Origin of the sequence: Bosea sp. 685 (genome assembly GCF_031884435.1) — a bacterium.
GTDB lineage: Bacteria > Pseudomonadota > Alphaproteobacteria > Rhizobiales > Beijerinckiaceae > Allobosea.
Map to the genome: position 1 here is coordinate 2,686,890 of NZ_CP134779.1, position 55,660 is coordinate 2,742,549.

A 55,660-nucleotide genomic window follows, 5' to 3' on the forward strand; every position below is an offset into this window, starting at 1 on the left:
CGCGGCGATAGCGGAGAAGCCGAGAATGGCGAGCGGCAGGATCAGCACCGCCAGCATGGCGAACTTGATCTCGCGCGCCTCGACCTTCTTGCCGAGATATTCAGGCGTACGCCCGACCATCAACCCCGCGACGAAGACCGCGAGCAGCGCCATCACCACCATGCCGTAAAGGCCGGAACCGACGCCGCCCGGCAGGACCTCGCCGAGCTGGATCATGAACATCGCAACGCCGCCGCCGAGCGGCATGAAGCTGCCATGCATGGCGTTGACCGAGCCGTTGGAAGCGCCGGTGGTCTGCGCCGCCCAGACCGATGAGGCGGCCGGCCCGAAGCGGACCTCCTTGCCTTCCATGTTGGACGGGGCGTCGGTGATGCCGGCTGCGATCAGCGCCGGCTGCGGCGTCAGCGTCTCCGAAGCATAGATCGCGGCTGCGGCGACGCCGACGAGGATGACCATCACGGCGATCAGCGCCTTGGCCTCCTTGCGCGCTCCGGCGATGCGCCCGAAAGCGATCACGGTGCCGAAGGCGAGCGCGTTGATCGAGGTGGCTTCGATCAGGTTGGTGAACGGCGTCGGGTTCTCGAACGGGTGCGCCGAGTTGACGTTGAAGATGCCGCCGCCATTGGTGCCCCACTGCTTGATCGCCTCCTGCGAGGCGGTCGGGAACAGCGAGATCACCTGCTTGGCGCCTTCGATGGTCGAGGCTTCGACATTGGCGAGCAGGGTCTGCGGCACGCCGGCCGCGACCAGCACCAGCGCGGTCACGATCGAGAGCGGAAGCAGCACATAGAGCGTGGTGCGCGTCAGATCGACCCAGAAATTGCCGAGGTTCTCGCCGCGATCGGTGGCAAAGGCGCGTGCGACCGCGGCAGCGATCGCCAGACCGGTGCCGGCCGAGACGAAGTTATGCACCGTCAAGCCCGCCATCTGGCTGAGATTGCTCATCGTCGCCTCGCCGGCATAGGACTGCCAGTTCGTGTTGGTGACGAAGCTGACCGCCGTGTTGAAGGCGAGATGCGGCGACAGGCCGTCAAACCCTTGCGGGTTGAGCGGCAGCAGGTTCTGGAAGCGCAGCTGCAGATAGAGCAGCACGAAGCCGGCCGCGCTGAATGCGAGCACCGCCCCGGCATAGCTCAACCAGTTCTGCCCCTTGTTGCGGTCGATGCCGAAGGCGGCATAGGCGAGCGCCTCGACCGGCCGAAGCACCGGATCGAGCCAGGTTCGTTCGCCCGCCCAAACGCGCGCCATGAAGATTCCGAGCGGCCAACCCATGGCCACCGTCAACGCGATCGTGAAAACGATCTCGGCCCAGCCCCGCCAATCCATTGCGAGGTCTCCTTATGATTTTGAGGTCAGAAGCGGTCGGGGCGCAAAAGCGCGGCGACCATGTAGACCGCGAGCCCGAGGGCCGCGGCCGCGTAAAGCCAGGTGAGCGCCATGATCGTCAGACCTTGCGCAGCAGCGTTGCGTAGTAACCGAAGAGCACGAAGGCCCCGGTTCCACACACGAGATAGAGGATGTCGGCCATGAGCCTTACTCCGGTCAGGTTAGACGGGAGAGATGGTGCCCGGAGGGCTCAAGGGTCGAGCCGGAAGGGCAGGGCAGCGCATAAAGGCGGCATAAAGATTGAAACGAGTCGCACCATAACGCAGCGCGTATCCGATGTAACCTAACGGCATCTGCTCGCGATACGAGCGAGGCGATGCGGATGAGAGCGTGTTCAGACCGGTGCGAATGAAGACCTGTTGAAGCGCCTCATCCCGAGAATGTGAGCAGAGGGGCGGCGATATGCGGCCGTCAGCTTCTCGGGATTTCCATATTCGCAGGTTAGAACAGTTCGCAGACTGCCATGATTCACTGCGCCCATATCTCACCGGCGCGGTCCCAGCCCAGCCTCGAAGGAAGCCTGATGAAAGCGATCGCCTGCGCCCTCCTGATCTCCGCCACAGCCATCCTGCCGGCCCTTGCCCAGGACATCACCGCCGGCGAGCGCTCATGGAACAAATGCCGCGCCTGCCATCAGACCGGCGAAGGTGCCAGGAACCTGATCGGCCCCGAGCTCAACGGCCTGTTCGGGCGACATTCGGGCTCGGTCGAGGGCTATAGCTACTCTGCGGCCAACAAGAATTCCGGCATCACCTGGGACGAGGCGACCTTCGCCGAATACATCAAGGACCCCAAGGCAAAGGTCCCCGGCACCAAGATGATCTTCGCCGGCATCAAGAGCGAGCAGGAGATCAAGGACCTCACCGCTTTCCTCAAGCAGTTCGGCCCGGACGGGAAGAAGCTTTAGCAAGAAGCTTTAGACTGCGCTGAGGTTTAGCCAAAGCGCTCCGCCTCAAATCACTCCGCGGCAGTCGTGCGCCCTGTGGCCATTGAAGGCGTGGCTCGCAGGGTCGCGGCCCAGAAGGCGATCGTCAGCGCGCTGATGCCGGCACCGAGCAGGCAGACGCCGTTCCAGCCTGCGTAAGCAGCCCTCCGAAGTTCGCGGGAATGCTTCATGGCAGCGTCCGCGAGTGATGGAATCATTGTCAGGAGATCGTCGCGCGATGCTCCCGGAATGCTGCCGCCAGCGTACGCAGCGCCTCACGGGACTTGGCGTCGGTGAGCGTTGAATGCAGCACGATTTCGGACGATGGCAGGTCCGGCAATCCGAAGCGCTGGCTGACCTCCACCGTGCCGGGAGGCGCGAGCCGACAGGAGAAGGCCCCGATGGCGAGGCCCGCCGAGACGGCAGCCGTTACCACCGACGATCCGCCGCCGAGGAAAACTTCCGTCCAGGGAATGCCGGTCGCATCGAGCGCCTGGGTCGCGATATCCCGCACGCCGCAGGAGGGAGCGAGCGCGGCAAGACGCACCGGCTCGCCCTGCCTGTGCTCGAATTGCGGCGCTGCGAACCAGCCGAAATGCTCCGGCCCCAGAATCTCACCGTCGCGGCGATCGTCCTCTCTACGGATGATCGCCGCGTCGAGCTCGCCGCGATCGAAGGCGTCGAGCAAGCCGCGGGAATTGTCGAGGCGCACTTCGATCGTCAGGCCGGGATCATGGGCGTTGAGCCGCGCCAGCAGGGTCGTCAGTTCCGGCCCCGCGACATGCGCGGCTATGCCGAGCGCAAAGCGGCGGCGGCAGGCGGACAGCCCGGCGACAGCGCGCTCATGTGCGGCCAGAAAACCGCGTGCGGCGTCGAGGAACACCGCGCCCTGGGCCGATAATCGCACCGAGCGCGGCGTCCGCTCGATAAGCCGTTGGCCGATCCGGTCTTCCAGCCGCTTCAGCTTCACGCTGATCGCTCCCTGAGTGGTGCCGAGCGCGTCGGCTGCACGGGTGAAGCTCTGGAAATCGGCGATGGCGACGAAGGCCTGGACCGACTCCACATCCAGCGTGATCATCGCAATCATCCAATATTGTTGTCTCTGAAATATAAATACATCCAGTTCTGATGTGATCAAGCTCCCGCTATCGTGCCGCGCCACGGCAACATGCGGACCGCGCCACCCAGCTCCTCCCGTCTGGTCGGATTTCGCCGTTGCCGTCCCAACGTCGAAAGGCCGATCGAAGCATGACCCTTGCCGTTCCCCTGTCCCCTTCACGCCAGAGCAGCGTCGCTCTCGCCGCCGTCTGCTTGTCGTCCCTGATGTTCGGCCTGGAGATCTCCAGCGTGCCGGCGATCCTGCCGACGCTGGAACAGGTGCTGCATGCGGATTTCAAGCAGCTCCAGTGGATCATGAACGCCTATACGATCGCCGTGACCACGGTGCTCATGGCGACGGGCACGCTGGCCGACCGCTACGGCCGCAAGCGCGTCTTCCTGATCGGGATCGTCGCGTTCGGCATCGCCTCGCTCATCTGCGGGCTGACGCAGAGCGCGACCGTTCTGATCGTCGCCCGCTTCCTTCAAGGTATGAGCGGCGGAGTGATGCTGATCTGTCAGGTTGCGGTTCTCTCCCATCAGTTCAGGGAGGGACGCGAGCGCGGCATGGCGTTCGGCTGGTGGGGCGTCATCTTCGGCATCGGGCTCGGCTTCGGTCCGATCGTCGGCGGGGTGATCGTCGCCTTGTCGAGTTGGGAATGGGTCTTCCTCGTCCATGTCGCGCTTAGCGTCGTGACCTTTCTCCTCGCCCTCAACGGCGCGCAGGAATCGCGCGATCCCGGCGCGACGCATCTCGACCTCGCCGGCATTCTCACCCTGTCCCTGTCGGTTTTCTGCCTCGCCTTCTTCATCACGCAGGGTCCGGATCTCGGCTTTTCAAGCGCCGCAGCGTTGGCGATCCTCGGCGTCGCCGTCGCGAGCTTCATCGTCTTCCTCGTCGCCGAGAAGCTCAGCCCGAGGCCGATGTTCGATTTTTCCGTGTTCCGCATTCACGCCTTTTCGGGCGCTGTCATCGGCTCGGCGGCGATGAACATCAGCTTCTGGCAATTCATGATTTACTTGCCGATCTGGTTCCAGGCGGGGCTCGGCTACGACAGTATGGCGGCAGGCTTAGCGCTGCTCGCATACACATTGCCGACGCTGGCGGTGCCGCCTTTGGCGGAGCGCCTGTCGCTGCGCTATCGGCCTGGCCTGGTGATCCCGGCCGGCCTGTTCATCATCGGCCTTGGCTTTATCCTGATGAAGCTTGGAAGCGCGGCTGCGCATGCGAGCTGGCTGACGATGCTGCCCGGCTGCCTGCTGGCCGGAATCGGCCTCGGCTTCACCAACACGCCCGTCACCAATACGACCACCGGCTCGGTGCCCAATGAACGCGCGGGCATGGCGTCGGGCATCGACATGAGCGCGAGGATGATTTCGCTCGCGGTCAATATCGCGCTGATGGGGTTCGTTCTGGTCGAGGGCGTCAGAGCATCGCTGGCGGCAGCGCTACCGAGCGATGCCGATGTGCTGCAATTGCGATCGCTGGCGGAGCGGATCGCATCGGGAACCGCTCTCCTACCGACAGAAGATGTCTCCGCCGCCGTTGTCCACGAGGCGCTCACCGAGGGCTTCGGCTGGGTCATGCTCTATGGCGGCATCGGCGTCTGGCTGCTTGCGGCGCTCAGCTTCGTCGTCTTCGGGCGCGGAGAAACCGCCTGTTCGTCGCACGAATGACGTCCGTCATGTCGCATGCGCGGTCAGATTACTGAACGGCGCATCATACATCGCGGCAGTCGGAGCTGAATTGGCGGGCAGCGAACGACGAAACCGAGAACTATGTCGACTCCATCGCCCTCTTGAACCCGCCCTTTTAAAGAATTGAGGCTTGCGCTCCCCGGAGCGGCCTAATCTATGTCAGCCATTCGCGCCCGTTCTCAGCAAGGACCGTTGGAACGCTGGCCGATACCGGCCACCCGGCGCGGTGCTTCAGCTCAAGACGCCAGGATTTTGTGCGCGAGACGGCCCAGGTGCCGCACGCCGTCTGCGATATGATCGTTCCAGCCGTGACCGGCACTCAGGCGCAGGCAATTGCGGAAGCGTCGGCTGGCGGAGAAGACGTCGCCCGGTGCGAAGCAGATGCCTTGTTCGATCGCCTGGTCAAAAAGCGCGCGTGAATCGAAAGGCTTGGGGAGTTCGAGCCAGAGAACGAACCCGCCGGTCGGCCGGCTCATCTTCGTCTCGGGCGGGAAACTGACCTCGATTGCGCGCGCCATATGCGCGAGATTCTCTTGAAAGAGCCGACGGACGTTCCGCAAATGGGCGTCATAAGCGCCGCTGGCCAGGAATTCTCCGAGTGCGATTTGGGGAAGGACGGCCCCGCAGAGACTGAAGGCGAGCTTGCGTTCAATCACCCGCCGCGTGCGGGCGCCGGCGGCGATCCAGCCGACACGGTAGCCGGGCGCCAGACTCTTCGAGAACGAACTGCAATAGATCGTGTTGGCGCCGCCATCGAGCGCGATGAACGGCTTTGGCCGCTCCCGGCCGAAGTGGAGGTCGCCATAGACATCGTCTTCGATGAGCGGCACATCGTATCGTGCAAGCACGGCAAGCAGCGCCCGCTTGTCGGCCTCGGTCATCATCGAGCCGAGCGGGTTGTTGAAGCACGACGACAGCGCGCAGGCGGCCACCTGTTCCGTTTCGAGCAATTGCGCGAGCGCATCGATGTCGATGCCGCGGATCGGATCGACGGGCAGTTCGAACGCCTTCAGGCCGAGCATTTCGAGAGTGTGCAGCAATCCCATATAGGTGGGCGCCTCCACCGCGATCGTGTCGCCGGGTTTGGTGACGGTCGTCAGGGCAAGCATCAATGCCTCCGTGCAACCGCTCGTGACCACGACATCGTCGGGCGACAGCACATGCCCGATCCGCATCGCGCGTTTGGCGATCTCGCTGCGCAGGATCGCCTCCCCCTGTGGAGGGCCATAGACATTGTATCGGGTGCCGTGCCGGCGCGCCGCACGCGCGAGCGCCAAGTCGAGCCGCTTCGATTCCAGCAGTTCTCCATCGGGCACGGCGCAGCCGAAAGGCATGAACGCGCGATTGGATGAATGTTCGAGCAACGCCGCCACGGCGCCGCTGATCGAGACGGTCGATGCCTTCGCGCTGCGGCGCGAGGTCGATGGAAGTGCGAAGGTGCCCGGCTGCGTCGACGCGACGTAGAATCCCGACTGCGGCCGTGCGACCAGGACGCCGCGATCCTCCAACGACCGATAGGTCTGCAAGGCTGTCGAGATGCTGACGCCATGCTGCTCGCTCAGGGCACGAACGGACGGGACGCGGGCGCCCGGCGCAAGCGCGCCGTTGTCGATCATACTGGTGATGAGGTCGGCCAGTTGCTCGTATCGGTATGAGGGTGAGGCGTCCATGCAAGCTCGCGGGTGAGACCCGGGGACTATAGCCGCGCGCGTTCGGTCCGCCAACAAACTGTTATGGTCGAAAAACAGAATTCTGTGTCTGTTATGGCGTGGTCGAGAGCCTTATCCTGCAGCGGTCAATCTGCGGGAGAGGTCCATGCATGCGCTCCGTAGCGGCTCAGGCGAGCCGCACCGATCCGGTTCAGACGAGCCGACGTCCCCGGAGTGGCGCGGACGTTTCCTCTATAACGAGATCATCACGCTGCTCGACGTCAACCGTCCGCACAACCTCGCGGAAAGCACCTCGCAGGATCTGAGCGTCGGCGAAGTCCTCGACCTCGCTGGGCTCGATCGCATCCGGGATCTGAAGCTCGGCTATGGGAAATCGGCCGGCGCGCCTGATCTGCGTGAAGCCATCGCCGACGCCTGCAAGGTCGCGGTGGAGCAGATCATCACGACGCAAGGCACGGCGCTCGGCATCTTTCTGCTTGCGCTTGAGCTCTGCCGGCCTGGCGATGAAGCAGTCCTCGTGACGCCCTGCTTCCCGCCCAGCCGCGACAGCCTGGTCGGCGCCGGCGCGATCGTCCGCGAAGTCGCATTATCGTTCGAGGACGGCTATCGCCTCGATCTCGACAGGATCGAAGCGAGCCTGTCATCGCAGACGAAGCTGGTCAGCGTCGCGTCGCCGCAGAACCCGAGCGGCGTCCAGACGCCTCTCGCGATCATCGAAAAGCTGCTGGCGCTGATCGAGAGACGATCTCCAGGAGCTCTGCTCTTCATCGACGAGACCTACCGGGAGGCGACCTATGGCGATCTGCCGGCCGCCGACAGCTTCGCAGGGCTCGATCCGCGCATCGTGACCGGCGCATCGATTTCAAAGGCGCTCGGTGCGCCCGGCCTGCGCACGGGCTGGCTTACGGTTGCCGATGCCGAGCTTCGTGCGCGCCTCACCGTTGCCAAGATGAACACCGTGATTTCGGGTTCGGTCCTCGACGAGACGCTGGCGGCGGCGTTGTTGCGCAAGCGGGAACAGGTGCTCGCGCCGAGACGCAAGTTGCTGGCCGGTGCCATTGCGGAGCTGGCAAGCTGGTGCGAGGCGGAGCGCGAACGCATCGAATGGGTGCGGCCCGATGCCGGCGCATTGTGCTGCCTGCGTCTTCGACTCGACGCCTTCGATGACGCCGCAGTTTCGCGCTTTTGGCGGCTGTTGCCTCGCCATGACCTGCAACTCGCCTGCGGAACCTGGTTCGGCGAAAGCGAGCGCGTGTTCCGGCTGGGGTTCGGCTACCTGCCGCCGGAGCGGCTTGGGTCGGCGCTGTCGGCCCTATCCGCAGCGCTCGACGCTGCTGCCGCGTGACGGCTGCCCAACCATTCAAGATCCCATAGCGAGCAAGGCCATGACAGTCAGAATTGCCTATATCGAAGAACCGCCTTTCTACTGGACCGGAGATGATGGCCGCCCGACCGGTGCCGACATCGAATTGGCGGAGGTCGTGCTGCGCGGGATCGGCGTAACCTCGATCGCATATCACCGGACGTCATTCGCCGAGTTCCTGCCGGGTGTGCGGGAAGAGCGCTGGGACATGAACGTGCCGATTTTCGTGACGGCCGAGCGCGCGCAGCAGGTTTCGTTCAGCGCGCCGGTCTGGACGATCGGCGACGGATTCCTTGTCCGGGCGGACAATCCGAAAGTGTTGACGAGTTATGAGGCGGTGGCGGCGCGCGGCGACGTGCGGCTGGGTCTCATCCCGGCGCAGGTACAGGTCGACGCAGCGAAGGCGGCGGGCGTGAGCGACGATCAGATCATGCTGTTCAACGACCAGCCCGAGGCCGTGGCCGCGCTCATGGCGGGCAGGATCGACGCCTTTGCCGCCACGGCGCTTGGCAATCGCGCGACTGCCGCCACCAATCCCGCACTGGACGCCGTGGACGTCGATGCGGGCAAGCCAGGAGCCGAGCTGATTGGCGCCTTCTCGTTCAGCACGAGCAATCCTGATCTGCGGGAAGCGGTGAATGCAGGACTTCGTGGCTATCTCGGTACGCCTGACCATCGCGCCCGCATGGCCAAGTATGGATTCACGCGGACGGAGATCGACGGAGTGGTCGGGCGCGCGCCCGACGCGTAGATGCCAGCATATGGCATCGCACAGGACTCCAGGCTTGCAGGATTCTAGATTCGGATGAGCAGAGCATGACTATCAAGTTGCACAACCCGGCCGGCATTGCTCCACCGTTCTCCTGCTATAGCCATGGCGCCTCGGCGTCGGCGAATGCGCGATGGCTCCATGTTTCGGGTCAGGTTGGCGTGACGCCTGATGGTGTCGTTTCGCCCGACCCGAAAAAGCAAATTGAACTGGCTTGGGACAATCTGCTGGCGGTGCTGGCCGATGCCGGCATGGGCATGGCCGATCTGGTCAAGGTCGACGGCTTCATCACGCAGGCAGAGATGGTGCCCTTGTACCGCCAGGAGCGCGAACGTCGGTTTGCCGGCCATGCGGCCGCGACGACGATGGTCATCGTCGCAGGGCTGGCGGAGCCGAACCTTCTGGTGGAGATTCAGGCGGTCGCCGCGCGCTAGCGTATTTCCGCGTTTCTCCGAATCGCGAAAATGCTCTACCTCCTTGTTTTATCGCATTTTCTTCGCGCGAACCGGCGTCCACTTCGCTCGAAAATGCTCTAGCCAGCCTTCGCTCAGTCCGGACCTGTCGCCTGGGCACTGGCCGTCGCTCGGATGACTTAGGACATTCCGATCGTTCGGCTCGGCCGGCTCGCTGCTGAACGAGGCCGCAATCGATCCTACCATGTGATCAGCGGCGCTTTGCGCAGCCACGTATCTGCGGTGAGTTGCTCTACGACGAACTCCGCGACGTCGGATCGGGCGATGGTCCCGCCATGGACGCCCGACAGATCGGTCAACGCCTTGACGTGACCGCGCGCCGGCTTGTCGTTGAGCACCGTCGGCCGGACGATCGTCCAATCGAGCGTGCTGGCGCGGATCGCATCTTCCTGGCGATCCTTGTCTTCATAGACCTTCCGCAGCATCAGGGGCAGGAGCAGCCGGTCGAAGAAGAAGCCACCATGGCCGCGGCTGTCGCCGGCGCCGAGGCCGGTGATGCACACCAGCCGGCGGATGTTCTGATCCGCCATGACGCCGACCAGCGCGCGTGTCGCCGCCGAGAGCAGGGTCACCTCCCGGAACGGGCTCATGGCCGTGCCCAGCGAACTGACGACGGCATCACAGCCGGCGATGGCGCGGGTCAGCGCGACGGGATCGCGGGCGTCGCCTTCCACGAGTTCGGCAGCGGCAAGATCTGCCTTTGCCTTGGAGCGAACGAGCGCGACGACCTCGTATCCCTTTGCGACGGCCTTGCCGACGATCAGCCGGCCGGTGGCGCCGGTCGCGCCCAATACCAGAACTTTCATGTCAAATCTCCCAAAGCTGTGCTGATGGACCAGGATGCATCGATGAGCCGCTGGCGCAGGACATCACCGATGGCGTTCGCCGACCCACCGCGCTGCGGCTTCCGCCGTATCCTGGGGACGGGTGTTGAATGCGATCGCCGCCTTCGGTGCGCCTTGGTGGATCGCGTTGACAACCCGCTCGAAGAACAGCAGCCCATTGGGCGGGATGCGCAGGCCGCCACCGATCACGACGCAATCGTAGTCCACGCTCGCCAGCTGCGCGGCCAATGTTGCGATGCCACTGTCGTCGGGAGCGATCATGCAGATGTCGGCGTCCCAACCGCGCTCGGTCATGGTCTTCTCAGCGATGTCGATGCCCGCCTGGATTTTTTGAGCATCGAACCCCGGTGGCAGGGAAGGATCGGAAAAGTCGACGGTGTCCGGCTTCTGCCCGACAAACAAGACGCGTGTCATGATCAAGCTCCTTTGAGTGAGTTGGAGGGGACGGCGTCGTCGGCCAGGGCATCGAGCCGTTGGCGGAGAAATTCCCCGATGGCGTTCACGGACTGCTCGGCCGCGCGAAACTGGCCGAGGGAGGACTGGAAGACATGCGCCATGCCCTCCCAGACCGACAGCGTAATCTCCACGCCCGCCGCCTGGGCCCGCTCAGTGTAGCGGATGGAATCGGCGAGGAGCACTTCGTCGTATCCGACATCGATGCGGATCGGCGGCAGGCCGCGGAGTGGCGCATGGAGCGGCGACGCCTTGGGGTTCGCGGCATCCTGGCCCTGAAGATACAGGTCTGCGAAGCTCTGGAGCACGCCGCGCGTGAAGATAGGGTCCGCCTGCGCCCTTGTCTCGAAGCTCTCGCCGGTGAGCGCCAGGTCGGTCCAGGGCGACATCGCCGCCGCGCCGACCGGCTGCACCATGCCCTTGGTCTTGTCAGAGGCGAGGATCGAGAGCAGCGCCAGCGTCAGACCGCCGCCCGCCGAGTCGCCCACGACCACGATCCGCTCAGTCCCGTCCGTGACGAGGCCGTGATAGGCGGCGACCGCATCGTCGATCGCCGCCGGAAAGGGGTGCTCCGGCGCGAGCCGGTAGTCAGGGACGAAAGCATCGGCGCCGGCGCGATGGGCAATCTGGCCGACGAAACCGGTAAACGCCTGTGCCGAGCCGAGCACATAGCCGCCACCGTGAAGATAGAGGACGCGCGCGCCCGGTCTTGCGTTCACTGGGCGAAGCCAGAAGCCCGCAATGCCGCCGACCGTCGCGGCCTCGACCCGGACACCCGGCGCTGCGGGTGTTGAGGCGAACATGGCGTCGAACATCGGCCGCGCCTCGGGTCCGAGCGGCTCACCCTTATGGGCCGAGGCGGCCTGCCGCATCGCGGCCACGGCCGGAGCGTCTTCAGGGGGAGGGGCTGGATCGTCATCATGACAGGTCTCCTTTTTGTTGGGAGTCAGGGCGGGCTCAGCCCTTGGCCCACTGGGTCGCGGCATCCCTGGCAAAAGCGGCATAGGAGCGCGGGGCGCGACCGAGGAGCCTGGTGAGACGCGCGATGTCGTCAGCGGTCGCCGCGGCGCCTTCGGTCTGATAGCGGGCAAACATCAGGCGCAGGTCGAGCGCGTGCCAGGCGGGCAGCATGGTCTTGATGCGCTGCTCCATCACGACGAGATCATCGCCGCCGTAGCGGATCGGGCGGCCAAGGGCTTTGCTCCAGAGGGTGGCGATAGCTTCGCCGGTCAGGCTGTCGGGACCAACCAAGGCGTATGTCTCGCGGCCGAGCGGCGTCGCGGCCTGCTCACGGCGATCAAGCTCGATCGCGGCTGCCTCACCGATGTCGCGGATATCGACCATCGAGATGCCTTTGTCGCCGACCGGTGCGCCATAAACGCCGGTCTTCAGAAGCCCGTCCTTCTGACGAAGATCGTTCTGGATAAAGTAGGCGGGACGCAGAACCGTAGCGGGCAGGTCGAGCGCCTCGATCATGCGCTCGACCGTGTATTTGCCTGCAAAATGCGGCACGTCGGCATAGGTCTCGCCCCCGAACACCGAGAGATAGACAATGCCCTTGACGCCGGCCTCGCGTGCGACCGTCAGGGTCAGCATGGTCTGTGTCAGTTCATCGGCGACGTTCGGAGCGAGCAGGAACAGCGTGCTGACGCCCTGCAGCGCCGCGCGCACCGAATCCGGGTCGGCGAGGTCGCCACGGACCGCCGTCACGCCAGCGGGAAACTGCGCCGTCTCGGGCGAGCGCGTCAGGGCGCGGATATCGGCGTTGCGAGCTTGAAGATGGGCCAGGACCTGTGTCCCGATTGTGCCCGTGCTGCCTGTAACGAGAATGGCCATGTTGAAATCTCCTCATGATGGCGTGAGCCGTATGTCTCGAGGAGGAAGATAGCCGTTTCATTATCGTTTAAGAGACGCCAATATCGAGATTGCTTGTCTCGAATATGGAACACGATGATGGATCTTCAGGCTTTGTCCGATTTCGACCTTGTCGCTGCCCATGGCGGGTTCGGCCGCGCTGCCCGCGTCTCCGGTCGCTCCAAGGCCACGCTGTCGCGGCGGGTCGCCGAACTCGAACAGAGCCTCGGCGTGCGGCTGATCGAGCGTGGATCCCAGAGTCTGCGATTGACGGATGAAGGCCGGGCGCTGCATGAGCGCACGCGCGGGCTGCTGAGTGAAATCACTGAGGCCGGAGAGGCGGTCGTCCTGGGCGCATCCACGCCGAAAGGCAGGTTACGGGTGAGCGCACCGATGGTCTTCGCGCATGTCGCGCTGCCCCGGATCGGCGCGCGTTTTGCCCTGGCCTATCCGGAGGTTCAGCTCGAAATCGTTGCCGAGGACCGCAAGGTCGACCCGGTCGAAGATGGCTATGATCTGATCATCCGGATCGACCCGTCGCCGGACGAACGCCTCGTCGGCCGCCGTTTCCTCAATGATGAACGCCTGATCGTGGCGCCGCCCGAGATGCCGCATCCCTTTCCAAGGTTGGATGGCGAGGAATCGACGGTAAAGGCCGTCCTGCTCTCCGCGACACCGCCGGCGACCATCTGGCGGATCCGTTCCGGAACGGAGGCTGACATCGTCCTGAGGCCGGACCCGGTTCTCCGTCTCTCGTCGCTGCTGATGGTTCGCGATGCCGTGCTGGCGGGCGCGGGTGCGGCCTTGCTGCCAAAGCTCCTCGTCGCTGACGATATCGAGGCCGGCAGGCTTGCTTATTGGGGGCCATATGCCGGACCGCCCGTGGAGATCTGGGCGTTGCAGAGTTCACGCCGCCTGGTCGGCGCCAAGGTGCGCGCATTCCTGGAGGTGGTCGAGAAAGCCTTCCCGGAAAAGGTCTTTGTCGCGCCAATATGAACGACAAAGCGGGTGTTGCGTCTCAATCCTTAATCCGAACGGTCTGAATCCAAGTGGCCGATTCAGGACGTGCCGGAGATAGGCGTCATTCCGGCATCGCGTTCGTGCGCGCGTCCGCTGGGTTGGAGGGCCTCAACGGTTCGCGTCGTAGCGCAGGCAGTTGTCGTGAATGGTTGCGAGGCGCGCGACCGCCAATCGTTTCAGTCGCCGCACCAGTTCAGACGAAGATCGCCGGCTGTTTGTCGAACAGGGCCTGCCGAACGATGATCCGATCGTCTGCGGACAATCCCGATGCTTCACCCTGGCCGATGCTTCAGCTTGGACGGAAATGCCGTTGGGCAATGGCGGCGCTTGCGTGGCTATGCGCGGGATATCGTATCATGGCGTACGGTCGGCGGGCCTGGCGGAAGGGAGGGCGGGGGCCGCCAACCACCACTGCTGACTGTGGCCCCTTGGCCTGGCCCCTGAAAAGTTAGGATTTCCGCGACGCACGCCGGGATTAGGTCGTACTGCAGGCTGCGTCCGCCATGCGGCGATAGGTTTCACGATACTCGACCGTTCGTGTTCCTTCATTGCCGGTGCCAACGGTAAAACGCGACAAAAATACACGTATCTGCGGCGCGTCTTCCAAGCGAATAATGCGAAGAGTGAGGGAGTCTTTGCCCCATTTGCCGGATCCGTCCATGAACAGGCCAAGTGGCCCCTCATGCAGCGTCAAATGCCGAAAGAGCACACTGCCGCAATCACCCGTGTCACTGACGCTGATCCCACAGATGTGTCCCTCGCAGGGCACGACGTCGATAATCTTATAGGGCCGTTGCTGATCTGACAGGCCTTGGCGGTCGTTCAAAATCGTCCACCGCCCAAGAAACAGGCCCGCGCCTGATTCAGCTCCGGCTGAAGTCGAAGCGATAGTCAAGAGCAGCAACACAGTTGCCGTGCAAAAGTATCGACGTTTGACGTTGTTCGGCATTCAATCCTCTCTCGTTTATCGTTCTGCTTTTTGTTCTTCGACAAAATGATGCCACCATCGGCCTTTCAGAATCAGGCTGATCTTGAAGGAGCGGACGAGGATCATCGAGGCGTTCATTCGAGACACGTTGTCCGGAGCAAGCTTGTGAACGAGAATGGTTGGTCAATCCGACGTCTCCGCTCCAATGGCGGATGCTATGAAAACAAGTGGGACTATTGTCAGAAGATACCATTTCTGGATCGCGTAGATAACAGCCTCTGAATGTCTTCTATCTGCTCCCGGGCCAGAACCCGCTTGGGCAGCACCTGATAAGTGTAGTCCGATCTGAAAAGCACAAAAACATGGCGGTCCTCCCGCCACTTCGAATAGTCGCCCCACTGAATACGGTTATATATCCCTGGTTGCTCGACCGTGTAAGCTTCCTCATCCCAATTAACTGTGCCGGCCTGACGAAGCAGTTTGTCCTGACGGAAGCGGCGGCGAATAATAATCGGCCCGAGTGCAAGAGGAAATATAAACGACACGCCGAAGGTCGCGGCGGAGATGACTAAAGCAAATACCGGCAGATTCTCACGCAGTTCGGGCCATGGCATCCCGAGCAAGTAAAGATATCCTGACAGAACGGCCATTGCGCCAATCCATAGAATAGACATTCTGATCATCGTCCGTGCATTTCGCGCCGAACTGAAAACATGAAGACGTCCCGCTCGACGAAGGTCGAGTTCGTTGAGTGTGAAAATCACCTTCCGATGCATGAAAGCCCCATGATTTTTCTCTCGGTCGTTGCAGAATTCCCGATAAAACAGTCATTGAGCTCTCCCAAACGGCCCAAACAGGCTGTTTGCGGCAACTGCCAGCCGCGAATCTGGTGAAAGGCGCAGCAGTACATGCGCCGTCAGGTATGGAAGGAAATGAATCGAGCCATTGTTAGGCAGGCCGTCAACCTCGGCGACTTGGACAACGAGTGCCAGTCATAGCAACGGGGCCCATTTCTGGGTCCATTCTTGGGCTCTTTTTTGGGGGGATTCGATTTCGTGTCGCTGTAATCGATTGATATTGCAGCGAAATTCAAGAAGCTGAATTTATGGCGGAAGGGGTGGGATTCGAACCCACGGTGGGCTTTCACCCACGGCGGTTTTCAAGACCGCTGCCTTAAACCACTCGGCCACCCTTCCGACGCGCTTGTCATTGCCGGGCCCATGGCGTTTTGGCAAGCCCGCTTATCGCCCTAGTGAAGCGCACGCCATATCCGTCTTTCCTGATGTGGCGGGAAACTCCGGCCAAAACCGGAAAACATCTGCAATAGCAGGACGATCCGTCTCATCTGGCTAGGTCTTGGTCGCCGGCGAAGGTCGAGGCGAAAGCCCGCATGTCCCGCCTCGGCGACCACGTTGCAGGGCTGCAACGTGCGCCGAAAATCGCGCCTTGTCCCCATCCCAGGTTGACACATGCCGCATTTCCGACACCTTTGTGCCCGCCCAAGAGCACACGGAATGTCGTTAACGGTGTCGCGATCCGCGATCCTCCGCTTAACGATCTCTTAATCGGATTGTCCGAAAACTTCGGTTTCGCCGCTATTGCGGCTGGCCGGTCTTTTGAGTTTTTCGGCGCAGAAAGCGGAACGACGGAATGACTCGAGGCGCATGCTCATCGGTCCCGGAATCGTCCTCCGACGCGTCCGAGCCAAGCGGCCTCAGCAGTTACAGCCTAACAACGCGCGTCATGCGCATTGGTTGCGTCGCGCTTGCCGGGCTTTTCGTCGCCAATTGCGCAGGCAATCAGGTTGCCCAGCGTGGCCGCTCCAAGGAAATCGGCGCATTCCCCCAGTCCAAATACGGACCGGCCAGCCCGCGCGTCGTCGCGGAGGGCGAGGAAGTGCCCAAGGGTGGCGGGCGCCAATTGATCGGCAAGACCTATTCGGTCGCCGGCAAGCGCTACACGCCTTATGAGAAGCCGGTCGGCTACACGGCGGTCGGTACCGCCTCCTGGTATGGCGAGGCCTTCCATGGCCGCCGCACCGCCAATGGCGAGGTTTATGACCGCAACGGCATCAGCGCCGCGCATCCGACCATGCCGCTGCCGGCCTATGCCCGCGTCACCAACATTCTGAACAACCGCTCGATCATCGTACGCGTCAACGATCGCGGCCCCTATCACGGCAACCGCCTGATGGACGTCTCGCAGAAGACCGCCGAGGCGCTGGCCTTCCGCCATCTCGGCACGGCCCGCATCAAGCTCGAATATCTTGGCCAGGCTTCGCTCGCCGGCTCCGACGACAAGCTGCTCCTGGCGACGTTGCGCACAGACGGACAGCCGGCTTCGATCCCGGGCACTAGCGCCCCGACCATGGTCGCAAGCGCTGCCCCGACCGCGCCGGGCCGCTACGCCAGCGCCAATCTCGACGAAGCGCCGGTCGAGCCGGTCCGGCCCGCCGTCTCGCAGCCGGTCGCGCAGGCCTATGCCGCCGAGCCGGTCCGCACCATCGCGCCGAGCGCCCCGGTCGCTGCCAGCATGGTCTCGACCGCGCCCTCAAGCTCGGCCAGCGCAAGTTCCGCCAATGTCGGGGTTCCGGTCCGTGGCGCGCCGCTGCCGCCTAATCGTCCCTTCGACCTCGACACCATCGCCAATGCCGGCAAGCCGGTCGTCATGCAGCCGCGGGCCATGACACCGCTGCCGCCCGTGCGCACCAATGTCGCAAGCCTGTTCGCGGCGCCTGAGCGCAGCCCGACCCAGCGCTTCTCGAACGCGCATCCGCTGGTTCGCGATCTCTCGCCCCAGAGTTTGCAGCCGCTATCGCGCAATTGAAGCCGTTCGGGCTTGACCGCCCGAGCCCGCCTCTGCTTCAGATCGGAGCATGAGCGCGCCTGTCACCAGCAGCGACGGATCTGATCGACGCTCTGCCGCCTTGCGGCTGGGCGTCGTTGCGTTTTTGTGCCTGGCCTTATCGCTCGTTGGAACGGGCCTGCGCGCGCAGAATTTTCAATCGCCGGCGCCTTATGCCGTCCTGCTCGACTCAGCCAGCGGCACGGTGCTCTACGAGAAGGCCGCCGATGAGCTGATGGTCCCGGCCAGCCTTGCCAAGATCGCAACCGCGCTGGTCGCCTTCCAGGAGATCGCGCAGGGGCGCCTCAGCCTCGATAGCGAGATCGGCATTTCCGAGAACGCCTGGCGCAAGGGCGGCGGCGTCTCGGGCGGCTCGACGATGTTTGCGATCCTGAACAGCCGGGTGAAGCTCTCGGACATTCTGCAGGGTCTCATCGTCCAGTCCGGCAATGATGCCGCGATCGCGCTCGCCGAGGCCATTGCGGGCGACGAGCCCACCTTCGCCCGGGTGATGACGGAGCGCGTGCGTGCACTCGGCCTGACGAAATCGGTCTTCCGCAATGCGACCGGAGTAGGCGATCCGGAGCAGAAGGTCACGGCCCGCGAACTGGCCAGGCTCGCCGACCACATCATCAAAACCTATCCCGAACTCTACAAGATCTTCGGCCAGCGCGAATTCACCTGGAACAAGATCAAGCAACAGAACCGCAATCCCTTGCTGGCGATGGAAATCGGCGCGGATGGCTTGAAGACCGGTAATATCGACGAGGCGGGCTTCGGCCTTGTCGGCTCGGCGGTCCAGAACGGTCAACGCCTGATCGTCGTGGTCAATGGCCTGAAGACCGCGCGCGACCGGGCACAGGAAGCGCGCAAGCTGCTGGAATGGGGCTTTCGCGCCTTCGAGGCACGCAAGATCTTCGGGGAGGGCGAGATCGTCGGCGAGGCCAGCGTCTTCGGCGGCGCGAAGGGGCGTGTCGCGCTGAAGGCGAAAGGGCCAGTCAGCCTGCTCCTGCCGCGTGGCGCGGGCGAGCGCCTCAATGCGCGGATCGTCTATCGGGGTCCGCTGGTCGCGCCGGTTCAGGAGGGACTGGAGGTTGGGCGCCTGCTCGTCACGCGCGGCGAGGTCAAGACGCTCGAAATCCCGCTCTACGCCGCCGAAACCATTGAACCCGGCACCTTGCAGCGCCGCGCACTCGATGCGGCGATGGAGCTCGCCACCGGCTGGGTGCGCAAGGTCTTGAAGCGAAGCTGAACGGCGCGCAACCGAAGCCAGGATATCTCATCAAGCCTGCAAGGTTGCGTTATCGACCGCCCTCGAATCTCGTATGCAGTCTTCGGCATCCGTGCCGCACTGCGGCAAACTGGTTTTGATAGCAATGCATGAGCAGTCTCGGCACAAGCAGTCTCGTGGTTTCATGATCGCGCTCGAAGGCGTCGACGGCAGCGGCAAGTCGGGGCTGGCGCGTTCCTTGTCCGCCGCATTGCGGGGCGCCGGGCACGCGGTGCTGGCCACACATGAGCCGGGCGGCACGGAGGCCGGCGCCGCCCTGCGCAAGATCCTGCTGGCCAGCAACGCCTATGATTGGACGCCCACGGCCGAATTGCTGCTGATGAATGCCAGCCGGCGCCAGCATATCGACCAGGTCATCCTGCCTGCGCTTAAGGCCGGCAAGATCGTGCTCTGCGACCGCTTCGTCGGCTCGACGATTGCCTATCAAGGCGCGGGGCGGGGGCTCTCAGAAGCGCTGATCCTCGATCTTCACCGCCTGACCATCGAGGATCTCTGGCCCGACCTGACGCTCGTGCTCGATCTCGACCCCAAGGTCGCGCTGGAGCGCAGCCGGTCGCGATTGCAGCAGTCGCAGATCGACGAAGGCCGGTTCGAGGCGCTCGACCTGGCCTTCCATCGCCGCGTTCGCCAATCCTTCCTGGACCAGGCCGCGAAACTGATTGCCCCATACAAGGTCGTCGATGCCGATCGGCCGCCCGCGATCGTGGAACGGGAGGCTTTCGAGCACGTCAGCGGAATTTTGACTGAGAGAATCGCGTGATTACTAAGCCATTTAGCCGGCTTCCTTCATAATCCGAATCAAAGCGCGGTCAGCGCCTGTCCGGCGCTCGGCGATCCACTCCAGGACAGCCACATCGCCGCGGTCCAGGAAAAATCCGGGCCACCGCAGCCGGCGCCGGTGCGCGGGTCGAAATACTCCCAGAAGCCATTGCGCCGGACGAGCTCGCCGCTGTCCTGTCGGAGCGTGTTGGCCTCCTCGCTCAGTCCGTAGCCGGACAGGCCGTCGGTGATCATCCGGTTCATCATCAGCCAGACCGGCCCGCGCCAGTAGCGCGTGGCATCGAAACGCTTGTCGCGCGGGTCGGTGCTGGCGACGGAGAAGCTGGCCACGGCCCGCGTCGCTGCAAGGTATTCTTTGAGGGCCAGCGCGTCCTCCTGGCTGGCGGTCCGGGCATAGAGCGGCAGGAAAGCGGCGCAGGTGACAGCCTCGCTCAGTTGGCCGCTGCGCAGGTCGAGCGAGCGGTAGAGCCCGTCCGCGCCTTTCAAGCGCTGCATCGCCGTCTCGCTGCGCGCGATCCACTCGCGCAGGGCCGAGGCTTCATGGGTGAAGCCGAGCTCGTCCGCGAGCGTGAGCAGATCGCGATCGGCACGCAGGAGGATCGACTGGATACCGAGATCGCAGACCCGGAAGGAGAGGGTGCGGGCGACCGACACCCCGTCCCAAGCCAGCGCCTTGGCTTCCTCGACCAGCGTCATGACGCGGTTGTAGAAATCATGGGTCGGGCGTTGTGTGGCGTCGACATGGCCGAGATCCTTGCGCAGATGCGCGACATCGACGCTCGCAACGACATGGCTCAGCGGCTCGTCCCAATCCGGCGAATTGTCCCGCCCCGATTCCCAGGGGTGAACCATGGTGACGAGTCCCGTGCCGTCGGGGTCACGGATCTCGTGCCACCAGCGATGCGAGGCGAAGAGCTTTGGAAACAAGGCCCTGATGCGCGTTGCATCGCCGGCGGAGAGATCGTGCAGCACGCGTGCGGCAGTCGCCGCCACCGGCGGCTGGGAGATGCCGGAGGTCAGCGGCTGGCGCTGGATGCCCCAGGCCTCGGGGCCGGGGTAGTAGCCCTCGGCCGGGGCGCGGAAGACGATATGCGGCACCATGCCGTCCTGCCATTGGCCTTCGAACAAGGTCTCCAGCTCGCGCCAGGCGCGGTCGAGGTCGAAGGTCGCGAAGCCCAGCGCGACGAAGGCGGAATCCCAGTTCCACTGAAAGGGGTAGACCCGGCCATTGGGCACGGTGAAGCCGCCACGGTCATTGCGGCGCAGTACGGCGCGCGCCGCGTCATCGAGATCGGTCAAAGGGGGTGTCGACAGCACAGGCTCAGGCTCCAGGATGGGTGCGACCGGTTTGCGGGTCGATCCAGACGATGCGGGTTGGGTCGAGCGCCAGGCCCAGCGTCGCGCCGGCATCGACCCGCGTGCTCGATGGGGCGACGATGCGGGCGAGATCGCCGCCGACATGGCCGGTGAGCAGCAGATGCGAGCCCATCGGCTCCGCGACCTTGACCTTGAACGGCAATCCGCTGGCGGCATCGGTCAATCCGGCGTCCTCGCCGCGGAAGCCGAGGATGATCGGCCCATCGACGGGAGCAGCCAGCGTGATGCCGCCGAGCCTGGCGCTGCCGGCGGCGGCGGTGGTGTTGACGAAGTTCATCGGCGGCGAGCCGACGAAGCCGCCGACGAAACGGGTCGCCGGCTTCGAATAGATAGTGGTCGGCGTGTCGATCTGGACGATATGGCCGCCATGCATCACGGCGATGCGGTCGGCGAGCCCCATGGCCTCGGTCTGGTCATGGGTGACATAGATCGTGGTCGTGCCGGCCTCGCGCAGCACGCTGCGCAGTTCCGCCCGCATCTCGAGCCTGAGCAGGGCGTCGAGATTGGAGAGCGGCTCGTCCATCAGTAGGACGGCGGGCTCGACGGCGAGCGCCCGCGCCACGGCGACGCGCTGACGCTGCCCGCCCGAGAGCTTGGCGGGATAGCGTTCGAGATATTCCTCGATATGCAGCAGGGCGGCGGCCTTGCGCACCTGCGCCTCGACTCGGGGCTGATCGGCGCCCTTCATGCGCAGGCCAAAGGCGACGTTCTCGAACACCGTCATATGCGGGAAGACGGCATAGTTCTGGAAGACCATGGCAAGCCCGCGCTCGGATGGCTTGAGCGCCGAGACGTCGCGCTCGCCGATCACGACCTTGCCTGAGCTCTGCACCTCAAGCCCCGCGATGATGCGCAGCAAGGTGGTCTTGCCGCAGCCGGAAGGGCCGAGCAGCGCGACGAATTCGCCATCCGCCACGGAAAGCGAGATCTCCTGCAGCGCGACGGCGTTGCCGAACTGCTTGGCGACCTTGTCGATCAGGATGCCGGCCATGGGCGCCCTCCTATTTGCTCGAGACGCCCCACATCGCGAACAGGTATTTCCTGACCGCGAAGATGAAGAGCACCGAAGGGACGATGAGGATGAAACCGCCGGCGAAGCGGTAATGCAGCGGCGATTCGGACAGGACCGCGAGCAGATAGGCCGTCAGCGTGCGCTCGCGCACGGTCAGCACCGAGGCGGCGAAGACCTCGTTCCAGGAGATCACGAAGGCGAAGATCGCCGCTGCCGCGATGCCCGGCAGAGCGAGCGGCAGCACCACCTTGCGGAAGGCCTGCCAGCGCGTGCAACCGAAAACCCAGGCCGCCTCCTCATATTCGCGCGGGATGCCCATGAAGAGCGAGGAGGTCACGAGCGCCGCGAAAGGCAGCGCCAGCGCGGTGTGGATCAGCGAGACGCCCAACGGCGTGTCGTAGAGCCCCACTTTGATGAAGATGACGGTCAGCGGCAGGGCCAGGATCGCGAGCGGGAAAGCCCGCGTCAGCAGCACCAGAAGGCGGAAGGCGCTCTGGCCCCGGAAGCTGAAGCGCGCCAGCGCATAGCCCGCCGGAGCCCCGAGCAGGATCGAGAACAGCATGGTGAGCGAGGCGGCGATGAGCGAGTTCAGCGCCGCGTTCCAGACGCCCTCGATCTTCAGGAAGGCTGCGAGCGCGGTGAAGGAAGCCTCTGTGGGGGCGAGCGATTTCGGCCATTTGAACACGGCCATCCGCCCGCCCATCGCACCAAGCCCGATCAGGTAGATCGGCACGAGCACCCAGGCGCAAAGCACCAGGACGCCGGTGACGTAGAGCCATTTGCGGGGCGCGCTCATGCTTGCGCCTCCGGATCGACGCGCAGCGCCTTGAGGTAGATCACTGTCGCTGCAAGCGAGATCGCCATCACCAGCACGGCATAGGCTGCGGCGACGCCGTAATTCTGGTTCTCGTTCTGCCAAGTGTAGGCTTCGCCGACGATGATCGGGAAATTGCGCCCGCCGAGCGCATAGACGACCGCGAAGACCTCGAAGGCCAGCACGGTCCGCAGGATCAGCGCCGATTGCAGGCTGGGCTTCAGCAAGGGCAGCGTGATCTTGCGGAATTTGGTCCAGGGGCTCGCGCCGAAGATGTCGGCTGCCTCGCCGAACTCCTTGGGAATGAGCTGGATGCCGGCAACGAGGATGATCAGGACGATGGCGGTCGCGCGCCAGACCTCCGCCAGCACGACGGCGAAGAACAGTGCGATGGGGGTCTCACTGTTGAGATAGGCGGTCGGCCCGCTGATCAGGCCGAACTGGAACAGCAGCGTGTTGAGATAGCCGGAATCCTGCAGGATCGCGAGCCAGACGAGGCCGGCTGCGAGATCGGAGACGCCGAGCGGGATCGTCCAGATCCAGAGCACGAGCTCGCGTCCGCGCGTCATCTTCTGCAGCATCAGGCCCATGACCAGCGCCAGCGCCACTTGCAGCGGGATCACCACAATGACGAGCGCGAAGGTGTTGCGCAGCGCCGTCGGGAAATTGAGATCGCCGACCATGCGAGCGTAGTTGGCAAGCGAGAGCCCTTGCCCGCCATCGAAGGAGAGCAGGATGGTCTGGCCGAGCGGCACCAGGAAGAAGGCCGCGAGAAAGGCGACCGAGGGCGCAATCAGCAGATAGGGCAGCCAGCGCGGCTGGGGCATGGTCGGAGACCTTTGGACGGCGTCATCTTGGGCAACAGCGCCACGCGAGGTTGGGTATCGCACTCCGACCAAGCTGGGCGGAGCGCGGCTTTCACGGGCGTTGTTCTGGAAAGCTCAGGTCACCGGGCAGGCGCCCTGGCTCGGCTTGTCCGGAGCCCAGCAGGGCGCGGCGGTCTGGGTCATCAGCGTGCGCAAGGTTTCGGCCTGGGAATCGAGCACCGCGCGGACCGGTTCACCGCGCAGCACGATGCGCTGGAAGGTGTCGAAATAGACCTTGTTGAACTCGCCGCCCTTGTCACCGAGCCCGACCGGCAGCAGGGCGACGATCGCGTCCTTCGCGCCTTGCGTCTTGGCGATGCCGTCAGCCAGCAGCTTGACGCCGGCAGGCAGATCGGCCGGAAGCGGTGCGTTGATGACCGGGAAGAAGCCGACCTCCATGGCGGTGGCGATCTGCGTCGCCGGCTTGAGCAGATGCTCGATCACGGCCGCGGCCTGGGCCCGGTTCGGCGCATCCTTGGCGATGGCGAGGCCGGCGACGACCGGCATATAGGCGCGGCCCTGGCTGCCGGCCGGCGGCGGAACGACGAGATATTTGTCGGGCTCGGCGGTCAGTGCATCCTTGACCCGGGCGATATGGTCCCAGGCGATCCAGACCTCGCCGGCCATCAATGGTTCCTGCATGAAATTATAGTTGTTGGCGTTGGGATTGACCGTTGCCCAGAGCGCCTTGAAGTCGGTCCAGCCCTTCTCGGCGGCAGCCGAGCGGAACTCGGTCACCATCGAGCCGGTATAGGAGGGCACGAGATTGCCCTGGATGAAACGGGCGAACAGGCCTTTGGGGCCGGCCGGGAAGCCGATGCGGCGCTGCCCGGTCTTGTCCTGGATCGCCTTGCCCCAGGCTGCGAGCTGCTCATAGGTCAAGGCGTTGACGTCGGCGCCCGCTGGCAGGAAGGGCAAAGCCTCCTTCCGGACGACAAGGACATAGGTCGCCTGCATCCAGGGGATGTATTGCTGGGTGGACGTCCCGAGCTTGCCGAGCTCCATCAAACCGGCGGGTATGCCGCTCGCGCTGAGCTTGGCCGCGACATCATCGATGGCGTCCAGCGAGGCGGTCGGCGCCAAGGGCTGCAGCTCGCCATGCAAAGCGCCCATCAGGCTGATCGTGCGCTTGCCGGCGGCCTGCTCCGCCTTCATGCGCACGGCGAATTGCGGCGGCTCTTCAACGACATAGGTGGTTTTCGGTGCGCCCTTGAGCAGCACCTCGCGCACCTTCTGCGCCTCGTCGATCGGGCGCAGCTGCGTCGACAAAAAAACGAGATCCTGCGCCTTCGCCGCCGGCGCGGCGAGAATGGCGCCCGCCGTCATGGCGGCGATCGCCAGCTGGTTGAGTGTCGTCATGGCTTCCTCCCTGGCTCGCTTGCTTTGATTGGCGTCGGAAGCGGCGGCTGCGAGAGGCCTGCGCTTTCCGTGATGGGTCAGCCACGCGCCTCCCCGAGGGATGCGCGTGGGATGAACTCGACCGGGTTGATCTCGGTCATGTCGCGAGGATCGGCGCCGCCGATGCGCGCCAGCGCCATTTCGGCGAGGCGGCGGCCCGTCGCGGCGATCGGCAATTCCATGGTCGCGAGCGCCGGGTCGGAGAACGCAGCTGCGGGGATGTTGTCGTGGCCGATGATCGCGATGTCGCGCCCGGCCACGAGACCCCGCTCGCGCACGGCGCGCATCGCACCCAGCGCCATGCTGTCGGTGGCGCAGAGCAGGGCGCTCGGCGGCTCCGCCTGCGCCAGCATGACGCCCGCCGCGCGATAGCCGCCTGCCTCGGTCGCGCTGTCCTCGACGATCTCACCGGGAAGTCCCGCGTCGCGCATGGCGCGGGCGAAACCGCTGCGGCGCAGATGCGCGAAGGTGAAGGCGGATGGCGCGGCAAGATGGCCGATCCTGCGATGGCCGAGACCGGTCAATCGCAATGCGGCGTCATGAAAGGCAGCCTCGCCATCGCCGTCGACATAGGCATAAGGCTCGGCGAAATCGCTGCGCCCCATCGCGACGAAGGGGAAGCCGATATCGGTGAGATAGCGCAGGCGCGCATCCTCGCGCCGGGTGCGGACGACGATGATCGCGTCGGTACGCCGGCCTTCGATGAGGCGGCGATAGGTCTTGAGTTCGTCGGGGCCGGGCAGGGCGGCGATCAACGTCAGATCGTAGCCTTGCTGGGCGAGCCGTTCGCCGGTCGATCTCAGCAACTCGATATAGAGCGGTTCGTTGAAATGGCCGGGCTCAGCGGGAAGCACCATGGTGACGATCTCGGTCAGTCCGCGCCGCAGCCGCCGGGCGGCGGAATTGGGCCGGTAGCCGGTCGTCTCGGCTGCGGCGAGGACACGCTCGCGCGTGGCGACGGCGACGTCGCCATAACCGTCGAGCGCCCGTGACACGGTCGTGATCGACAAACCCAGCATCTGCGCCAATTCGCGCAATGAACTCATCGGCCGTCTCTGCCTCTTGGTTGAGAGCGACGGATCCCGATCTCAGCCTGCGCGGCAGGATAATGTCATCCGAAACGTTTTGGAAGAGGCTGTCGGGCACTGTCTGCAGCTTGCAGAGGCGCTGGCGCCGCGTTCAATCAACGAGACCGAGTTGCGTCCTACCCGCGATCGACGCGGTGCGTGCGAGATAATCGGCCTTGCTGGACTGCATGTGATCGATGTTGATCTGCGCGAGCGCCCAGGAATCCGTGCCTTGGAGCAGCTCGATCATGATGTCGTGCTGGCGCAACGAGAGCCGCAAACCCTCGCGGTCGGCGAGGTTCTTCGCCCGCATCGGCAAGGTCAGGCCCATGTAATCCTGTAGGCTGCGCACCAGATATGGATTGCCGCAGGCGCTGAACAAAGCGATGTGGAACGCGTCATTGGTCTCGTGGATGCCGCGCAGATCGCCGGCCTCGGCGTGGCGGGCATAGTCCGCCTGGATCGTCTTCAGCCGCATGATGAGTTCGGCTGGCGCCGGCAGCGCGATCATCAGCACTGCCTGCCGGGTCAGCATCTCGCGGACTTCGTAGATCTGTCGGACCTCTTCGGCCGAGTAGGAACAGACGGTCGCGCCGATATTCTTCTCGCGACGGACGACGCCGGTGCGTTCCAGCTGAACCAAAGCCTGCCGGATGAAGTGCCGCGTCGCTCCGTAGCGGGCCATCAGGCTGTCCTCGACGAGCCGCGAGCCCGGCGCGAGACGCCCGAAGATGATGTCTTCCTCGAGCCGGCGGAGGATCTCGGCCTGTTCCTCGACACGCGATGCTGATGCCGATACTTCGCTCATGCCGCGTGTCCTTCTGTCCTGCTTTTGCCTGCCGACTCCCAGCCGGAGAGGCGATAGCAATCTTCGACCAGACGCAATGTTTCGAGATTGTCCTCCGGCGAGGTCTCGAACGGCGTATTCTCGCGCAGGCTGCGGAGGAAATGGGCGAGCGTCGCGGTGTAGGCCCCTTGATAGACCGCAGCCTGATCGAAGCTGATCCGCTCTTCATCGCCTCCACTCCTGAAGACGAGTTCGGCTCCGTCGAGGCGGATCACCCCGCGCTCGCCGAGGAGGGTGAGGCGATCGACCTGTTCAGGCTGCGCGCCATATGCGGCAAAGCTCGCGAAGACCGAAACCCCTGCACCGCCGGCCGTTTCGAGATGCAGGACCGCCCCGTCTTCACCAAGAATCTCGGGACAGGTCCGGCTCAGCACCGCAGCGCGCACGCTCATCGGGCCGAGCAGCATGCGCAGTGTATCGAGATGGTGGATCAGCACCTCGGCCACGAGCATCCTCTGCTCGCCGCGCAGCATAGGTTGTCGCTCCAGAGCGGTCAGCCGCCCCTCCGCATTCGGCACCGTGCCAGAGGTGACAAGCGACAGCGAGGCCGCCTTGACCTTGCCGATCCGGCCCTGCGCAATCCATTGCGCCGCCTGGCGGTAATAGGCACGGAAGCGCCAGTTCTCATGCACCATCAGCCGAACCCGGCCGGTAATGTCAGCGACCAGTTGCTGGGCCTCGTCCAGGGTCGGAGCCAACGGCTTCTGGCACAGGATAGGTAGCCCGTGATCGGCTGCCAGACGAACCAATTCGGCATGGGCGGCACGTGGCGCGGCGATGTCGACCGCATCGAGGCCGCCTGCCGCCAGCATCTCGCTTGCGCTCCGGTAGCGTGCGCCGATACCGAACTCGGCGACGCGGTTTTTGCTCGCTTTATCCGACGGATCGGCAATCGCCACGACCACGGCCTCCTCGGCAAGCGCCTGCCAGCCGCGCAGATGGTAGAGCGTGACCCAGCCGGCTCCGATCAGCCCGATCCTGAGCGGCAAAGCCATCAATGGGATTTCCGCTGGGCGGCGGCTTTCTGCGCGGCAGGCGTGGTCGCCAAGGCGGGAACCGCCCGGCCGGTCTCAGCGTCGAACAGATAGGTGGCCTCAGCTGAAAAGAAGAGTTCGACGGCTTCGCCCGGCGCGGCCACGACATTGCGCGGCAGGCGCGCGATGCACTCGGTGCCGCCTTCAGTCTCGACCAGAAGCAGCGTCTCGGCGCCGAGCGGTTCGACGGCGATGGTACGTCCCCTGATCGAGCCATGCGGCTGGCCGTTCAACGCTGCCGCATCGATCAGCAAATCCTCGGCACGCACGCCGAGTGTCACCTCGCACCCGGCGATCCTGGCAAGCGTGGCGTCAGACCAGCGCGTCAGCGGCGCTTCAACCGCGGCACTGCGCGCATGCAGGGCATCGGGGGCGATCGTCGCCTTCAGCAGGTTCATCGGTGGCGAGCCCAGGAAGCGCGCCACGAAGGTGTCGGCCGGCTGCCAATAGACCTCCAGCGGCGCACCGATCTGCGCGACCCGGCCAGCATTCATCACGCAGATGCGCGTGCCCATGGTCATCGCTTCGACCTGGTCGTGCGTGACGTAGATCATGGTCGAGCCGAGCCGATGATGCTGCTTGATGATCTCGCTGCGCGTGTTGACCCGAAGCGCGGCATCGAGATTCGAGAGCGGCTCGTCGAACAGGAAGACCTGCGGCTCGCGCACCATGGCGCGGCCAAGCGCGACGCGCTGGCGCTGCCCGCCCGACAGCGCGCTCGGACGACGCGCCAGCAGTGGGGTCAGGCCGAGCAGTCCAGCCGCTTCCTTGACGCGTCGATCGACCTCGTCCGAGGCGATCTTGCGTCGGCGCAGGCCGAAGGCGAGGTTCTCCGCCACGCTCATATGCGGGTAAAGTGCGTAGGACTGGAACACCATCGCAATGTCGCGATCCTTGGCCGGCACGTTGTTGACGGCCCGCCCATTGATCGACAGCGTGCCGCTGCTGATCGTCTCCAGCCCCGCGATCATCCGCAGCGTCGTCGACTTGCCGCAGCCCGAGGGCCCGAGCAGCACCATGAACTCGCCATCCCCGATGGCGAGGTCGACATCGTCGACCACCACCGGGCCGCCGCTGCCATAGCGTTTGCTGATCTTGTCGAGTCCGACGACGGCCATGGCAGCCTCCTACTTGATCGCGCCGGCAGTCATGCCGCGGATGAGTTTCTCGGAGAAGAAGACATAGGCGATGATGACCGGGATGACCGAAATCATCACGCCCGTCGCAATCATGCCGATATCCTGGAAATGGTCGCCCATGAAGGCGCGGATGCCGATCGGCAGCGTGCGCTTCTCCGGGTCGGTGATCAGCACCACCGCGAACAGGAACTCGTTCCAGAGCTGGATGAAGTTCAGGATCAGCGTGGTCGCGATCGCCGGCATGCCGACCGGCAGGACGATGCGCCAGAATATCTCCAGATCGCCATAGCCGTCCATCTTGGCGGCGTCGAACAGGTCCTGCGGGATGCGGGCGAAGAAGCCTTCCAGCAGATAGACCGTCAGCGGCAGTTGCAGCGAGACATAGACGAGGCTGAGGCCGAGCAGGCTGTTGTAGAGATTGTAGTCGACCAGGATCTGATAGAGCGAGATCAGCGTGATCTGCGGCGGGAAGATGATCGACGAGAACAGGATGCCGTAGATCAGCCGGTTGCCGCGGAAGCGATAGCGCGCTAGCGCATGCGCGGCCGCCGCCCCGATCAGCGTGACGACCGCCACGGCCCCGACCACGACCAGCGTCGAATTCCAGAAATAGGTCGCGAAGTCGGAATCCACCCAGGCGCTCCTGAACTGCTCCCAGTGGAACGGCCGCGGCCAGGCATAGTGGTCAGCGCTGATCTCCGCGGTGGTGCGCACCGACATTGTCGCCAGCCACAGGAAAGGGCCGAGCGTATAGAGGGTGTAGATCGCAAGGATCAGGGCAAGCGCGCCTCGGCTGAACAGGCGTGGCAATGGCGCGGGGTGTTGCGCGAGAGCGGAGCTTTGCGCCATCTCAGTACTCCAGCCGGTCGCGCGTGCTCAGGAGGCGGTTGAGGATCACGACGGAGGCGCACACGACCAGGAACCACACCGTCGCGATTGCCGACGGATAGCCGAGATCGAAAGTGTTCCAGTTGAATGCGCGCTTGTAGACATAGGTCGAGACCGTCTCGGTCGCCCAGAGCGGGCCACCCTGCGTCATGATCCAGACGAGGTCGAAGATCTTCATCTTGCCGATGAACGCCAGGATGTAGAGTGAAAGCAGCGTTGGCCGCAGCATCGGAATGATGATGTAGCGGAGCTTTTCGCCCCAACCGCAATTGTCGAGTTCGGACGCCTCGAGCACCTCGCGCGGCAGCGAATGGATCGCGGCGAGGCAGACCACCATGTTGAAACCGGCCCATTTCCAAGCATGGGTAACGATGACCGACGCCAGGGCAAGATGGGGATCGCCGAGCCAGGACGAGGCGAGGCCATCGAGCCCGACCGCGCGTAGCATCGCATTCAGGATGCCCCAATCGTAGTTGAAGATCCACATCCACAGGATCGCGACCACGACATAGGACAACAGCACCGGCGTGAACCAGGCGACGCGCAGGAAGCGGGCGAACGGAACCCCGGCATAGAGCGCCAGCGCCAGCAGCAGGCCAGTCGCGACATCGAGCACCGGCGCAACGAACGACCAGATCAGCGTATTGCGCACCGCGATCCAGAAGGTCTCGTCGGAGATCAGCTCGCGATAATTGGCGAGGCCGACGAAGGTGGCCTCGATCCCCTCGATCGTGAAGAAGCTGTCGAAGATGGTCCGAAAGGCCGGATAGGCGGTCAACCCGCAATAGACCAGAAGTGCCGGCGCCAGAAAGATCGCAAGCACGACGCGGCTCGCGCGGCGGGGGTCGGCGAGCGACCGGGCGGAGGTGGAAGCCTCCCGGTCGCTCGTCTTGACGTTCAAGGCAATCGCCTCCGGCATGATCGGCTCACTTCTTCAGGCAAGCGCCGTCCATCTTCTCGGCCGCCTCCTGAACGCTCAGCAAGCCAGCCGGGAAGGCGTTATTCATGACCTGGACATAGGTGTCGGCGCATTTGGCCCGATAGTAGAGCAGCGGCGTGCCGAAGAAGTATTTCGCGTCCTTGTTGCGTGCGTTCAGCTCGGCGAAATAATCCTTCCGCGGGCTCACGATCTTGTCCTGATCGGATTTGAGCCCGCTCTGGAGCGAGACTTCGCCGATCCACTTCGTGCCGTTTTCGGGGGTTGCCATGGATTTCAGCATGGCCCCGGCGCAATCCTTGTTCTTGCTCTTGGAGAACATCACGAAGCTACCGCCGATCGCCAGCGTCTTGCATTCCGGGCAATTGCCCTTGTCCATGGCCGGGAATTTCATGATGCCGAGCGGAAAGTTCGCGGGCATGCCGCCCTTTTCGGGCTCGGCGAAGGCGCGTCCGGTGAACCAACTCGGATCAGGGAAGGTCAGCGCGCCCGGCGTATTGTAGAAATAGAAATGGGATTCGCCGAGCTTCAGTGTCGCGAAGCTCTTGGGATAGGCGCCGGCATCGACCAGTTCCTTGACCCAGTTCATGACCTCGACGACGCGCGGGTCTTTGAAAGACAGCTCGCCATTGAGCAGCTTGGCGTAGTCGTCGGAGCCGAGCTTGCGCAGCAGCGACTCGAACAGCAACTGGCCGCCCGGGAAGGGCCGGTCGCCGACGCCTTGCGAAACCGGCGTGATGCCGGCGGCCGCGCCCTTTTTCACCAGATCGAGGAACTGTGCCTGCGACAACTGGAAGGACGCGGGAACATTGACGCCGACCTTCTTGACCAGATCCTTGTTGTAATAGAGTTCGACCGTATAGGCCTCGACAGGCACGCCGTAGACCTTGCCCTTCGAGGCCCAGGCCGGCTTGGCCCAATCCTCCAGATTCGCCAGATCGACATAGGAATCGAGCGGTTCCAGGAAGCCGCCTGCCAGGAACTCCGGCTGGTCGGGCTCCATGTAGAAGATGTCCGGCGCCTGGCCGGTGCGCACAGCCGACTTCGCCTGGGTGTAGATGTCGGCTTTCGGGATGAAGCTGAGCTTCACCGAGCACTGCTTGTTGGCCGCCTCGAATTCCTTCACGCGGGCCGCGACCCAGTCCTTCTTGGCCGGCTCGTCGGGCCAATTGCTCCACATCGTGATCTGCTTCTCCTGGGCGAGCGCGAGGCCCGCACTGCCGAGGGAAGCAGCCGTCAGGACGGCTAAACCGATAGCGCGAAGTCTCATGATGCGTCTCCTCCGAGATTGGTTGTTATTATTTTGAGGGGAGGCTACCTGGGCGCATCAGATTGTCAATAATTAATATCTAATGAGAGTTATTTGTGCCTTATTGAGGCGGAGATCGGCATTTATTATTGACAATAAAAAGCTTCGCGGGAATGTTTCGCCGCAACTTGGCCGGCCTCGGCCGCAGGAGGAACGACAATGGCCAAAGGCCTGCGCAAGGGACTGACGAGCTATGGCGACGAGGGGTTTGCGCTGTTCCTGCGCAAGGCCTTCATCAAGGCGATGGGCTATTCCGACGATGCGCTGGATCGTCCGATCGTCGGCATCACCAACACCTACAGCGACTACAACCCCTGCCATGGCAACGCGCCGGCCCTGATCGAGGCGGTGAAACGCGGCGTCATGCTGTCGGGCGCGATGCCGATGGTGTTCCCGACCATCTCGATCCATGAAAGCTTCGCCCATCCGACCTCGATGTTCCTGCGCAATCTGATGGCGATGGACACCGAGGAGATGATCCGGGCCCAGCCGATGGACGCGATCGTCGTGATCGGCGGCTGCGACAAGACATTGCCGGCGCAGATCATGGCGGCCGCGAGCGTGGATCTACCCACCGTCGTGGTTCCGGTCGGGCCGATGGTGGTCGGCCACCACAAGGGCGAGGTGCTGGGCGCCTGCACCGACTGCCGGCGCTTGTGGAGCGCCCATCGCGCCGGCGAGATCGACGAGGCCGAGATCGAGATCGTGAACAGCCGCCTGGCGCCTTCCGTCGGCACCTGCATGGTGATGGGCACGGCCTCGACCATGGCCTGCATCACCGAGACGCTTGGCCTGTCGCTACCGATGAGCGCGACGATTCCCGCGCCCCATGCCGAGCGCATCCGCTTGGCCGAAGCCAGCGGCGCGGCGGCTGCCCGCATGGCAGTCGATGGCGGTCCGCGTCCCAGCGCGTTGCTGACGCCGCAGGCCTTCCGCAATGCGACGGTCGTGATGCAGGCGATCGGCGGCTCGACCAACGGCATCATCCATCTGACCGCGATCGCCAATCGCACCCCGCATCGCTACGACCTCGACATGCTCGACGAGATCGGCCGCAAGGTGCCGGTCCTGGTCGATCTCAAGCCCTCGGGCTCCCATTATATGGAGCATTTCCACCATGCCGGCGGCGTGCCCAGGCTGCTCGCCCAGCTTGGCGAGCTGATCGACCTCGATGCCGGCACGGTCGCGGGCGGGACATTGCGCGATATCGTCGCCAAGGCCGAGGATGTGCCGGGGCAGGATGTGATCCGGCCGCGCTCGGCCCCGATCAAGGCAGAGGGCTCGATGGCGGTGCTCTATGGCAATCTCGCCCCGGGCGGTGCCATCATCAAGCAGGCGGCGGCATCCGCGCGGCTGCTCCAGCATGCCGGCCGGGCGGTCGTGTTCGATTCGGTCGAGGACATGGCGGCTCGCATCGACGATCCCGAGCTTGACGTCAGCGCGGACGATGTCCTCGTGCTCCGCAACACCGGCCCGAAGGGCGCGCCCGGCATGCCCGAGGCCGGTTACCTGCCGATCCCGAAGAAGCTCGGCCGCCAGGGCGTCAAGGATATGGTGCGGATTTCCGATGCCCGCATGAGCGGCACGGCCTTCGGTACGATCGTGCTGCATATCACGCCGGAATCGGCCGTTGGCGGGCCGCTTGCGCTGGTCGAGAGCGGCGACATGATCTGCCTCGACCTGGCCGGCCGTCGCATCGATTTGCTGATCGACGACAGCGAATTCGAGCGCCGCAGGTCCCGGCTGAAGACCGCGCCTGCGCCCGCAATGCCCAAGCGCGGCTATGCGCGCCTGTTCCAGCAAACGGTGCTGCAAGCCGATGAAGGCTGCGATTTCGACTTCATGGTCCGCCCGCCCGATGAGGCGCCATAGGCATCCGCAGCTCTCCATTCGGCATGCCGCACAGAGCCAAACCGAGCGGGACTCCGGCCAGTCGAATGCCGCTACATGAGCTCCCGCTCGGCCAGGCGGGCCAGGGCGGTGATCTCGGCGAGGCTCTGGCGATCGTTCAGATCTCCCGCGACAGCCAGCATCGCCGAGGCGGGCAGGAGTTCCGAGAAGATCCCGCGCAGGCACGCAACGATCTTGCCGGCGCGTTCATCGACGACACGGTAATGGACATGCTTGGCGACGCGGCGCCCGGCGATCAGGCCGGCGTCCCGTAACTCCGTCAATTGCTGGGAGAGGGTCGGCTGGCGAATGCCGAGCGCCAGCTCCAGCTCCATGACGCTCCTCTCTCCCTCCAACAGCAGGCAAATGATCGCGAGGCGGTTGGGATTGGCGATGGCGCGCAGGAGATCGCTGGCAGCCCCGATATCGCGGCAAATCACCGATGCCTTCATCAGCTTGATTCTCCGGCGTCGGATGACGCTCCGCCCAGTCTTTGGCACATCGTTTCGGCTTGACATGCTTTGGCGATGGCAGCAGTTTCATTATATAAAAACATAAAATGAAATGACCGGGAAGAGGCGCTCCTGACATTTCAGGGGTTCTTGATGAGACTGAAGGTCGGGGTCCACCCCAATAATCTGCACCTGTTTCTGGCAGGGCGCTGGGACGGCGCGTTCAGCGCAAGCGATGTCAGCTTCGTTGCCTATCCCGAGGGACGCGACAGCGCGCGCCTGCTGGAAGCCGGCACGATCGATATCTGCGGGACAGGCTCGACGCCGCCGATCCTCGCTCAGGCCAACGGCCTGGACGTCCTCTACGTCGCGGCCTCCGCGCCAAGGCCTGCGAATGGCGGCATCGTCACCGGCCCGTCCTCGAATATCCGCGACGTCGCGGATCTGAAGGGAGCCCGGATCGCGCTGCTCGACGGCTCGTTCCATACCTATCTGCTGGCGCGCGTGCTGGAGACGGCGGGCTTGAGGCTATCTGATGTGCAGCGCGTCGAACTCGCGCCCGGCGCCTCGCTGCGGGCTCTGGGGGAAGGCGAGGTCGATGCCTGGGTCGCGATGGCGCCCTTGCTCGACCAATCGCTCAGGGCCGGCAAGGCCAGGCTGCTCGCACCTTGCGGCGATACGATTCCGAACCGGTCGGTGTTCTGGACCTTGCGCCGCCGCGAGCTTCCCAGGGGCGTGCTCGAGGCCTTCATCCGCAGCCTCATGGCCTTCGGTGAAGCGATTTCGCATCAGCCGGATGAGGCCGCCCGCCTGCTTGCCGACGAAGGCGCCGGCCCGGTCGATCTCGCGGCCTGGAAAAAGGCGGTCGAGACGCGGGATTGGCGCATCGTGCCGGCAGGCCCCGACATCATCGCCGAACAGCAGGCCGAAGCGGACACGCTGGTTCGACATGGCGATCTGCCCGACACGCTCACACTTACCGATGTCGCTCTCGTGCCCAACGTCGCAATCGCGTGACAACCAGCTCGCATAAGGACAGCGCGATGAACGTTCTCTGGTACATGTGCGCGCCCGATGGCGCCTATCCCTGGAATGCGGAAGGGTCGCGGCGCGTCGATTACGGCTATTTCCGCCAGCTCGCGCAGGCTTACGACCATCTCGGATATACCGGCGCCCTGTTCGCGACCGGCGCGCATGATGTCTGGGTGCTGGCGGCGGCGCTGCTGCCCTATACGGAACGCCTGAAGTTCCTCATCGCGATCCATCCCGGGCTCGTGCCGGTGACCCTGCTCGGCAAGATGGCCGCGACATTGCAGGATTTCTCGCGCGGCCGCGTGATGATCAACGTCGTCTCGGGCGATGCGAAGATGCTTGGTGCCTATGGCATGACGATGCCTCATGACGAGCGCTACGTCATGGCCGACGAATATCTGACGATCTGGCACCGGCTGATGCGTGGCGAGAGCGTCACCCATGAGGGCAAATACCTCTCCGTCACCGGGGCCAAGCTCGCCTTGCCGGCGGGGAGCGCGATCGCTCCCCCTCCGCTCTGGTTCGGCGGTTCCTCCGAGCCGGCGATCGAGGTCGCGGCCAAGCATGTCGACACCTACCTGTCCTGGGGCGAAACGCCCGAGCAGATGCGCCTGAAGGTCGAGCAGGTGAAGCGGCGCGCGGCGGCCTATGAGCGCGAGCTGTCCTATGGCATCCGGCTCTATGTCATCGTGCGCAACACGGATGCGGAGGCCTGGGAGGCCGCGCAATGGCTCTATGACCGGATGGGCGAGGACGCGATCGCCGCCAATCAGCGTTTCGTCGGCGGAACGGATTCGGTCGGCCAGCAGCGGATGTCGGCGATGCATGGCGGCGTGAAGCCCGCCAATATCCGCGATCTCGAGACGGCGCCCAATCTCTGGTCCGGCATCGGCCTGGTCAGGCCGGGGCCGGGCACGGCGATCGTCGGCTCGCCGGACACGGTGATCCGCACCTTGGAGGCCTATCAGGCCGCCGGCATCGAAACCTTCATCCTGTCCGGCATGCCGCTTCTGGAGGAAGCCTACCGCTTCGGCGAACTCGTCCTGCCGCGACTGCCGGTGGAGCGCCAGCTTCGCGACGCCAAGCAGTTCACCTGGTCCACCTTGTTCGACCGCGACCTGTCCGCCGGAAAGCTGCCGGCGGCGTAGTCGCGGAGGACCGAACCGATGACGGCGATCATTCCGATGCGCAATGCAGTCTCATCACGCCAGGCCGGCGGGTCATTCTGGGCGGCAAAAAGCCGGCTGCTTGGCGTGCCGCGCCTGGTCTCGCCCTTGGTTCTGCTGATCGCCTGGCAGGTCTTCAGCGCGACCGGATTTTTGCCCACGCGCATCCTGGCCTCGCCCGTCGCGATCCTTGAGACCGCTTGGCAACTGACACGCTCTGGCGAATTGCTCCTGGGCCTGGCGGTATCGCTCCTGCGTGTCCTTGCCGGCTTCAGCGTCGCCCTGGTGCTCGGGATCGTGCTGGCTTTGCTGTCTGGCTTGTCGCGCCTTGGCGAAACGATCATCGATCCGCTGTTGCAGATGTTCAAGGCGATGCCCTTCCTTGGCCTACTGCCGCTGTTCATCCTGTGGTTCGGCATCGGCGAAGCGCCGAAGATCGGCTTGGTGGCCGTCGGCGCGATCTTTCCGATCTATCTGACGCTGCATGCCGGCATTCGCGGGGTCGATCTGAAGTTGATCGAGGCGGGGCGTACGCTCGGTCTCGATCAATGGGGACTGATACGCCACATCATTCTGCTGGGCGCTTTGCCGTCGCTGCTGGTGGGCATCCGCTACGGCCTCAGCGTCGCATGGCTCAGTCTGGTCGTCGGGGAACAGATCAACGCCGGCAGCGGCCTCGGCTACATCATCACCAATGCGCGCGATTTCCTGCAGACCGACGTCATCGTCGTCTGCCTGCTCGTCTATGCCGCCATGGGCCTGGCCACAGATTCATTGGTTCGGTTTTTCGAGGCGCGCTATTTGCGCTGGCGTCCCCGGTTGGTGACGCCATGAGCAAGATGCCCGCCCAGCCTTTGCTCGAGCTGCAAGGCCTTAGCCGCTCGTTCGGTGCGCACATGGTGCTCGACCGGCTGGATCTTTCGATCGCGCCGGGGGAGTTCGTCGCGCTACTGGGGCGCAGCGGGTCCGGCAAATCGACGCTGCTGCGGGCGCTCGCCGGGCTCGATCCCCTCCCTCCGGGCTCGGCGCGGCTGCCGCAGCGGCGAGCGGTCGTGTTTCAGGAACATCGGCTGATGCCCTGGAAGACCGTGATCGACAATGTTTTGCTCGGCCTCGACCGACCGGATGCGAAGCAGGCGGCGAAGCAGGCGCTGGCGGAGGTCGGTCTCGCAGCGCATGCCACGGCATGGCCAAGCGCCTTGTCAGGTGGTGAAGCGCAGAGAGCGGCGCTTGCCCGCGCTCTTGTGCGCGAGCCGGAGCTTCTGTTGCTGGACGAGCCTTTCGCGGCGCTGGATGCATTGACCCGCATACGCATGCACGAGCTCGTGCTGGATCTCTGGGAGCGGCACCATCCGGCTGTCCTCCTGGTGACGCACGACGTCTGGGAAGCGGTGGTGCTCGCCGATAGAATTCTGATCCTCGACGAGGGGCGGATGAGCCATGAGATCGTCGTCGATGCGCCGCGGCCCCGTCAGCATGGCAATCCAGCCCTGGCCGCTTTGGAGGCATCACTCCTAAGCCGTATCGGAGTGCCCTTGAAGCAGGGGCCGACGGAACAGGGCAAGTCATTCGAAAACTCTGGCACTCCCGATGAGAAAGACCCAGTCCATGAATCGTCGCAGATTTAACCTGCTGGGAGCCTCGCTGGCGCTTTCGGGAATCGTGCCGGCGGCACGGGCTGCAACTGGCGATGTGGTGCGCATTGGCTGGCTGAGGGGCCCCAACGACATCACCCTCGGCAAGGCGCGCGGCACGTTGGAGCGGGCTTTGGCGGCGCATGGCGCCCGCGTGGAATGGGCTGGTCCATTCGCAGCCGCCGCTCCGGCGCTGGAAGCCTTGAACGCCGGCAGCATCGACGTGACGGCCGGAAGCTCGACCGCCTGCATCACCGCGCTCTCGGCCGGTGTCCCGATGGTCATCTTCGCCTATCAGAAGATGGCGGCCGCCGCCGAAGGCATCCTCGTCAAGCGCGATTCTCCAATCAAGACGCTGAAGGATCTCTCCGGCCGCAGCGTCGCGGTCAATCGAGGCGGCACCGGCGAATATCTCCTGATGCGGGCGCTGGAGCGCAACGGGATCGATGCGTCCGCCGTGAAGCGCATCTATCTCAGCCCAAGCGATAGCGGCCCGGGCTTCACCCAGGGGCATGTCGATGCCTGGGCGACCTGGGATCCCTTCATCTCCATCGCCTTGAAGAGCTATGACGCGCGCATTCTGGCCGATGGTGCGGAGATCGGTTCGGAGAATGCCGTCACGCTCATGGCCAGCAAGAGCTTTGCCTCCGAAAAGGCTGCGCTGCTGCAAGTGATCTTCGACATAGCCAAGCAGGACAACGCCTGGTCGCTGGAGCACGAGGCCGAGGCCGGAGCGATCTGGGCCCAGGCGATGAGCCTGCCGGCGGATCTTGCGCCTGCGCTCGGTGCGAACAACGCTGTGCCAACTCGCGCGGTCTCGGAGGCGGATGTCGCGCAGATTGCGCGTATCGCCGATTGGTATGTGGCGAGCAAGATCATCCCGAAGCAGCCCGATGTCGCCAATGGCGTCGTCAGGCTGAAGGAATAGGAGCGGAGGGGAGGGAGCCAGTGCAGCGCTTCTGGCTGTAAGCCGCCTTGCTTGACGAAACGGCCGTGCCGGAAACGCTTGCCGTCGCGGTCAGGATTGTGCTCCACCAGCGCCTGCCATTGCCACAGGACGCCTGATGCGCGCAACGAGCGACGAACCCGACCGGTTGCCGAACGCCCCGCACCCGCGCGAGACTCTGGCGCTCGTCGGGCATGGGACGCAGGAGCAGGACTTTCTCGAAGCGTTGCGCTCGGGCCGGATGCACCATGCCTGGCTGCTCGGCGGCCCGGAAGGCATCGGCAAGGCGAGCTTCGCCTATCGCGCCGCGCGTTTCATGCTGGCGGCCGGCGACCCGGCCCGGCGCGCGGCCGATGCCGCTTCGCTTGCGATGGCGGAAGCGGATCCCGCGAGCCGGCGCATCATGGCGCAATCGCATCCCGATCTGCACGTGCTGCGCCGGACGCAGAAACCCGATGGCAAGGGCTACACCAGCAATATCCCGGTCGATTCGGTTCGCCGTGTGCTCGACCGCTTCGGTTCGAGCGCGGCCGAAGGCGGCTGGCGCGTCGCCATTGTCGATTCCGCCGAGGATATGGACCGCTCGGCCGCCAACGCCTTGCTGAAGCTGCTGGAGGAACCGCCGCTGCGCGCGCTCTTCCTGATCGTAGCGCATGCGCCCGGCCGCATGCTGCCGACGATCCGCTCGCGCTGCCGGCTCCTGACCTTCGAGGCTCTGGATGAGGCTGCTATCGCGCAGGCCGGCCGGATTGCGCTGGAGCGAATGGGCGATCCCTTCGACGAATCGGCTCTGTTGCGCGCCGCCAGCTTCAGCGACGGCTCGGTGCGCCGCGCGTTGACCTATGTCGATCCCGAGACGCTTGCACTGGTCGAGGCGGTGCGGGCACGGCTCGACGCACTTCCCGGCATCGACCTCACTGCCTTGCTGGCGCTCGCCGAGGACGTCGCCGGCAAGGCGGGCGAGGGCGACTTCGCGGTGATGATCGACACCATCCAGAGCTGGCTCGGCGACCATCTCCATGCCCATGCGGCTGCGAGCCCGGCGCGCCTTGCACCGCTGGCGGAGGTATGGGAAAAGCTGGGACGCGCGGCCCGCGAGGTGGACACCTATAACCTCGATCGCCGCCCTCTCGTGATGACAATGTTTCATGATCTGTCGGATGCGGTTGCCCGCTCGCGCGCAGCGTGAAGCGAACCCTTCGGACCGGACTATGGCCACGGCGCCCAAATTCTATCTGACGACCGCCATTCACTACACGAATGGTCCCCCCCATATCGGCCACGCCTATGAGATGGTGGCGTCGGACGCGATCGCGCGCTTCAAGCGCCTCGACGGCTACGACGTCTTCGCCATGACCGGGACTGACGAGCATGGCCAGAAGGTGCAGCGTACCGCGGCACAAAATGACCTTGCTCCAAAGGCTTATGTCGATCAGATCGCGGAACGCTTCAAGCAGATGGAGCAGCGGCTCGGCTGCTCCTTCGACCGCTTCATCCGCACCACCGACGCAGACCATCTGCCTTCGACGCATGAGCTCTGGCGGCGCCTGGAAGCCAATGGCGACATCTACCTCGCCAAATATGCCGGCTGGTATTCGGTTCGCGACGAGGCCTTCTATGCCGAGAAGGAAACCACGCTTCAGCCCGACGGAACGCGGCTCGGCGGGCAGGGCACCCCGGTGGAATGGGTCGAGGAGGAGAGCTATTTCTTCCGCCTTAGCGCCTATCAGGACCGTCTCCTGAAGCTCTATGAAGAGGTGCCGAACTTCATCTCGCCGGAGACGCGCAAGAACGAGGTCGTCAGCTTCGTTAGGAGCGGGCTGGAGGATTTCTCGGTCAGCCGCACCACCTTCGACTGGGGGCTGTCGGTTCCAGGCGCGCCGAACCACGTAATGTATGTCTGGGTCGATGCCCTCAACAACTACCTGACCGGTTGCGGCTTCCCCGACGAAACAAATCCGCGCTGGCATTACTGGCCCGCCGATGTCCACATCATCGGCAAGGACATCGTGCGCTTCCACGCCATCTATTGGCCCGCCATGCTGATGTCTGCCGGTCTTCCGGTACCCAAGCGCGTCTTCGGCCACGGCTTCCTGCTCTCCAAGGGCGAGAAGATGTCGAAGTCGCTGGGCAATGTCGTCGACCCGTTCACGCTGGCTGACGCCTACGGCGTCGACCAGTTGCGCTACTTCTTCCTGCGCGAGGTCTCCTTCGGCCAGGACGGCAATTACAGCCATGAGGCGATCGTCGGGCGCATCAATGCCGACCTCGCCAATGATCTCGGCAACCTGGCACAACGCTCGCTCTCGATGATCGCCAAGAACTGCGAGGGCAGGGTGCCTGAATGCGGCGCGCTGACCGAGGGCGATGACGCCATGCTCGCGCTCGCCGATGGCGCGCTCGCCAAGGCCCGTGATGCCATGCAGGATTTTGCCCTGCATAGCCTGCTGGCCGAGCTCTGGGCTCTGGTTGCCGAGGCGAACCGCTATTTCGCCGCGAACGAACCCTGGCGATTGACCAAGAGCGATCCCGCGCGCCGCGACACCGTGCTCTATGTCACGGCCGAGGTGCTGCGGCAGGTCGCGATCCTGGTTCAGCCGGTGATGCCTGAGGCCTGCGCCAAATTGCTCGATCTGCTGGGCGTTGCGGCTGACGCCCGCAGCTTCGCCGCGTTGGGCAAGGCAGGCCGCCTGGCCTCCGGGATCTCGCTTCCAGCGCCGAGCGGCATCTTCCCGCGCTATGTCGAGCCGGAGGCCGGCGAGGGCGCCTGATGCTGATCGATACGCATTGTCATCTCGATTTTCCCGATTTCACTGAGGAACTCGACGCCTTCGTCGCGCGCGCCGAGGCCGCCGGCGTCGGCCGCATGGTCACGATCTCGACCCGCGTGGCGCGCTTTCCAACCTACGCGGCAATCGCCGAACGCTTTCCGTCGGTCTGGTGCAGCGTCGGCACGCATCCCCATGGCGCGCATGAGGAGCTCGATGTCACGGCCGAGCAGCTGGTTGCGCTGTCGCGCCATCCGCGTTGCGTCGCCATCGGCGAGGCCGGGCTCGACTATCATTACGACAAGAGCCCGCGCGCGGCGCAGGCTCAGGGCTTGCGCACCCATATCGCCGCTGCACGCATGACGCAGCTGCCGCTCGTCATCCACGCCCGCCAGGCCGATGACGACATGATCGCGATCCTGCGCGAGGAGATGGGGAAGGGCGCCTTCCCCGCCATCCTACACTGCTTCACGGCAGGCGAGGCTCTTGCCCTGGCCGGCGTCGAACTCGGCCTCTACATCTCGTTCTCCGGCATCCTGACCTTCAAGACCTCGGAGGAGCTGCGCCGCATCGCGCGCCTCGTACCGAGTGACCGCCTCCTGGTCGAGACGGACGCACCTTATCTCGCGCCCGTCCCATTCAGAGGCAAGCGCAACGAACCATCCTATGTCGTTGAAACAGCGAAGGTTCTTGGTGAAGCGATCGGCGTCGGATTCGACGAGGTCGCGGCCCTGACCACGGCCAATGCGCGCCGTTGCTACTGGAAGATGGACCACGCCGCACCCTTGGCCCAACACCCATGAGACACCGTTTCGCATGGCGCTGACGGTCACCATCCTCGGCTGCGGCTCGTCTGGCGGCGTGCCGCGCCCCGGCTCCGGCTGGGGGGCCTGTGATCCCGCTGAGCCGAAGAACCGGCGGCGGCGCTGCTCGATCCTGGTCGAAAGCGCCGGCCTGAACGGAACGACCAGCCTGATCGTCGACACCTCGCCCGACCTGCGCGAGCAATTGATCGACGCCGGCGTGATGCATCTCGATGCGGTCTTGGTCACGCATGACCATGCCGACCACACTCATGGCATCGACGATATGCGGGCGCTGGTCATGCATATGCGCCGCAGGGTGTCGGTCTACGCCGATGAGCGCACATCCGCGACGCTTGCCGTCCGCTTCGGCTATATCTTCGAGACGCCACACGGCAGTTCCTATCCGCCGATCCTGGACCTGCGGCCACTGCGGACCGGCACTCCCTTGACGATCGCGGGAGCCGGGGAGCCCATCGAGGCGCTGCCTTTCGCCGTCGAGCATGGTCCAGGCTATGAATCGCTCGGCTTCCGTTTCGGCGACCTGGCCTATCTCCCGGATGTCAGCTTCCTGCCGGCGCAGGCCAAGGCCGCGATGACCGGTCTCGACATCCTGATCCTCGATTGCCTGCGCGAGACGCCGCATCCGAGCCATTTCAACCTGGCGCAGTCGCTGGCGGCAATCGCCGAACTCAAGCCGCGCCGCACGATCCTGACCAATCTGCATAGCGATCTCGACTATGCGGCGCTGTCCCGGCGCTTGCCGGTGGGGATCGAGGTGGCCTTCGACGGCATGACGATCACGTCGAAGGCCGGGTAGGGCGCCTTATAGCGTTTTCGAGCGAAGTGGAGGCTCTGGATCCGACAATCCCGAGAATGACACCTAGTCGGCATTCTGCCTGTGCCAGTCCTCGACCTGCGCCAGCACGGTTGCGAGGTCCGATACGTCGACATAGCGGCGTCCGAGATCGCGCAGATTGTCCTTGTGCGGCTGTTCCTCGATATCGCCGACGCAATCTTCCGGCACGATGGTGCGATAGCGATAGCTGAAGCTGTCGATCGAGCTCGCGCGGATGCAGCCGCTGGTGTTGCAGCCGGTGATGATGACCGTGTCGACGCGCTCCTTGGTGAAATAGTCGCTGACACCGGTGTTGAAGAAGATCGACGGACCCTTTTTGCACACTGTGAGATCGTAGGCCGGATCATGGATCCGTGGATCGAGCGCGACACTGGGGTGGTCATGGCGGAAGGTTTCGCGCACTGCCGTGATCTTCCAATATGGCATCTCGCGCTCGTTCAGATAGGCCGTGTTGCAGACTGCGACGGGCACATTGTAGCGCCGCGCCACCTTAAGCAGCCGCTCGGTGTTCTCGAGCGCCCGCATCACCAGAGGCGCCCCGCCGAGCGGGTGTTGCGGGTCGGTGAAGCCGAGCTGGAAATCGACGACGACGATGCCTGGCTTCTTGCCGAAGCCGACGGGAATCTCGCCATAGCTGCGATTTGCATAGTCGTCCGACATCATCTGGCTCCTTCATAGGATAGGACGGGTGGGCCTTGCGCCATCCTTCCTCTCTTTATAAAAGCAAGCAAGATTGTTTTTTTAAAGAAAGCCGCTATCCTGTCACCCGGCGCATACTGCGTGGCGGGTTATCACAGTCGGATGGCGTCATGGCGAAATCGGCGAGACAACAGCAAATACGCAGCGTCCTGACGCGGGAAAGGCTGATCCAGGCCACACTCGACGAGATTTTCGAGGTTGGCTACCACGCCGCGACCACGCAGGAGATCGCCGTGCGCGCCAGCGTCTCGCGCGGTGCGCTGCTGCATCATTTCCCGATGCGGGCCGATATCGTGCTTGCTGCGATGGAGGCCTTGCTCGAGGACGGCACCCGGCAGATCAAGGCGGTCGCCGGTGAATTGCAGGACGGCAAGGTCTCGCTCGGCGATTTCGTCGAATTCCTGTGGCGGCTGTTCTCGGGCCGCTTCTTCTATCTGTCGCTGGAGATGATCACCGAGGCACGCAACGACACAAGCCTGCGCGAGCGCATGATCCCGGTGGTGAAGCGCTTCCATGATGCGTTGGACGAGATCTGGCTGGCATTCTGCGATCCGCAGCGTCGGGCGCCGCGCCAGGCGCGCATCATCCTCAATCTGACCGTCTGCCTGATGCGCGGCATGGGCGTGCAGACCGTGCTGCGCCCGGAGCCCGGCTACTACCGTGAGATGATCGAATCCTGGAAAGCCGTGCTGCCGCACATCATCGACGGCGCAGCGGGAGACATCATGTTCGCCAGGCCGGTCATCAAAGAAAGCAGGTGAGAGACATTCGGCAAGCCCTTGGCAAATCGGTGCTACCAAGAGAAAATCCTGCTGCAATCGAGGCTGAGCCGGCCAGGGCTCGGGATCAATTTAAGTTCCATAATATGTCTTATGCGAATCATATCTGCAGGCCCAAAGTTAGAAAGTCTCACCGTGGCAAACTAGGAATGTCACACTCCCCCGGAAGGACGTGGCGGGAGTCTGACATGGGCTGAACGGAGATGAGCGAACGGGAGCTTTGCCGCGCTGAGGTGCTCGCATCGGGCATGGCGGGCCGATTGACATTCGCCTTTCGTCTCCGCGTTCGATTATCTCGCACAGGCCCTCTTTGGAGATAAAAGCATGTTCACTCACGTCATGATCGGCAGCAACGACCTGGAGCGGGCTAGAGATTTCTACGACGCCACATTCGCCGCGTTAGGAGGCGAGCCTGGCGAGATGGATGCCAGAGGCAGGCTGATCTATGCCCACAAGGGCGGTCGGCTGATGATCACGAAGCCGATCGACGGCAATCCAGCGACCGCGGCCAATGGTGGGACTATCGGTATCGCCGCTGCGAGCCGTGACCATGTTCTCGCGTGGCATAAGGCCGGCACCACGCATGGTGGGACGGCGATCGAGAGCCCACCCAGCGAGCGCCCGAGCGGAGCCTTCGTTGCCTACCTTCGCGATCCGGACGGAAACAAGCTCACCGCGCGCTCTCAGCCGACGAAGTAACACAACCGGCAACAGCCCCTCCGGAGATCATCCCGCTTTTTGGGGAAATCCGCTGGCAAGCGGACGGACCAGTCTCGGCCTCTCCTTTCGGGTCAATCGGCCCGTCAGGAAGCGGACCTCCCCGCAGTGGACGCACCAAGCGCCACGCAAGATGGTCAGCAAGATCAAATCGATCCAGCCGGATGGGATTGTTTGCGACGGATCGCAGCCTTACCCTCGCGCGACGGACCTGCCGTCCGCCACGAGGGACTGAAGCGTGTGGATCGTTCTGGGCGTGGCCGCTCTCGTCCTGCTGTGGGGGGTGTTCGCTTTCAACCGACTGGTGCGCCTGCGGATGCAGGTCCGCGCCGCCTGGGCGCAAATCGACGTTCAGCTGCGCCGCCGCCACGACCTGATCCCCAACCTGGTCGAAAGCGTCAAAAGCTATATGGCTCATGAGCGCAGTGTCCTGGACGCGGTGGTCGCGGCGCGCGGCCAGGCGCAGTCGGCGGGTGACGATGTCGCCGTCCGCGCCGCAGCCGAGGGCCGGCTGGGCGGTGCGCTCTCCCGGATGATGAGTCTGGCCGAGGCCTATCCGCAGCTCAAGGCCAGCGACAACGTGCAGTTGCTGCAAGAGGATCTCGCCTCGAGCGAAAACCGGATCGCCTTTGCCCGCCAGCACTTCAATGATTGCGTGATGAGCTACAACACCGCCATTGGCAGCCTGCCGGACATGCTGTTCGCGGGCCGCCTGGGTTTTGCGCCCCAGGCGATGTTCGAGACCGACGAGGCGTCCCGCGCGCCCGTTGCCGTCCGCCTGTGAGCGATGTCGCGGAGCCGACACGGACCCGGCGGGTCACCTTCTACGACGAACTGTCGCGCCGCCGGCGCGGGGCTTGGCTGGTCTCGGCGATCTGCATCCTGGTCGCCGGCGGCGTGGGGCTCGTGCTCAGCGCCATCGTATCCCCTCTCGTCCTGCTGATCCTCGGCGGCCTCCTGCACCTGGCCGCCAGGCTCGGTCTCATGGCGGCAAACGCCTGTGCCGGCGCTGCGGCCATCCATGGCTTCGCCTCCGGCCACATGGCCCATTTCGAACAGGTGCTGGCCTCCCTCGACAAGATCCATGGCTTGCGCGACATCGACCTCCTGGTTGGGCCCATGGCCCGACTGGCGCCCCTCGCCATCCCGTCCCTGATCGCCGGCGGCCTGGTCTGGCTGTGGCTGCGCGGCCTGTTCCTGCGCGCGGGAGGCAAGGATCTGATCGCCCGCCTGAAAGCCCGGCCCGCCAATCTCGACGACCTCGATGAGCGTCAGCTCAGCAACATCGTCGAGGAAGTGGCGATCGGCGCAGGCGCGCCTGCGCCTCGATTGTTCCTGATCGACTCTCCCCTGGTCAATGCCGCGGCGCTGGGGCGCTCGCACAAGGACGGCGTGATCCTGGTCACGCGCGGCCTTCTCGATCGGCTGGACCGCAGCGAAACCGAGGCGGTGGTCGCCCGCCTGATCTCGGCGATCGGGGCCGGCGATCTGCGGGCAGCAGCCGGCATCGCGGCAGTGTTCCAGACCTTCGGCTTCTGCCTCACTCTGCTCGACCTGCCCCTGCGCTGGTCTGCCTGGCGCACCTTGGGTGCATTGGCGCTCGTCGCCATCTCGCCGCGCCCCGGTGCCGAGGCCCTGAGCCGGGTCGGTGAAGGACTGGAAGAAGGGCTGCAGGCCGACACCCTGCCCCACTTCGAGGACATCGATGCCAGGCTGGCCAAGCTGTCACCGCTGCTGAGCAAGGTCGCACAGGTTGCGATGGTTCCGTGGCTCCTGCCCTTGCTGGTCTCGCTCCTGTTCAAGCTGGTGCTGTTCCTTTGGACCGCCTTCTTCCTGGGGCCCCCCATGGCGATGCTGTGGCGCAACCGATGCTACTGGACCGACGCGCGGACGGTGAAGCTGGCCCGCCACCCGGAGGCCTTCGCCCGCGCGCTCGAAAAGATCGGCGCCGTTGATCCGCCGCCCGGCGCCGAGGCGCACGAATATCTGTTCATCGGCGCGCCGACGGCGGCCCGCCGCTCCGCCGCCGACCGGCGCAGCATGACGCTGGCGCTCGCCCCGTCCCCCGCGCAGCGGGTGGAGCGGTTGAGCGCCATGGGCGCGAGCGTCCGGCATGCCGATGCCGGCTTCGACTGGGCTGGCCTGAAGGCTGGCTTCTCCGCTCACCCGGTGCTGGCGCTGATCGGAATTTTTCTGGCGCTGCTGCTCGTGCCGCTGTTCCTGGCCCTGTTCGTGATGATCGGCTATCTGACGGCGCTCGTCATGACCATGGGCCTGGCGGCGGGCCTCGGCCTGGTCCTTTGGCTGGTCTAGTTAAGCACCGCATCGCTGCATCACGCCCGATCGGAGGCAGCAGGCCGGGTTATCGGGCGTTCGGCAAGCAGCCTGACGAGATCGATTTGCCAGCATGTGCCAGTTTTCTCAAAGCCATTGATTAGCATGCCCAATTCGCTTTTGCGGATTGCGCCTCCTCATCGTTACAAGCGTTTGCCGCTAGCAACGCCGGTCGGCGGCAGAAACTGCGCAGGGCAGATAAGAGAGCCCGTCACGCGTCTTCGCGTGGATGCTCTGGGCGCCTCGAAGCGGCCAGACCTGCTCTGATCATCAGGGCGGACAGGCTCGTCAGCGGGCTGGATGCGACCTTCGCCCATGCCACCGCCTGCGCCGCGTTCTCATAGCCTTGGGGAAGCGGCCGCCGTCCGGCCCCCTCCTCCGGCGAAACGAGCCGATATGGCGCACGGGCCGTTACGGCACGGCGTGGCCGCGTTGCAGCGAGGACACATCGATCGCCGCCGGCGTGTCTGTTCGCTTCTGTCCCATTCGGTATTCGCTCAAGTCCAAGTCTATCACCTGCGGACACCATAGAGAGCCGTTAGGGAATATGACAGAAATGCGGAAACAGAAGAAGATTAGAGCTAGTTTATTTTAATTCAAAACTGAAGACAAAACCTCCACCCGGAGAATGACTCCGACTTTGCTTTCCGCTCCCAGCGGCTTTCTAGAAGAGATTGACGGGCACCACGATGACAAAGCTCCTTTCGTTCACAGTAAGCCTCGCCGCCCTGTCAGCGGCCACCACCGCCTTCGGCCAGGCTAATCCGAGCCCCGTCATCAATCTCGACACGATCACCGTCACGGCGGCGCGCACCGAGCGCAGCACCGCGGAGACACCGCAATCGATCCAGGTCCTGGATCGGGCCCAGATCGAGGAGCAGCTCAAGTTCAGCCCGAGCGCCGCCGCCGCCCTCGGCAAGCTGGTGCCGGGCTATTCGATGTCCACGCAGACTGTGTCCAGCGCCTCGGAAAACTATCGCGGACGCGACCTGCTCGTGCTGGTCGACGGCGTGCCGATGACCACGCCGCTGCGCGACGTCTCGCGCATCCTGTCGATGATCGATCTCAACTCGGTCGAGCGCATCGAGGTCGTGGCCGGTGCTTCGAGCCTCTACGGCGCCGGCGCGACCGGCGGCACGGTCAATTTCATCACCAAGAAGGCGGCGGAGGGCAAGCCGACCGTCACGGTCAACACCGCGATGCGCGCCTTCACGCAGAATATCGGCCGCTCGCTCGCTCCGGAGGCCTCGGTCACGGTCTCCGGCAAGGTTCCCAACGGCTTCGACTACCTGGTCACGGCCAGCGGACGCGGCGCCGGCCGCACCTATGACGGCGCCGGCCGTGAATTGCCCTCGGACGGCCTGCTCGGCCAGGGCGGCGGCGATCGCTACAAGGCCGGCAACCTGCTGGCCAAGCTCGGCTATGATTTCGACACGAGCAAGCGCATCGAGATCAACGGCTCGCTGATCGCCTTCGATCAGGATCCGAAATATCTGACGAACTACGCCGCTCCCTACGCGCGGCCCGACCGGACGCGGCTTTATCCCGGCCAGAACGTCATCGAGGACACCAAGTCACTCTCGCTGCGCTACACCGACAAGGATTTCGCGCTCGGCAGCCTGAGCGTGCTCGGCTACTACAACGACATCAAGAAGCGCTTCAATTATTCCACCTTCGCATACCCTTACAACACGCAGGTCTACTACTCCTTCAACCCGCTCTCGCCGACGAGCCCGGACAACCAGACGACGCTCTACTCCCAGCGCGGCGGCGTCAACGTCACGATCGACACCTCGCTCGACCGGCTCCTGCCCGGCGCAAAGCTGACCTGGGGCGGCGACGTGATTCAGGACCGCACCTGGCAGACTCTGACCAGCGGCCAGGACGTCTTTACGCCCTTGAAGCAGACGACCACCGCGGGCTTCGGCCAGTTGCAGATTCCGATCGGGGAGCGGATCGTGCTGCGCGGCGGTTTGCGTTACGAGCATTTCGCGCTTTCGGTCAGCGACTATGTCCGCCCGGCGGCCTATGCGGCCGTGGCCGCGAACAATGCGCTCGGCTATCAGAGCTTCGTCCTGCCCGCCCTCAATGTGACGGGCGGCAACTTCGACTATTCAGCGCTGACCGGCAATCTCGGCGCGACGGTCAAGCTGTCGGACACGAGCGAAGTCTTCGGCGGCTGGTCGCAGGGCTTCGCGCTGCCCGATGTCGGCGCCTTCACCCGGCGCGCCGGTCTCTCGACCGCCTATGCCTGCACACTGGCCAACATCAACTGCCTGCCGGCCAGCCGCCGCTCGATCAGCTTTGCCTCGATCGCGCCCGAGGCGCAGATCGTCAACAATTACGAGCTCGGGATGCGCGGCAGCTACGGCGCCTTCAAGGGATCGCTGACCGGCTATATCAGCACCTCGGACGACGGCGTGACCTTCGATGCCACCACCAACACGCTCTCGCAGCAGAAGGAGCGCATCTGGGGCGCGGAGGCGACGGCGGATTATGCCTTCACCGAGCAGTTCACCATGGGCTCGGTCGTGTCCTATCGCGAGGGCCGCTACGACACGAACAAGGATGGCAAGCTCGACAGCTATCTGCCCAACAACCGCATCGGCTCGCCCTGGCGCGGCATGCTCTATGGCAGCTATCGCTTCGTGAACGGCATGCAGCTGCGCCTCGAGGGCGAAGGCTTCTCGGACCGCGACGTCGCCATCGACCTCACGGGCACCCGCTACAAGCTGAAGGGCGCCGTGACGATGAACGCTGCCTTCACCGCGCCGGTCTGGGAGGGCGAGGCCTATGTCGCGGTGAACAACCTGTTCGACCGGGCCTATCAGAACCCGACGGCGACCTCGGTGCGCAACCTCGCCAACTATGCCTGGGGCCGCACCGTGACGGTCGGCTTCCGTAAAACCTTCTGACGCGCCATGGTCAGCCTCGACATCGGCGCCGACGCGATCGTGACGCTACGCTATCTGCCGCCCTATCTCGACAGCGACGAGCGCGCTTATCTCGACGCGATCGGCCGGATCGGCGAGCGCGCTGAGCCCTATGTCCTGCTGACCATCTTCGGCGGCAGGCGGGCGCTTTCGCAGGCTGGCGAGCGCGAGCAGGCACTTTGGTTCAAGGCGACGAAGGCACGCATGAGCCAGTTCTGCCAGGCCTGCGCCATCATCCGGCCTGACGCGGACGAGAAGACGGCAGAGACCTTCCGGCGGCTCTGGCCCTTCCCGATCATCGCGGAGCGCGAGGAGGAGGCCGGCCGGGCCTTCCTGCTCCGGTATCTGGCGGCCGTGCCGTGACCGCGACCTCTCCGGCGAGCGCCACCGGCCTGGATGGGCCCGAGCCCATGGGCCGCTACCGCCTGTTCGGCGTTCTCGCTGGGCTCTATCTCGCCCAGTCGATCCCGTCCTATCTCTTCGTCGCGGCGATCCCGCCGATCCTGCGCGAAGCCGGCGTGTCGCGAACTGCGATCGGCTATATGAGCATCCTGCTCCTGCCGCTCGTCATCAAGCTGTTCTGGGCGCCCTGGGTCGATCGCGTCAGGCCCTTCGCGCGGGCGCACCGGGCCGGTTGGGTGCTGATCACGCAGAGCGCGACGATCCTTGCCATCCTCGCTTTGATCCCGATCGGCCCCACGAACATCGTCGGCATCGTCGCGGTCGGCTTCATCGCCTCACTGCTGGTCTCGACGCAGGACATCGCCACGGACGGCTATGCCGCGAAATACCTGCCGGAGGCCGACCGGCCGATGGGCAATGCGATCCAGGGCGGCGCGATCGCCTTCGGCGTCGTCATCGGCGGCACGCTCGGCCTCGTGCTCTATCACCGCATCGGCTGGACCGGCATGCTTCTCGTCATCGCGGCCGTGTCGCTGCTGCCGCTGGCGGCCGCTGCGCTGATGCGCGAGAGCGACGCTGCTGCGCCGGCGCTGCAGAAACCCTCCTTGCGCGCCTTCCTGCGCCGTCCCGAGGCCCGCCAGATCCTCTGGATCGCGCTGATCTACCGGGCGAGCGAAGGCCTGGTGAAGGCGATGGAAGGCTCCTATCTGGTCGATGCCGGCATCCCGCTCGACCAGATCGGCTATCTCTCCGGCCTTTCGGCGACGACGGCGGGTCTCGCGGGCTCCTTCATCGCCGCCTGGCTGGTCAAGCGACGCGGCCTGTCCTTCGTGCTCGGCCTGCTCGGCGGCATGAGGACGCTGTGCTTCCTTCTCTTCACCTTTCATGCGATCGGCGCTGTCACCGGCTCCTGGCCCCTGTTCGGCGCGGCCGGCTTCCAGACGCTGATCCGCTATATGGAGATCGTCGCGCTCTATTCGCTGTTCATGGCGGTGACGACCTCCGACCAGCCCGGCACGGATTTCACGATCCTCGCCTGCGCACAGCTGCTCGTCTATCTCGTTGGCTCGATGCTCGCCGGCAAGCTCGCCGATGGGCTCGGCTATGGCTGGCTCTTCGGGATTGCGACCGCGCTGTCGGCCATCGCCGTCCTGGCCACGCTGCGCATGCTAATGCTGTGGCGGCAGTCGAAAAACGCTGGCGCCTGAGCAATAGAAGCCCTGTGCGTCGGGCCGAACATGATGTTAACCGGATGCTTCCCCGGCCCCGAGGGCTGGTCGCCCGGCCCTGCGCATGCTAGGTTACATGTAACCACATGAGAGCCGACGATGACAGCAGCATCCAAGCCGAGAAGCTCACGGATCAAGGTGATGCAGCACCGCCAGCGGCTGCGCGCCCAAGGCATGCGCCCCATCCAGATATGGGTGCCCGATGTGCGCGCTCCATCCTTCCGAGAGCACGCTCACCGTCAGTCGCTGGCTGTCGCCCGAAGCTTGCAGGCAAGCGAGGACCAGAGCTTCATCGATGCCCTGTCAGGTTGGGACGATGAATGAGGCGTGGAGACATCTGGACCGTTTCCGGTGGCAAGGACTATGCAAGCAAACCGCGCCCGGTCGTCATCGTTCAAGAAGACAGCTTCGACGCAACTGACTCCGTGACGATTTGCGCCTTCACCACGGATCCGACCGAAGCGCCGCTGTTCCGGCTTTCCGTTGAGCCGAGCGACCGCAATGGGCTACGATCAGCGTGCCGCCTGATGGTGGACAAGATCACCACCGTGCCCAAGTCCAAAGTCGGAGAGCGCATCGGACGTCTCGATGACGAAGACATCGTCCGGCTCAATCAGGCGATGTTGGTTTTTCTCGGCATGGCCGCGGCGCCAAAGGCCGGAAAGACAGGATTGGCTTGAGCTCCGCTGTCGCGAGCTCGATCGACCCGCTCCAAAAACCTGGACTGGTCGCCTCGACCCTCCCCCATGCCTGGGAAAGCAAGGCATCGCGGGAAACGCCGGAACGAGGCTCTTCCGATCCGATAATCCGAAAAGTCGGACTGCTTCGCCGCGCCCGCAATGAAACGCAACGCTCCGGGGCGATGTCCTAATCCTGCAACGCAACGATGGCGCGCTGGTTTGCCCTGACGTCGCGTGGCGCGGCGCCGAAGCGGCGCCGGAAGGTGCGGTTGAAATAGGAGAGATCGCCGAAGCCGACGCCGAAAGCGATCTCGGTGATGCTGGTCTCCCAGGAGCCGGCCGACTGCAGAAGGCGCAAGGCCCTGTCCAGCCTGCGCTGCAGCACGAATTCCGAGAAGGTCGTTCGTTCGTCCTCGAACAGCTTCTGGAGATAGCGCAAGCTGATACCGTGCCGGTCGGCGATCTCGCGCGCGGTCAGCCTGCGGTCCTCGAGCCTCGCCTCGATATCGGATTTGATCGCGTTCATCCGCTCGTCGGGGCGATGCCGAGGCTCGCGGCTCGGCAGGCTCTCCGGCGACATGATGTTGACGAGATCGACCATGAAATGCCTGGCGAGTTCGTGCAGCTCCGGCGTCCTGATCGGTATCATCCCGCGCAGCAACGCCGCGCCATAGTTGCCGAGCATCTGCAAGGCGTCGTCGCCGGCCCCGAAGACGCGCAGCTCTTGCGCCAGGAGGCGCGCCCGCTCGCTGACCGCACCGGCCGGGATGGTCAGGCAATCGAGACGCGAGATCTGCATCGGCAGCAGCGTCGCCTGAGCAGGCGCTAACAGGAGAATGGCCTCGCGGCCGCCGACCACGGCCCGGCGTGCGCCGCAGGTCACGATCAGCGCGCCATCGGCCGGGCGCAGCAGTAAAGCTTCGCCCTCTGCGCCCAGATCTCGCATGGGCAATGAAACCGCCGCACTCGGCGCGAACAGCGACATCAGGCCGATATCGGGCTCCAGCCGCAGCATGGCCCTGGCGCCGAACGGAGCCGGGCTCGCCCCATCGAAAACGAAACGCCGCTCCGCCCTCGCCCCGAGATGAAGGTCGATCTCGGATTGGGGCATCTCGCTGGAGAGCAGCCAGAGCGGGCCAGGCTCCTCGACCACGGAAGAGCGCTGCCCTCGCCCGGACACGGGAGCCGCCTCCTGAGCACTGCGTTTCAGTCCGCTAGGCATTTCGCACCAGTCCAAGAAATCATGTCCACCAGCATGCAAACAAAAGCTACAGAATTCAATTGTTACGAAAGCCGCAGAAGTCAAATATGCAGCCATTTCCTGTTTATTCTAATTTAAAACTAGCGAATACGTAAAAGTATAAATACCCGAATATCTAAGACTAATCCGCGTAACGGCCGAAGTTTCCGCTGCATTAAGAGAAATTTGGACGCGATATGCCTTCCACAGCAATTCATCATTGTCTTTTTGCATTCGATCACGTCGCATTCGGACGGAATCGTCCGAATGCGAAAAACGCGATCGATTCTAAAAGTTTAGAGCATTGCTCACGCGAAAAACCGGGACCCACTTTTTCGCGCAATGCTCTGGCCCGTTCCAGCGAAGCGGAGGCCGCCGCCGGCGCGCGAACTTATGAGGCCTCGCGATGATCGCGCGGCGGTTCGATATATGCGAGCGCCAGAGCGATTGCCGCTCCGAGCCCCGCGCAGATGAGAAAGGGCGCGAGCGGCGAGAGCGCGAAGGCGAGCCCACCGCTCAGCGCGCCCGCGCCCTGCCCCAGCACATGCACGCTGGCGAGCCAGCCCGCGGCAGCGGCCTGCTCCCGCGGCGCGATCCGGCCGACGAGCCAGGCCGTATAGGAGGGCGTCGCAAGCGCAATGCCGCCGCCGGCAATCATGGCGCCGAGCATGACGAGGATCAGCGAAGGGGCGAATCCTGCTGCGGCGCTGCCGAGAGCGAAGACGATCAGGCCGATGCGCAGGCTGCCCACGAGCCCGCCCCTGAGGCGCGGCACCAGAGCAAGCTGCACCACGATCATCGCCACGGCGACCAGCGTGAAGGTCACGCCGCTCCAGCGGGCGGCGGCATGGGCGTCCAATCCGAAGCGCGCCTGCAGGAAGAGGCCGAGCGTGATCTGAATCTGGCCGAGGCCGAGCGTCAGGGCGAAGCCGACCCCCAGCAAGGGCGAGATCGCGCGTGCCACATCCCAGCGACGGGGAGCCCGCTCCACTTGCTGCTCCTCCTGCCGCTC

Annotated in this window: 55 protein-coding genes and 1 tRNA gene (2 of these 56 only partly in view); 28 read left to right on the forward strand and 28 right to left on the reverse strand. The window is 64.4% G+C overall.

Annotation, left to right across the window (positions count from 1 at the left end; genetic code table 11):
• Nucleotides 1-1,326 carry the 5' portion of a potassium-transporting ATPase subunit KdpA gene (gene kdpA, locus RMR04_RS14135; protein ID WP_311915225.1) on the reverse strand. It extends 390 nt beyond the left edge of the window, so only the first 1,326 of its 1,716 coding nucleotides appear in the window; it begins with the start codon at nt 1,324-1,326; the stop codon falls past the left edge of the window.
• A gap of 26 nt (nt 1,327-1,352) precedes the next feature.
• The gene (gene kdpF, locus RMR04_RS32110; protein WP_131856792.1) at nt 1,353-1,439 is read right to left on the reverse strand and encodes a K(+)-transporting ATPase subunit F; all 87 of its coding nucleotides are present in this window, start codon (nt 1,437-1,439) and stop codon (nt 1,353-1,355) included.
• 470 nt (nt 1,440-1,909) lie between these two features.
• Here kdpF and RMR04_RS14140 point away from each other — a divergent pair, with 470 nt between their 5' ends.
• Nucleotides 1,910-2,293: a c-type cytochrome gene (locus RMR04_RS14140; RefSeq protein WP_311915227.1), complete on the forward strand. Its 384-nt coding sequence runs from the start codon at nt 1,910-1,912 to the stop codon at nt 2,291-2,293.
• 50 nt (nt 2,294-2,343) lie between these two features.
• Here RMR04_RS14140 and RMR04_RS14145 read toward each other — a convergent pair whose 3' ends face one another.
• Nucleotides 2,344-2,502 carry a hypothetical protein gene (locus RMR04_RS14145; RefSeq protein ID WP_311915228.1) on the reverse strand — a complete coding sequence of 53 codons (159 nt, stop codon included), beginning with the start codon at nt 2,500-2,502 and terminating at the stop codon, nt 2,344-2,346.
• 29 nt (nt 2,503-2,531) lie between these two features.
• On the reverse strand, nt 2,532-3,389 hold the full coding sequence (locus tag RMR04_RS14150; protein WP_311915836.1) for a LysR family transcriptional regulator: 858 nt from the start codon (nt 3,387-3,389) through the stop codon (nt 2,532-2,534).
• 170 nt (nt 3,390-3,559) lie between these two features.
• Between RMR04_RS14150 and RMR04_RS14155 the strand changes: the two genes are divergently transcribed.
• Nucleotides 3,560-5,086: an MFS transporter gene (locus RMR04_RS14155; RefSeq protein WP_311915229.1), complete on the forward strand. Its 1,527-nt coding sequence runs from the start codon at nt 3,560-3,562 to the stop codon at nt 5,084-5,086.
• A 257-nt stretch (nt 5,087-5,343) separates the two neighbouring features.
• On the opposite strand, the gene RMR04_RS14160 is transcribed toward RMR04_RS14155, so the two are convergent.
• Entirely contained in the window at nt 5,344-6,777 is a 1,434-nt protein-coding gene (locus RMR04_RS14160) for an aminotransferase-like domain-containing protein (RefSeq protein WP_311915230.1), read from the reverse strand.
• Nucleotides 6,778-6,922: 145 nt separating this feature from the next.
• On the opposite strand from RMR04_RS14160, the gene RMR04_RS14165 reads away from it, so the two are divergent.
• The 3 genes from RMR04_RS14165 to RMR04_RS14175 all read left to right on the forward strand — a co-directional run bounded on the left by RMR04_RS14165 (nt 6,923) and on the right by RMR04_RS14175 (nt 9,343).
• The gene (locus tag RMR04_RS14165) at nt 6,923-8,122 is read left to right on the forward strand and encodes a pyridoxal phosphate-dependent aminotransferase (protein WP_311915231.1); all 1,200 of its coding nucleotides are present in this window, start codon (nt 6,923-6,925) and stop codon (nt 8,120-8,122) included.
• A gap of 40 nt (nt 8,123-8,162) precedes the next feature.
• Nucleotides 8,163-8,891, forward strand: a complete 729-nt coding sequence (locus tag RMR04_RS14170; protein WP_311915232.1) for a transporter substrate-binding domain-containing protein — start codon at nt 8,163-8,165, stop codon at nt 8,889-8,891.
• Nucleotides 8,892-8,968: 77 nt separating this feature from the next.
• Entirely contained in the window at nt 8,969-9,343 is a 375-nt protein-coding gene (locus RMR04_RS14175; RefSeq protein ID WP_311915233.1) for a RidA family protein, read from the forward strand.
• Nucleotides 9,344-9,561: 218 nt separating this feature from the next.
• On the opposite strand, the gene RMR04_RS14180 is transcribed toward RMR04_RS14175, so the two are convergent.
• The 4 genes from RMR04_RS14180 to RMR04_RS14195 all read right to left on the reverse strand — a co-directional run bounded on the left by RMR04_RS14180 (nt 9,562) and on the right by RMR04_RS14195 (nt 12,516).
• Nucleotides 9,562-10,188, reverse strand: coding sequence for an NAD(P)-dependent oxidoreductase (locus RMR04_RS14180; protein WP_311915234.1), 627 nt, complete (start codon nt 10,186-10,188; stop codon nt 9,562-9,564).
• A gap of 63 nt (nt 10,189-10,251) precedes the next feature.
• Complete coding sequence (locus RMR04_RS14185; RefSeq protein ID WP_311915235.1) at nt 10,252-10,641, reverse strand: hypothetical protein; 390 nt, start codon at nt 10,639-10,641, stop codon at nt 10,252-10,254.
• 2 nt (nt 10,642-10,643) lie between these two features.
• A complete protein-coding gene (locus RMR04_RS14190) occupies nt 10,644-11,495 on the reverse strand; it encodes an alpha/beta hydrolase (RefSeq protein ID WP_311915236.1) in 852 nt (283 codons plus the stop codon).
• Between the two features lie 142 nt (nt 11,496-11,637).
• Nucleotides 11,638-12,516 (reverse strand): NmrA/HSCARG family protein, encoded by an 879-nt coding sequence (locus tag RMR04_RS14195; protein WP_311915237.1) that lies wholly within the window; start codon nt 12,514-12,516, stop codon nt 11,638-11,640.
• A gap of 117 nt (nt 12,517-12,633) precedes the next feature.
• On the opposite strand from RMR04_RS14195, the gene RMR04_RS14200 reads away from it, so the two are divergent.
• Nucleotides 12,634-13,530 (forward strand): LysR family transcriptional regulator, encoded by an 897-nt coding sequence (locus RMR04_RS14200; RefSeq protein WP_311915238.1) that lies wholly within the window; start codon nt 12,634-12,636, stop codon nt 13,528-13,530.
• A gap of 499 nt (nt 13,531-14,029) precedes the next feature.
• Here the strand turns inward: RMR04_RS14200 and RMR04_RS14205 are convergent, their stop codons facing one another.
• The 3 genes from RMR04_RS14205 to RMR04_RS14215 all read right to left on the reverse strand — a co-directional run bounded on the left by RMR04_RS14205 (nt 14,030) and on the right by RMR04_RS14215 (nt 15,678).
• Entirely contained in the window at nt 14,030-14,503 is a 474-nt protein-coding gene (locus tag RMR04_RS14205) for a hypothetical protein (protein ID WP_311915239.1), read from the reverse strand.
• Nucleotides 14,504-14,721: 218 nt separating this feature from the next.
• Nucleotides 14,722-15,258 carry a YcxB family protein gene (locus RMR04_RS14210; protein ID WP_311915240.1) on the reverse strand — a complete coding sequence of 179 codons (537 nt, stop codon included), beginning with the start codon at nt 15,256-15,258 and terminating at the stop codon, nt 14,722-14,724.
• A gap of 330 nt (nt 15,259-15,588) precedes the next feature.
• Nucleotides 15,589-15,678, reverse strand: a tRNA-Ser gene (locus RMR04_RS14215).
• Between the two features lie 547 nt (nt 15,679-16,225).
• Here RMR04_RS14215 and RMR04_RS14220 point away from each other — a divergent pair.
• From RMR04_RS14220 to tmk, 3 genes are all read left to right on the forward strand, one after another.
• Nucleotides 16,226-17,308, forward strand: a complete 1,083-nt coding sequence (locus tag RMR04_RS14220) for a septal ring lytic transglycosylase RlpA family protein (protein WP_311915242.1) — start codon at nt 16,226-16,228, stop codon at nt 17,306-17,308.
• 49 nt (nt 17,309-17,357) lie between these two features.
• Nucleotides 17,358-18,578: a serine hydrolase gene (locus tag RMR04_RS14225; protein WP_311915243.1), complete on the forward strand. Its 1,221-nt coding sequence runs from the start codon at nt 17,358-17,360 to the stop codon at nt 18,576-18,578.
• 163 nt (nt 18,579-18,741) lie between these two features.
• Nucleotides 18,742-19,377: a dTMP kinase gene (gene tmk, locus RMR04_RS14230; RefSeq protein ID WP_311915245.1), complete on the forward strand. Its 636-nt coding sequence runs from the start codon at nt 18,742-18,744 to the stop codon at nt 19,375-19,377.
• 38 nt (nt 19,378-19,415) lie between these two features.
• Here tmk and RMR04_RS14235 read toward each other — a convergent pair whose 3' ends face one another.
• The 12 genes from RMR04_RS14235 to RMR04_RS14290 all read right to left on the reverse strand — a co-directional run bounded on the left by RMR04_RS14235 (nt 19,416) and on the right by RMR04_RS14290 (nt 32,046).
• Complete coding sequence (locus RMR04_RS14235; RefSeq protein WP_311915246.1) at nt 19,416-20,714, reverse strand: MGH1-like glycoside hydrolase domain-containing protein; 1,299 nt, start codon at nt 20,712-20,714, stop codon at nt 19,416-19,418.
• Nucleotides 20,715-20,718: 4 nt separating this feature from the next.
• A complete protein-coding gene (locus RMR04_RS14240; protein ID WP_311915247.1) occupies nt 20,719-21,765 on the reverse strand; it encodes an ABC transporter ATP-binding protein in 1,047 nt (348 codons plus the stop codon).
• A 10-nt stretch (nt 21,766-21,775) separates the two neighbouring features.
• The gene (locus RMR04_RS14245; RefSeq protein ID WP_311915248.1) at nt 21,776-22,582 is read right to left on the reverse strand and encodes a carbohydrate ABC transporter permease; all 807 of its coding nucleotides are present in this window, start codon (nt 22,580-22,582) and stop codon (nt 21,776-21,778) included.
• Nucleotides 22,579-23,427, reverse strand: a complete 849-nt coding sequence (locus RMR04_RS14250) for a carbohydrate ABC transporter permease (protein ID WP_311915249.1) — start codon at nt 23,425-23,427, stop codon at nt 22,579-22,581. The genes RMR04_RS14245 and RMR04_RS14250 overlap by 4 nt, the downstream gene beginning before the upstream one ends.
• Before the next feature lie 114 nt (nt 23,428-23,541).
• Nucleotides 23,542-24,825, reverse strand: a complete 1,284-nt coding sequence (locus RMR04_RS14255; protein WP_410492247.1) for an extracellular solute-binding protein — start codon at nt 24,823-24,825, stop codon at nt 23,542-23,544.
• 77 nt (nt 24,826-24,902) lie between these two features.
• Nucleotides 24,903-25,910, reverse strand: a complete 1,008-nt coding sequence (locus RMR04_RS14260; protein WP_311915250.1) for a LacI family DNA-binding transcriptional regulator — start codon at nt 25,908-25,910, stop codon at nt 24,903-24,905.
• A gap of 133 nt (nt 25,911-26,043) precedes the next feature.
• Nucleotides 26,044-26,739, reverse strand: a complete 696-nt coding sequence (locus RMR04_RS14265; protein WP_311915251.1) for a GntR family transcriptional regulator — start codon at nt 26,737-26,739, stop codon at nt 26,044-26,046.
• Nucleotides 26,736-27,773 (reverse strand): Gfo/Idh/MocA family protein, encoded by a 1,038-nt coding sequence (locus tag RMR04_RS14270; protein ID WP_311915252.1) that lies wholly within the window; start codon nt 27,771-27,773, stop codon nt 26,736-26,738. The genes RMR04_RS14265 and RMR04_RS14270 overlap by 4 nt, the downstream gene beginning before the upstream one ends.
• Complete coding sequence (locus RMR04_RS14275) at nt 27,773-28,930, reverse strand: ABC transporter ATP-binding protein (protein ID WP_311915253.1); 1,158 nt, start codon at nt 28,928-28,930, stop codon at nt 27,773-27,775. Before RMR04_RS14275 ends, RMR04_RS14270 begins: the two co-directional genes overlap by 1 nt.
• Before the next feature lie 9 nt (nt 28,931-28,939).
• On the reverse strand, nt 28,940-29,800 hold the full coding sequence (locus RMR04_RS14280) for a carbohydrate ABC transporter permease (RefSeq protein WP_311915254.1): 861 nt from the start codon (nt 29,798-29,800) through the stop codon (nt 28,940-28,942).
• Nucleotide 29,801: 1 nt separating this feature from the next.
• Entirely contained in the window at nt 29,802-30,758 is a 957-nt protein-coding gene (locus tag RMR04_RS14285) for a carbohydrate ABC transporter permease (protein ID WP_311915255.1), read from the reverse strand.
• A gap of 7 nt (nt 30,759-30,765) precedes the next feature.
• Nucleotides 30,766-32,046 carry an ABC transporter substrate-binding protein gene (locus RMR04_RS14290; protein WP_311915256.1) on the reverse strand — a complete coding sequence of 427 codons (1,281 nt, stop codon included), beginning with the start codon at nt 32,044-32,046 and terminating at the stop codon, nt 30,766-30,768.
• A gap of 198 nt (nt 32,047-32,244) precedes the next feature.
• On the opposite strand from RMR04_RS14290, the gene RMR04_RS14295 reads away from it, so the two are divergent.
• Nucleotides 32,245-33,957, forward strand: coding sequence for an IlvD/Edd family dehydratase (locus RMR04_RS14295; protein WP_311915257.1), 1,713 nt, complete (start codon nt 32,245-32,247; stop codon nt 33,955-33,957).
• A 71-nt stretch (nt 33,958-34,028) separates the two neighbouring features.
• Here RMR04_RS14295 and RMR04_RS14300 read toward each other — a convergent pair whose 3' ends face one another.
• Nucleotides 34,029-34,427: an ArsR/SmtB family transcription factor gene (locus RMR04_RS14300; RefSeq protein WP_311915258.1), complete on the reverse strand. Its 399-nt coding sequence runs from the start codon at nt 34,425-34,427 to the stop codon at nt 34,029-34,031.
• A 159-nt stretch (nt 34,428-34,586) separates the two neighbouring features.
• On the opposite strand from RMR04_RS14300, the gene RMR04_RS14305 reads away from it, so the two are divergent.
• The 9 genes from RMR04_RS14305 (at nt 34,587) to RMR04_RS14345 (ending at nt 43,596) form a co-directional block, all read left to right on the forward strand.
• Entirely contained in the window at nt 34,587-35,444 is an 858-nt protein-coding gene (locus RMR04_RS14305; protein WP_311915839.1) for an ABC transporter substrate-binding protein, read from the forward strand.
• Between the two features lie 26 nt (nt 35,445-35,470).
• Complete coding sequence (locus RMR04_RS14310) at nt 35,471-36,607, forward strand: LLM class flavin-dependent oxidoreductase (RefSeq protein WP_311915259.1); 1,137 nt, start codon at nt 35,471-35,473, stop codon at nt 36,605-36,607.
• Between the two features lie 18 nt (nt 36,608-36,625).
• Nucleotides 36,626-37,459: an ABC transporter permease subunit gene (locus RMR04_RS14315; RefSeq protein WP_311915260.1), complete on the forward strand. Its 834-nt coding sequence runs from the start codon at nt 36,626-36,628 to the stop codon at nt 37,457-37,459.
• Complete coding sequence (locus tag RMR04_RS14320; protein WP_311915261.1) at nt 37,456-38,253, forward strand: ABC transporter ATP-binding protein; 798 nt, start codon at nt 37,456-37,458, stop codon at nt 38,251-38,253. Before RMR04_RS14315 ends, RMR04_RS14320 begins: the two co-directional genes overlap by 4 nt.
• A complete protein-coding gene (locus RMR04_RS14325; RefSeq protein ID WP_311915263.1) occupies nt 38,234-39,187 on the forward strand; it encodes an aliphatic sulfonate ABC transporter substrate-binding protein in 954 nt (317 codons plus the stop codon). Before RMR04_RS14320 ends, RMR04_RS14325 begins: the two co-directional genes overlap by 20 nt.
• A gap of 136 nt (nt 39,188-39,323) precedes the next feature.
• Complete coding sequence (locus RMR04_RS14330; RefSeq protein WP_311915264.1) at nt 39,324-40,394, forward strand: DNA polymerase III subunit delta'; 1,071 nt, start codon at nt 39,324-39,326, stop codon at nt 40,392-40,394.
• A 22-nt stretch (nt 40,395-40,416) separates the two neighbouring features.
• Entirely contained in the window at nt 40,417-41,976 is a 1,560-nt protein-coding gene (metG, locus tag RMR04_RS14335) for a methionine--tRNA ligase (protein ID WP_311915265.1), read from the forward strand.
• Nucleotides 41,976-42,776, forward strand: coding sequence for a TatD family hydrolase (locus RMR04_RS14340; RefSeq protein WP_311915266.1), 801 nt, complete (start codon nt 41,976-41,978; stop codon nt 42,774-42,776). The genes metG and RMR04_RS14340 overlap by 1 nt, the downstream gene beginning before the upstream one ends.
• A gap of 13 nt (nt 42,777-42,789) precedes the next feature.
• Entirely contained in the window at nt 42,790-43,596 is an 807-nt protein-coding gene (locus tag RMR04_RS14345; RefSeq protein WP_311915267.1) for an MBL fold metallo-hydrolase, read from the forward strand.
• A gap of 63 nt (nt 43,597-43,659) precedes the next feature.
• On the opposite strand, the gene RMR04_RS14350 is transcribed toward RMR04_RS14345, so the two are convergent.
• Nucleotides 43,660-44,295 (reverse strand): isochorismatase family protein, encoded by a 636-nt coding sequence (locus RMR04_RS14350; protein ID WP_311915268.1) that lies wholly within the window; start codon nt 44,293-44,295, stop codon nt 43,660-43,662.
• A gap of 35 nt (nt 44,296-44,330) precedes the next feature.
• Between RMR04_RS14350 and RMR04_RS14355 the strand changes: the two genes are divergently transcribed.
• The 9 genes from RMR04_RS14355 (at nt 44,331) to RMR04_RS14395 (ending at nt 53,408) form a co-directional block, all read left to right on the forward strand.
• On the forward strand, nt 44,331-45,095 hold the full coding sequence (locus tag RMR04_RS14355) for a TetR/AcrR family transcriptional regulator (RefSeq protein WP_311915269.1): 765 nt from the start codon (nt 44,331-44,333) through the stop codon (nt 45,093-45,095).
• A gap of 342 nt (nt 45,096-45,437) precedes the next feature.
• Nucleotides 45,438-45,812 (forward strand): VOC family protein, encoded by a 375-nt coding sequence (locus tag RMR04_RS14360; RefSeq protein WP_311915270.1) that lies wholly within the window; start codon nt 45,438-45,440, stop codon nt 45,810-45,812.
• Nucleotides 45,813-46,068: 256 nt separating this feature from the next.
• Nucleotides 46,069-46,614: a LemA family protein gene (locus RMR04_RS14365; RefSeq protein WP_311915271.1), complete on the forward strand. Its 546-nt coding sequence runs from the start codon at nt 46,069-46,071 to the stop codon at nt 46,612-46,614.
• Between the two features lie 122 nt (nt 46,615-46,736).
• Nucleotides 46,737-48,143 (forward strand): M48 family metalloprotease, encoded by a 1,407-nt coding sequence (locus tag RMR04_RS14370; RefSeq protein ID WP_311915272.1) that lies wholly within the window; start codon nt 46,737-46,739, stop codon nt 48,141-48,143.
• Between the two features lie 710 nt (nt 48,144-48,853).
• On the forward strand, nt 48,854-51,079 hold the full coding sequence (locus RMR04_RS14375; RefSeq protein ID WP_311915273.1) for a TonB-dependent receptor: 2,226 nt from the start codon (nt 48,854-48,856) through the stop codon (nt 51,077-51,079).
• 6 nt (nt 51,080-51,085) lie between these two features.
• Nucleotides 51,086-51,460, forward strand: coding sequence for a hypothetical protein (locus RMR04_RS14380; RefSeq protein ID WP_311915274.1), 375 nt, complete (start codon nt 51,086-51,088; stop codon nt 51,458-51,460).
• Nucleotides 51,457-52,707, forward strand: coding sequence for an MFS transporter (locus RMR04_RS14385; RefSeq protein ID WP_410492248.1), 1,251 nt, complete (start codon nt 51,457-51,459; stop codon nt 52,705-52,707). The genes RMR04_RS14380 and RMR04_RS14385 overlap by 4 nt, the downstream gene beginning before the upstream one ends.
• Before the next feature lie 120 nt (nt 52,708-52,827).
• The gene (locus tag RMR04_RS14390; protein ID WP_311915275.1) at nt 52,828-53,052 is read left to right on the forward strand and encodes an antitoxin MazE family protein; all 225 of its coding nucleotides are present in this window, start codon (nt 52,828-52,830) and stop codon (nt 53,050-53,052) included.
• Entirely contained in the window at nt 53,049-53,408 is a 360-nt protein-coding gene (locus tag RMR04_RS14395) for a type II toxin-antitoxin system PemK/MazF family toxin (RefSeq protein WP_311915276.1), read from the forward strand. The genes RMR04_RS14390 and RMR04_RS14395 overlap by 4 nt, the downstream gene beginning before the upstream one ends.
• A 187-nt stretch (nt 53,409-53,595) precedes the next feature.
• Here the strand turns inward: RMR04_RS14395 and RMR04_RS14400 are convergent, their stop codons facing one another.
• On the reverse strand, nt 53,596-54,588 hold the full coding sequence (locus RMR04_RS14400; protein ID WP_311915277.1) for a helix-turn-helix transcriptional regulator: 993 nt from the start codon (nt 54,586-54,588) through the stop codon (nt 53,596-53,598).
• 451 nt (nt 54,589-55,039) lie between these two features.
• Nucleotides 55,040-55,660, reverse strand: partial view of an MFS transporter gene (locus RMR04_RS14405; RefSeq protein ID WP_311915278.1) — the 3' portion only. Its footprint extends 522 nt past the window's final position; the window shows 621 of its 1,143 coding nt (coding positions 523-1,143); its start codon lies off the right edge, out of view — the gene reads right to left on this strand; it ends in the stop codon at nt 55,040-55,042.

What these genes read in the sequence shown, in the direction of transcription:
- RMR04_RS14330 (WP_311915264.1), top strand. Translation starts at nt 39,324, where the DNA reads ATGCGCGCAACGAGCGACGAACCCGACCGGTTGCCGAACGCCCCGCAC.
- RMR04_RS14375 (WP_311915273.1), top strand. Translation starts at nt 48,854, where the DNA reads ATGACAAAGCTCCTTTCGTTCACAGTAAGCCTCGCCGCCCTGTCAGCG.
- RMR04_RS14145 (WP_311915228.1), bottom strand. Translation starts at nt 2,502, where the DNA reads ATGAAGCATTCCCGCGAACTTCGGAGGGCTGCTTACGCAGGCTGGAAC.
- RMR04_RS14190 (WP_311915236.1), bottom strand. Translation starts at nt 11,495, where the DNA reads ATGTTCGACGCCATGTTCGCCTCAACACCCGCAGCGCCGGGTGTCCGG.
- RMR04_RS14195 (WP_311915237.1), bottom strand. Translation starts at nt 12,516, where the DNA reads ATGGCCATTCTCGTTACAGGCAGCACGGGCACAATCGGGACACAGGTC.
- RMR04_RS14310 (WP_311915259.1), top strand. Translation starts at nt 35,471, where the DNA reads ATGAACGTTCTCTGGTACATGTGCGCGCCCGATGGCGCCTATCCCTGG.
- RMR04_RS14165 (WP_311915231.1), top strand. Translation starts at nt 6,923, where the DNA reads ATGCATGCGCTCCGTAGCGGCTCAGGCGAGCCGCACCGATCCGGTTCA.
- RMR04_RS14290 (WP_311915256.1), bottom strand. Translation starts at nt 32,046, where the DNA reads ATGAGACTTCGCGCTATCGGTTTAGCCGTCCTGACGGCTGCTTCCCTC.
- RMR04_RS14205 (WP_311915239.1), bottom strand. Translation starts at nt 14,503, where the DNA reads ATGCCGAACAACGTCAAACGTCGATACTTTTGCACGGCAACTGTGTTG.
- RMR04_RS14155 (WP_311915229.1), top strand. Translation starts at nt 3,560, where the DNA reads ATGACCCTTGCCGTTCCCCTGTCCCCTTCACGCCAGAGCAGCGTCGCT.
- RMR04_RS14200 (WP_311915238.1), top strand. Translation starts at nt 12,634, where the DNA reads ATGGATCTTCAGGCTTTGTCCGATTTCGACCTTGTCGCTGCCCATGGC.
- RMR04_RS14300 (WP_311915258.1), bottom strand. Translation starts at nt 34,427, where the DNA reads ATGAAGGCATCGGTGATTTGCCGCGATATCGGGGCTGCCAGCGATCTC.
- metG (WP_311915265.1), top strand. Translation starts at nt 40,417, where the DNA reads ATGGCCACGGCGCCCAAATTCTATCTGACGACCGCCATTCACTACACG.
- kdpF (WP_131856792.1), bottom strand. Translation starts at nt 1,439, where the DNA reads ATGGCGCTCACCTGGCTTTACGCGGCCGCGGCCCTCGGGCTCGCGGTC.
- RMR04_RS14245 (WP_311915248.1), bottom strand. Translation starts at nt 22,582, where the DNA reads ATGAGCGCGCCCCGCAAATGGCTCTACGTCACCGGCGTCCTGGTGCTT.
- RMR04_RS14380 (WP_311915274.1), top strand. Translation starts at nt 51,086, where the DNA reads ATGGTCAGCCTCGACATCGGCGCCGACGCGATCGTGACGCTACGCTAT.
- RMR04_RS14140 (WP_311915227.1), top strand. Translation starts at nt 1,910, where the DNA reads ATGAAAGCGATCGCCTGCGCCCTCCTGATCTCCGCCACAGCCATCCTG.
- RMR04_RS14285 (WP_311915255.1), bottom strand. Translation starts at nt 30,758, where the DNA reads ATGCCGGAGGCGATTGCCTTGAACGTCAAGACGAGCGACCGGGAGGCT.
- RMR04_RS14265 (WP_311915251.1), bottom strand. Translation starts at nt 26,739, where the DNA reads ATGAGCGAAGTATCGGCATCAGCATCGCGTGTCGAGGAACAGGCCGAG.
- RMR04_RS14315 (WP_311915260.1), top strand. Translation starts at nt 36,626, where the DNA reads ATGACGGCGATCATTCCGATGCGCAATGCAGTCTCATCACGCCAGGCC.
- RMR04_RS14170 (WP_311915232.1), top strand. Translation starts at nt 8,163, where the DNA reads ATGACAGTCAGAATTGCCTATATCGAAGAACCGCCTTTCTACTGGACC.
- RMR04_RS14345 (WP_311915267.1), top strand. Translation starts at nt 42,790, where the DNA reads ATGGCGCTGACGGTCACCATCCTCGGCTGCGGCTCGTCTGGCGGCGTG.
- RMR04_RS14325 (WP_311915263.1), top strand. Translation starts at nt 38,234, where the DNA reads ATGAATCGTCGCAGATTTAACCTGCTGGGAGCCTCGCTGGCGCTTTCG.
- RMR04_RS14180 (WP_311915234.1), bottom strand. Translation starts at nt 10,188, where the DNA reads ATGAAAGTTCTGGTATTGGGCGCGACCGGCGCCACCGGCCGGCTGATC.
- RMR04_RS14340 (WP_311915266.1), top strand. Translation starts at nt 41,976, where the DNA reads ATGCTGATCGATACGCATTGTCATCTCGATTTTCCCGATTTCACTGAG.
- RMR04_RS14185 (WP_311915235.1), bottom strand. Translation starts at nt 10,641, where the DNA reads ATGACACGCGTCTTGTTTGTCGGGCAGAAGCCGGACACCGTCGACTTT.
- RMR04_RS14320 (WP_311915261.1), top strand. Translation starts at nt 37,456, where the DNA reads ATGAGCAAGATGCCCGCCCAGCCTTTGCTCGAGCTGCAAGGCCTTAGC.
- RMR04_RS14280 (WP_311915254.1), bottom strand. Translation starts at nt 29,800, where the DNA reads ATGGCGCAAAGCTCCGCTCTCGCGCAACACCCCGCGCCATTGCCACGC.
- tmk (WP_311915245.1), top strand. Translation starts at nt 18,742, where the DNA reads ATGATCGCGCTCGAAGGCGTCGACGGCAGCGGCAAGTCGGGGCTGGCG.
- RMR04_RS14350 (WP_311915268.1), bottom strand. Translation starts at nt 44,295, where the DNA reads ATGTCGGACGACTATGCAAATCGCAGCTATGGCGAGATTCCCGTCGGC.
- RMR04_RS14160 (WP_311915230.1), bottom strand. Translation starts at nt 6,777, where the DNA reads ATGGACGCCTCACCCTCATACCGATACGAGCAACTGGCCGACCTCATC.
- RMR04_RS14260 (WP_311915250.1), bottom strand. Translation starts at nt 25,910, where the DNA reads ATGAGTTCATTGCGCGAATTGGCGCAGATGCTGGGTTTGTCGATCACG.
- RMR04_RS14240 (WP_311915247.1), bottom strand. Translation starts at nt 21,765, where the DNA reads ATGGCCGGCATCCTGATCGACAAGGTCGCCAAGCAGTTCGGCAACGCC.
- RMR04_RS14250 (WP_311915249.1), bottom strand. Translation starts at nt 23,427, where the DNA reads ATGCCCCAGCCGCGCTGGCTGCCCTATCTGCTGATTGCGCCCTCGGTC.
- RMR04_RS14270 (WP_311915252.1), bottom strand. Translation starts at nt 27,773, where the DNA reads ATGGCTTTGCCGCTCAGGATCGGGCTGATCGGAGCCGGCTGGGTCACG.
- RMR04_RS14395 (WP_311915276.1), top strand. Translation starts at nt 53,049, where the DNA reads ATGAGGCGTGGAGACATCTGGACCGTTTCCGGTGGCAAGGACTATGCA.
- RMR04_RS14360 (WP_311915270.1), top strand. Translation starts at nt 45,438, where the DNA reads ATGTTCACTCACGTCATGATCGGCAGCAACGACCTGGAGCGGGCTAGA.
- RMR04_RS14275 (WP_311915253.1), bottom strand. Translation starts at nt 28,930, where the DNA reads ATGGCCGTCGTCGGACTCGACAAGATCAGCAAACGCTATGGCAGCGGC.
- RMR04_RS14210 (WP_311915240.1), bottom strand. Translation starts at nt 15,258, where the DNA reads ATGCATCGGAAGGTGATTTTCACACTCAACGAACTCGACCTTCGTCGA.
- RMR04_RS14220 (WP_311915242.1), top strand. Translation starts at nt 16,226, where the DNA reads ATGCGCATTGGTTGCGTCGCGCTTGCCGGGCTTTTCGTCGCCAATTGC.
- RMR04_RS14390 (WP_311915275.1), top strand. Translation starts at nt 52,828, where the DNA reads ATGACAGCAGCATCCAAGCCGAGAAGCTCACGGATCAAGGTGATGCAG.
- RMR04_RS14255 (WP_410492247.1), bottom strand. Translation starts at nt 24,825, where the DNA reads ATGACGACACTCAACCAGCTGGCGATCGCCGCCATGACGGCGGGCGCC.
- RMR04_RS14295 (WP_311915257.1), top strand. Translation starts at nt 32,245, where the DNA reads ATGGCCAAAGGCCTGCGCAAGGGACTGACGAGCTATGGCGACGAGGGG.
- RMR04_RS14150 (WP_311915836.1), bottom strand. Translation starts at nt 3,389, where the DNA reads ATGATCACGCTGGATGTGGAGTCGGTCCAGGCCTTCGTCGCCATCGCC.
- RMR04_RS14225 (WP_311915243.1), top strand. Translation starts at nt 17,358, where the DNA reads ATGAGCGCGCCTGTCACCAGCAGCGACGGATCTGATCGACGCTCTGCC.